The sequence below is a fragment of the Enterobacter sp. AC1 genome (assembly GCF_050434705.1).
Classification (GTDB): domain Bacteria; phylum Pseudomonadota; class Gammaproteobacteria; order Enterobacterales; family Enterobacteriaceae; genus Enterobacter; species Enterobacter cloacae_L.
Window position 1 is genome coordinate 109,726 of the sequence record NZ_JBNDIZ010000008.1, and the last position, 56,856, is coordinate 166,581.

At 56.7% G+C, this 56,856-nt stretch carries 53 protein-coding genes (2 of these 53 cut by a window edge); 24 read left to right on the forward strand and 29 right to left on the reverse strand.

What is annotated here, in order from left to right; genetic code table 11:
* The 6 genes from glgP to asd all read right to left on the reverse strand — a co-directional run.
* Window positions 1-1,716, reverse strand: the 5' portion of a protein-coding gene (glgP, locus tag M2433_RS20040) for a glycogen phosphorylase (protein ID WP_429056418.1). 732 nt of this gene lie to the left of the window's left edge; 1,716 of the gene's 2,448 nt are visible here — the first part of the coding sequence; the start codon lies at window positions 1,714-1,716; its stop codon lies off the left edge, out of view.
* Window positions 1,717-1,734: 18 nt separating this feature from the next.
* Complete coding sequence (glgA, locus tag M2433_RS20045) at window positions 1,735-3,168, reverse strand: glycogen synthase GlgA (RefSeq protein WP_059311218.1); 1,434 nt, start codon at window positions 3,166-3,168, stop codon at window positions 1,735-1,737.
* A complete protein-coding gene (gene glgC, locus M2433_RS20050) occupies window positions 3,168-4,463 on the reverse strand; it encodes a glucose-1-phosphate adenylyltransferase (RefSeq protein WP_023309510.1) in 1,296 nt (431 codons plus the stop codon). Before glgC ends, glgA begins: the two co-directional genes overlap by 1 nt.
* A gap of 17 nt (window positions 4,464-4,480) precedes the next feature.
* A complete protein-coding gene (glgX, locus tag M2433_RS20055; RefSeq protein WP_429056414.1) occupies window positions 4,481-6,454 on the reverse strand; it encodes a glycogen debranching protein GlgX in 1,974 nt (657 codons plus the stop codon).
* The gene (gene glgB, locus M2433_RS20060; RefSeq protein WP_429056413.1) at window positions 6,451-8,637 is read right to left on the reverse strand and encodes a 1,4-alpha-glucan branching enzyme; all 2,187 of its coding nucleotides are present in this window, start codon (window positions 8,635-8,637) and stop codon (window positions 6,451-6,453) included. The genes glgX and glgB overlap by 4 nt, the downstream gene beginning before the upstream one ends.
* A 231-nt stretch (window positions 8,638-8,868) precedes the next feature.
* Entirely contained in the window at window positions 8,869-9,972 is a 1,104-nt protein-coding gene (gene asd / locus M2433_RS20065; RefSeq protein WP_429056411.1) for an aspartate-semialdehyde dehydrogenase, read from the reverse strand.
* 177 nt (window positions 9,973-10,149) lie between these two features.
* On the opposite strand from asd, the gene yhgN reads away from it, so the two are divergent.
* The gene (gene yhgN / locus M2433_RS20070) at window positions 10,150-10,743 is read left to right on the forward strand and encodes an NAAT family transporter YhgN (RefSeq protein ID WP_003861574.1); all 594 of its coding nucleotides are present in this window, start codon (window positions 10,150-10,152) and stop codon (window positions 10,741-10,743) included.
* A gap of 94 nt (window positions 10,744-10,837) precedes the next feature.
* Here yhgN and tusA read toward each other — a convergent pair whose 3' ends face one another.
* Window positions 10,838-11,080, reverse strand: a complete 243-nt coding sequence (gene tusA / locus M2433_RS20075) for a sulfurtransferase TusA (protein WP_025759645.1) — start codon at window positions 11,078-11,080, stop codon at window positions 10,838-10,840.
* Window positions 11,081-11,247: 167 nt separating this feature from the next.
* Between tusA and M2433_RS20080 the strand changes: the two genes are divergently transcribed.
* Window positions 11,248-11,913 carry a 7-cyano-7-deazaguanine/7-aminomethyl-7-deazaguanine transporter gene (locus tag M2433_RS20080; protein ID WP_248103720.1) on the forward strand — a complete coding sequence of 222 codons (666 nt, stop codon included), beginning with the start codon at window positions 11,248-11,250 and terminating at the stop codon, window positions 11,911-11,913.
* Window positions 11,914-11,985: 72 nt separating this feature from the next.
* Entirely contained in the window at window positions 11,986-12,543 is a 558-nt protein-coding gene (locus tag M2433_RS20085; RefSeq protein WP_047345722.1) for a DcrB family lipoprotein, read from the forward strand.
* Window positions 12,544-12,547: 4 nt separating this feature from the next.
* Here the strand turns inward: M2433_RS20085 and M2433_RS20090 are convergent, their stop codons facing one another.
* Complete coding sequence (locus tag M2433_RS20090; protein WP_429056406.1) at window positions 12,548-13,765, reverse strand: MFS transporter; 1,218 nt, start codon at window positions 13,763-13,765, stop codon at window positions 12,548-12,550.
* 144 nt (window positions 13,766-13,909) lie between these two features.
* Here M2433_RS20090 and M2433_RS20095 point away from each other — a divergent pair, with 144 nt between their 5' ends.
* Both M2433_RS20095 and acpT read left to right on the forward strand, forming a co-directional pair.
* The gene (locus M2433_RS20095; protein ID WP_047345720.1) at window positions 13,910-14,959 is read left to right on the forward strand and encodes an AI-2E family transporter; all 1,050 of its coding nucleotides are present in this window, start codon (window positions 13,910-13,912) and stop codon (window positions 14,957-14,959) included.
* Between the two features lie 104 nt (window positions 14,960-15,063).
* On the forward strand, window positions 15,064-15,684 hold the full coding sequence (gene acpT / locus M2433_RS20100; RefSeq protein ID WP_429056403.1) for a 4'-phosphopantetheinyl transferase AcpT: 621 nt from the start codon (window positions 15,064-15,066) through the stop codon (window positions 15,682-15,684).
* Here acpT and arnF read toward each other — a convergent pair.
* From arnF to M2433_RS20140, 8 genes are all read right to left on the reverse strand, one after another.
* Window positions 15,617-16,021 carry a 4-amino-4-deoxy-L-arabinose-phosphoundecaprenol flippase subunit ArnF gene (arnF, locus tag M2433_RS20105; protein WP_429056400.1) on the reverse strand — a complete coding sequence of 135 codons (405 nt, stop codon included), beginning with the start codon at window positions 16,019-16,021 and terminating at the stop codon, window positions 15,617-15,619. The genes acpT and arnF overlap by 68 nt on opposite strands.
* On the reverse strand, window positions 16,018-16,353 hold the full coding sequence (gene arnE, locus M2433_RS20110) for a 4-amino-4-deoxy-L-arabinose-phosphoundecaprenol flippase subunit ArnE (protein WP_429056861.1): 336 nt from the start codon (window positions 16,351-16,353) through the stop codon (window positions 16,018-16,020). The genes arnF and arnE overlap by 4 nt, the downstream gene beginning before the upstream one ends.
* Window positions 16,353-18,008 (reverse strand): lipid IV(A) 4-amino-4-deoxy-L-arabinosyltransferase, encoded by a 1,656-nt coding sequence (gene arnT, locus M2433_RS20115; protein ID WP_429056397.1) that lies wholly within the window; start codon window positions 18,006-18,008, stop codon window positions 16,353-16,355. Before arnT ends, arnE begins: the two co-directional genes overlap by 1 nt.
* On the reverse strand, window positions 18,005-18,907 hold the full coding sequence (arnD, locus tag M2433_RS20120; RefSeq protein WP_429056395.1) for a 4-deoxy-4-formamido-L-arabinose-phosphoundecaprenol deformylase: 903 nt from the start codon (window positions 18,905-18,907) through the stop codon (window positions 18,005-18,007). The genes arnT and arnD overlap by 4 nt, the downstream gene beginning before the upstream one ends.
* A complete protein-coding gene (gene arnA, locus M2433_RS20125) occupies window positions 18,904-20,886 on the reverse strand; it encodes a bifunctional UDP-4-amino-4-deoxy-L-arabinose formyltransferase/UDP-glucuronic acid oxidase ArnA (protein ID WP_429056392.1) in 1,983 nt (660 codons plus the stop codon). The genes arnD and arnA overlap by 4 nt, the downstream gene beginning before the upstream one ends.
* Window positions 20,883-21,866 carry an undecaprenyl-phosphate 4-deoxy-4-formamido-L-arabinose transferase gene (gene arnC, locus M2433_RS20130; RefSeq protein WP_059311425.1) on the reverse strand — a complete coding sequence of 328 codons (984 nt, stop codon included), beginning with the start codon at window positions 21,864-21,866 and terminating at the stop codon, window positions 20,883-20,885. The genes arnA and arnC overlap by 4 nt, the downstream gene beginning before the upstream one ends.
* 1 nt (window position 21,867) lies before the next feature.
* On the reverse strand, window positions 21,868-23,007 hold the full coding sequence (arnB, locus tag M2433_RS20135) for a UDP-4-amino-4-deoxy-L-arabinose aminotransferase (protein WP_047345697.1): 1,140 nt from the start codon (window positions 23,005-23,007) through the stop codon (window positions 21,868-21,870).
* 323 nt (window positions 23,008-23,330) lie between these two features.
* Entirely contained in the window at window positions 23,331-23,837 is a 507-nt protein-coding gene (locus M2433_RS20140) for a phenolic acid decarboxylase (protein ID WP_028014722.1), read from the reverse strand.
* A 99-nt stretch (window positions 23,838-23,936) separates the two neighbouring features.
* On the opposite strand from M2433_RS20140, the gene M2433_RS20145 reads away from it, so the two are divergent.
* A complete protein-coding gene (locus M2433_RS20145; RefSeq protein ID WP_429056390.1) occupies window positions 23,937-24,818 on the forward strand; it encodes a LysR family transcriptional regulator in 882 nt (293 codons plus the stop codon).
* 32 nt (window positions 24,819-24,850) lie between these two features.
* Window positions 24,851-25,645 (forward strand): SDR family NAD(P)-dependent oxidoreductase, encoded by a 795-nt coding sequence (locus M2433_RS20150; RefSeq protein ID WP_047345694.1) that lies wholly within the window; start codon window positions 24,851-24,853, stop codon window positions 25,643-25,645.
* A gap of 55 nt (window positions 25,646-25,700) precedes the next feature.
* Here M2433_RS20150 and M2433_RS20155 read toward each other — a convergent pair whose 3' ends face one another.
* Window positions 25,701-26,177, reverse strand: a complete 477-nt coding sequence (locus tag M2433_RS20155; protein WP_429056387.1) for an NlpC/P60 family protein — start codon at window positions 26,175-26,177, stop codon at window positions 25,701-25,703.
* A 240-nt stretch (window positions 26,178-26,417) separates the two neighbouring features.
* Between M2433_RS20155 and M2433_RS20160 the strand changes: the two genes are divergently transcribed.
* A complete protein-coding gene (locus M2433_RS20160; RefSeq protein ID WP_429056385.1) occupies window positions 26,418-27,080 on the forward strand; it encodes an HAD family hydrolase in 663 nt (220 codons plus the stop codon).
* A 50-nt stretch (window positions 27,081-27,130) separates the two neighbouring features.
* Here M2433_RS20160 and M2433_RS20165 read toward each other — a convergent pair whose 3' ends face one another.
* Both M2433_RS20165 and M2433_RS20170 read right to left on the reverse strand, forming a co-directional pair.
* Window positions 27,131-28,156 (reverse strand): TerC/Alx family metal homeostasis membrane protein, encoded by a 1,026-nt coding sequence (locus M2433_RS20165; RefSeq protein WP_429056383.1) that lies wholly within the window; start codon window positions 28,154-28,156, stop codon window positions 27,131-27,133.
* Between the two features lie 169 nt (window positions 28,157-28,325).
* On the reverse strand, window positions 28,326-28,724 hold the full coding sequence (locus tag M2433_RS20170) for a potassium channel family protein (RefSeq protein WP_429056380.1): 399 nt from the start codon (window positions 28,722-28,724) through the stop codon (window positions 28,326-28,328).
* A gap of 319 nt (window positions 28,725-29,043) precedes the next feature.
* Here M2433_RS20170 and M2433_RS20175 point away from each other — a divergent pair, with 319 nt between their 5' ends.
* Entirely contained in the window at window positions 29,044-30,378 is a 1,335-nt protein-coding gene (locus M2433_RS20175; RefSeq protein WP_047345690.1) for an MFS transporter, read from the forward strand.
* A 37-nt stretch (window positions 30,379-30,415) separates the two neighbouring features.
* Here M2433_RS20175 and M2433_RS20180 read toward each other — a convergent pair whose 3' ends face one another.
* The gene (locus M2433_RS20180; RefSeq protein ID WP_429056377.1) at window positions 30,416-31,153 is read right to left on the reverse strand and encodes an IclR family transcriptional regulator; all 738 of its coding nucleotides are present in this window, start codon (window positions 31,151-31,153) and stop codon (window positions 30,416-30,418) included.
* 169 nt (window positions 31,154-31,322) lie between these two features.
* Between M2433_RS20180 and M2433_RS20185 the strand changes: the two genes are divergently transcribed.
* Window positions 31,323-32,015, forward strand: coding sequence for an RraA family protein (locus tag M2433_RS20185; protein WP_429056375.1), 693 nt, complete (start codon window positions 31,323-31,325; stop codon window positions 32,013-32,015).
* Window positions 32,015-32,953, forward strand: a complete 939-nt coding sequence (locus tag M2433_RS20190; RefSeq protein WP_429056859.1) for an NAD(P)-dependent oxidoreductase — start codon at window positions 32,015-32,017, stop codon at window positions 32,951-32,953. Before M2433_RS20185 ends, M2433_RS20190 begins: the two co-directional genes overlap by 1 nt.
* Before the next feature lie 32 nt (window positions 32,954-32,985).
* Here the strand turns inward: M2433_RS20190 and M2433_RS20195 are convergent, their stop codons facing one another.
* Complete coding sequence (locus M2433_RS20195; RefSeq protein ID WP_429056373.1) at window positions 32,986-34,182, reverse strand: NAD(P)/FAD-dependent oxidoreductase; 1,197 nt, start codon at window positions 34,180-34,182, stop codon at window positions 32,986-32,988.
* Window positions 34,183-34,410: 228 nt separating this feature from the next.
* Between M2433_RS20195 and pitA the strand changes: the two genes are divergently transcribed.
* The 3 genes from pitA to M2433_RS20210 all read left to right on the forward strand — a co-directional run bounded on the left by pitA (window position 34,411) and on the right by M2433_RS20210 (window position 36,860).
* Window positions 34,411-35,910 (forward strand): inorganic phosphate transporter PitA, encoded by a 1,500-nt coding sequence (gene pitA / locus M2433_RS20200; RefSeq protein WP_429056371.1) that lies wholly within the window; start codon window positions 34,411-34,413, stop codon window positions 35,908-35,910.
* Window positions 35,911-36,085: 175 nt separating this feature from the next.
* On the forward strand, window positions 36,086-36,475 hold the full coding sequence (locus M2433_RS20205; protein WP_429056369.1) for a polymorphic toxin type 44 domain-containing protein: 390 nt from the start codon (window positions 36,086-36,088) through the stop codon (window positions 36,473-36,475).
* Complete coding sequence (locus tag M2433_RS20210) at window positions 36,453-36,860, forward strand: hypothetical protein (RefSeq protein WP_429056367.1); 408 nt, start codon at window positions 36,453-36,455, stop codon at window positions 36,858-36,860. Before M2433_RS20205 ends, M2433_RS20210 begins: the two co-directional genes overlap by 23 nt.
* A gap of 43 nt (window positions 36,861-36,903) precedes the next feature.
* Here M2433_RS20210 and uspB read toward each other — a convergent pair whose 3' ends face one another.
* On the reverse strand, window positions 36,904-37,239 hold the full coding sequence (uspB, locus tag M2433_RS20215) for a universal stress protein UspB (protein ID WP_003861224.1): 336 nt from the start codon (window positions 37,237-37,239) through the stop codon (window positions 36,904-36,906).
* A 283-nt stretch (window positions 37,240-37,522) separates the two neighbouring features.
* Between uspB and uspA the strand changes: the two genes are divergently transcribed.
* Window positions 37,523-37,960: a universal stress protein UspA gene (gene uspA / locus M2433_RS20220; RefSeq protein ID WP_003861223.1), complete on the forward strand. Its 438-nt coding sequence runs from the start codon at window positions 37,523-37,525 to the stop codon at window positions 37,958-37,960.
* A 97-nt stretch (window positions 37,961-38,057) separates the two neighbouring features.
* On the opposite strand, the gene rsmJ is transcribed toward uspA, so the two are convergent.
* Entirely contained in the window at window positions 38,058-38,810 is a 753-nt protein-coding gene (rsmJ, locus tag M2433_RS20225) for a 16S rRNA (guanine(1516)-N(2))-methyltransferase RsmJ (RefSeq protein WP_429056362.1), read from the reverse strand.
* Between the two features lie 7 nt (window positions 38,811-38,817).
* A complete protein-coding gene (prlC, locus tag M2433_RS20230) occupies window positions 38,818-40,860 on the reverse strand; it encodes an oligopeptidase A (protein ID WP_048976969.1) in 2,043 nt (680 codons plus the stop codon).
* Window positions 40,861-41,037: 177 nt separating this feature from the next.
* On the opposite strand from prlC, the gene M2433_RS20235 reads away from it, so the two are divergent.
* From M2433_RS20235 to M2433_RS20245, 3 genes are all read left to right on the forward strand, one after another.
* Window positions 41,038-41,880 carry a 23S rRNA (adenine(2030)-N(6))-methyltransferase RlmJ gene (locus M2433_RS20235; RefSeq protein ID WP_429056361.1) on the forward strand — a complete coding sequence of 281 codons (843 nt, stop codon included), beginning with the start codon at window positions 41,038-41,040 and terminating at the stop codon, window positions 41,878-41,880.
* Between the two features lie 71 nt (window positions 41,881-41,951).
* Entirely contained in the window at window positions 41,952-43,304 is a 1,353-nt protein-coding gene (gene gorA, locus M2433_RS20240) for a glutathione-disulfide reductase (RefSeq protein WP_429056359.1), read from the forward strand.
* Between the two features lie 181 nt (window positions 43,305-43,485).
* Window positions 43,486-45,135, forward strand: a complete 1,650-nt coding sequence (locus M2433_RS20245) for an alpha,alpha-trehalase (protein WP_429056357.1) — start codon at window positions 43,486-43,488, stop codon at window positions 45,133-45,135.
* Window positions 45,136-45,227: 92 nt separating this feature from the next.
* Here the strand turns inward: M2433_RS20245 and M2433_RS20250 are convergent, their stop codons facing one another.
* Entirely contained in the window at window positions 45,228-46,817 is a 1,590-nt protein-coding gene (locus M2433_RS20250; protein WP_429056355.1) for an STY4199 family HEPN domain-containing protein, read from the reverse strand.
* Window positions 46,818-46,964: 147 nt separating this feature from the next.
* Between M2433_RS20250 and M2433_RS20255 the strand changes: the two genes are divergently transcribed.
* Both M2433_RS20255 and M2433_RS20260 read left to right on the forward strand, forming a co-directional pair.
* Window positions 46,965-47,504: a GNAT family N-acetyltransferase gene (locus tag M2433_RS20255; protein ID WP_429056353.1), complete on the forward strand. Its 540-nt coding sequence runs from the start codon at window positions 46,965-46,967 to the stop codon at window positions 47,502-47,504.
* Between the two features lie 72 nt (window positions 47,505-47,576).
* A complete protein-coding gene (locus M2433_RS20260; RefSeq protein WP_429056351.1) occupies window positions 47,577-47,915 on the forward strand; it encodes a lysozyme in 339 nt (112 codons plus the stop codon).
* Here the strand turns inward: M2433_RS20260 and M2433_RS20265 are convergent.
* Entirely contained in the window at window positions 47,894-48,496 is a 603-nt protein-coding gene (locus M2433_RS20265; RefSeq protein ID WP_429056349.1) for a response regulator transcription factor, read from the reverse strand. The genes M2433_RS20260 and M2433_RS20265 overlap by 22 nt on opposite strands.
* Window positions 48,497-48,669: 173 nt before the next feature.
* Window positions 48,670-49,428 (reverse strand): SDR family NAD(P)-dependent oxidoreductase, encoded by a 759-nt coding sequence (locus tag M2433_RS20270; RefSeq protein WP_429056856.1) that lies wholly within the window; start codon window positions 49,426-49,428, stop codon window positions 48,670-48,672.
* A gap of 119 nt (window positions 49,429-49,547) precedes the next feature.
* Here M2433_RS20270 and M2433_RS20275 point away from each other — a divergent pair, with 119 nt between their 5' ends.
* The 3 genes from M2433_RS20275 (at window position 49,548) to M2433_RS20285 (ending at window position 53,106) form a co-directional block, all read left to right on the forward strand.
* Window positions 49,548-50,447, forward strand: a complete 900-nt coding sequence (locus tag M2433_RS20275) for a LysR family transcriptional regulator (protein ID WP_059311440.1) — start codon at window positions 49,548-49,550, stop codon at window positions 50,445-50,447.
* Between the two features lie 50 nt (window positions 50,448-50,497).
* The gene (gene yhjD / locus M2433_RS20280) at window positions 50,498-51,523 is read left to right on the forward strand and encodes an inner membrane protein YhjD (protein WP_429056347.1); all 1,026 of its coding nucleotides are present in this window, start codon (window positions 50,498-50,500) and stop codon (window positions 51,521-51,523) included.
* 260 nt (window positions 51,524-51,783) lie between these two features.
* The gene (locus M2433_RS20285; protein ID WP_429056345.1) at window positions 51,784-53,106 is read left to right on the forward strand and encodes an MFS transporter; all 1,323 of its coding nucleotides are present in this window, start codon (window positions 51,784-51,786) and stop codon (window positions 53,104-53,106) included.
* Between the two features lie 60 nt (window positions 53,107-53,166).
* Here the strand turns inward: M2433_RS20285 and M2433_RS20290 are convergent, their stop codons facing one another.
* Both M2433_RS20290 and pdeH read right to left on the reverse strand, forming a co-directional pair.
* Window positions 53,167-55,209, reverse strand: a complete 2,043-nt coding sequence (locus M2433_RS20290; protein WP_429056343.1) for an AsmA family protein — start codon at window positions 55,207-55,209, stop codon at window positions 53,167-53,169.
* Window positions 55,210-55,274: 65 nt separating this feature from the next.
* Complete coding sequence (pdeH, locus tag M2433_RS20295; RefSeq protein WP_063430571.1) at window positions 55,275-56,048, reverse strand: cyclic-guanylate-specific phosphodiesterase; 774 nt, start codon at window positions 56,046-56,048, stop codon at window positions 55,275-55,277.
* 229 nt (window positions 56,049-56,277) lie between these two features.
* Between pdeH and M2433_RS20300 the strand changes: the two genes are divergently transcribed.
* Window positions 56,278-56,856 carry the 5' portion of a sugar kinase gene (locus M2433_RS20300; RefSeq protein WP_429056341.1) on the forward strand. The gene runs 351 nt beyond the window's last position, so 579 of the gene's 930 nt are visible here — the first part of the coding sequence; it begins with the start codon at window positions 56,278-56,280; its stop codon lies off the right edge, out of view.

Sequence of the window (56,856 nt, forward strand, 5' to 3'; positions counted from 1 at the left end):
GATGCGGTTGTAGTGGGTGATCACGTGCAGCACGTTCATCAGCTGACGCTTGTATTCGTGAATGCGTTTGATCTGCACGTCAAACAGCGCTTTCGGGTTTGCCACCACGTTGAGGTGCATCGCCAGCCAGACCGCCAGACGCTTTTTGTTCAGCAGCTTGGCTTCGCGCACGGCTTTATTCACCGTCGGGAAATCAATGTGCTGTTCAAGCTCGCTCAGCTGGCTCAAATCGGTACGCCAGGTGCGGCCGATATTCTCGTCCAGCACCTCAGACAGCGGCTGGTTGGCCAGCGCCAGCCAGCGGCGCGGCGTAACGCCGTTGGTCACGTTGCAGAACCGCGTCGGGAAGATCTTCGCGAAGTCCGCAAACAGCGACTGCACCATCAGGTTTGAGTGGAGCTCAGACACCCCGTTTACCTTGTGGCTGATCACCACCGCCAGCCAGGCCATGCGCACGCGGCGGCCGTTCGATTCATCAATGATGGACGCCCGGCTCAGCAGGCCGGTATCGTTCGGGTACTGCTCCTGCAGGGTCTTGAGGAAGTAGTCGTTGATCTCAAAGATAATCTGCAGATGTCGCGGCAGGATTTTGCCGAGCATATCCACCGGCCACGTTTCCAGCGCTTCGCTCATCAGCGTGTGGTTAGTGTAGGAGAACACCTGACAGGTCACCTCAAACGCGTCATCCCAGCTGAACTTATGCTCGTCGATGAGCAGGCGCATCAGCTCTGGAATGGAGAGCACCGGGTGGGTGTCGTTAAGGTGAATCGCGGTTTTCTCCGCCAGGTTGGCGTAGGTTTTGTGCAGCTGATGGTGGCGGCTGAGGATATCCTGAATCGTTGAGGAGACGAGGAAATACTCCTGACGCAGGCGCAGCTCGCGGCCGGAATAGGTCGAGTCGTCCGGGTACAGCACGCGGGACACGTTCTCGGAGTGGTTTTTGTCTTCCACCGCCGCAAAATAGTCACCCTGGTTGAATTTACCGAGGTTGATTTCGCTACTGGCCTGGGCGCTCCACAGGCGCAGCGTGTTGGTGGCATCGGTGTCGTAGCCGGGGATAATCTGGTCGTAGGCCACGGCCAGGATCTCTTCGGTTTCTACCCAGCGGGATTTTTTCCCTTCCTGCTGAATACGCCCGCCAAAGCGCACCTTGTAACGCGTGTTGTGACGTTTAAACTCCCACGGGTTACCGTACTCCAGCCAGTAGTCCGGGGACTCTTTCTGACGCCCGTCGACGATGTTCTGTTTGAACATGCCGTAGTCGTAGCGAATACCGTAGCCGCGGCCCGGCAGCGCCAGCGTCGCCAGCGAGTCGAGGAAGCAGGCGGCAAGACGCCCCAGACCGCCATTACCGAGGCCCGGGTCGTTCTCTTCGTCGATCAGTTCTTCTAAATCTAACCCCATCTCTTCCAGTGCGGTTTTGACGTCGTCATAAATACCGAGCGACAACAGCGCATTGGACAGCGTGCGGCCAATCAAAAATTCCATCGACAGGTAGTAAACCTGACGCGTTTCCTGCGAGAGCTGGGCGCGGTTTGAGCGCAGCCAGCGTTCCACTAAACGGTCGCGCACCGCAAACAGGGTGGCGTTCAGCCACTCGTGCTTGTTGGCAATAACCGGATCTTTCCCGATGGTGAACATCAGCTTGTAGGCGATGGAGTGCTTTAACGCCTCAACGCTGAGCGTGGGTGAAGAGTAGCTAAATGGAGCGTTCATATCAGTAACTTCGCCTCGTTACATCAAGCGTTGATAGAGATCGCGGTACGACTGCGCCGCGACGTGCCAGCTAAAGTCCATGGACATCGCCTGACGTTGTACGTAACGCCACAGCGATGGACGGGACCACAAGACGAAAGCACGCCGAATCGCCCGAAGCAGCGACCAGGCATTACTGTCCTCGAAGACAAACCCGCTGGCGATACCGTCCGCCAGGTTTTCCAGAGAGCTATCGGATACGGTATCCGCCAGCCCGCCCGTGCGGCGAACCAGCGGCAGGGTGCCGTATTTCAGGCCGTAAAGCTGCGTCAGGCCGCAGGGTTCGAAACGGCTTGGCACCAGGATGACGTCCGCACCGCCCATAATGCGGTGCGAGAAGGCCTCGTGGTAACCAATCTGCACGCCCACCTGGCCAGGATGTTCCGCGGCGGCGGCAAGGAAACCTTCCTGCAGCACCGGGTCGCCCGCGCCGAGCAGGGCCAGCTGTCCGCCCTGTTCCAGTAAACCGGGCAGCGCCTCCAGCACCAGATCCAGCCCTTTCTGGCTGGTCAGGCGGCTCACTACCGCAAACAGCGGCACTTTGTCGTTAACCTTCAGGCCCATCGCAATCTGCAGCTGGCGTTTGTTTTCCGCTTTGTCTTCCACGGAATCACGGCCATAGCGCGCCGCCAGCAGAAGATCGGTTTCCGGGCTCCAGATCTGTTCATCCACGCCGTTCAAAATACCCGACAGGCGCCCTTCACGATGGCGCTGTTGCAGCAGGCCTTCCATACCGTAGCCAAACTCCGGCTGGGTAATTTCGCGGGCGTAGGTTGGGCTCACCGCCGTGATGTGATCGGCGTAGTACAGCCCCGCCTTCAGGAACGAAATTTGCCCGTTAAACTCCAGCCCGTGCATGTTATAAAACGACCATGGCAGATCGATGTCATTCATGTGATGGGCATAGTACATGCCCTGATACGCCAGGTTATGCACGGTAAAGACGGATTTGGCCGGGTGGCCGCGCGCGGCGAGATACGCCGGGGCAAGCCCGGCGTGCCAGTCGTGCGCGTGCACCACATCCGGACGCCAGAACGGATCCAGCCCCGTCGCCATTTCTGCTCCGACCCAACCAAGCAGCGCAAAGCGCAGCACGTTGTCGGTATATGCGAACAGGTTCGTATCGTGATACGGGCTGCCCGGTCGGTCGTATAAGTGCGGCGCGTCGATCAGGTAAATCCCTACGCCATTGTAATGTCCAAACAGCAGGGTAATGCGTCCGGCGAAAGTCTCACGACGCGACACGACTTTTGCATCGGGAATACCGCGCCGGATATCCGGAAAGGCGGGCAGCAGGACTCGGGTATCCACGCCTCCGGCGATTTGCGCCGCCGGTAATGCGCCAAGCACATCTGCCAGACCGCCCGTTTTTAACAACGGGAACATCTCAGAACATACGTGTAAAACCTGCATCATCGCTCCTGTTTGATCTGCAGCTTCCGCAACATTTCCCGTGTGACTAACACGATCCCCTCTTCTGAACGGTAGAAACGACGCGCGTCTTCTTCCGCGTTCTCGCCAATCACCATCCCTTCAGGAATGACGCAGGCACGGTCGATAACGCAGCGACGCAGACGGCACGAGCGCCCTACCCAGACATCCGGCAATAAGACTGCCGAATCGATATTACAAAATGAATTTATCCGCACGCGGGGGAACAGTACCGACTGCACCACCACCGAGCCTGAAATGATGCACCCGCCGGACACCAGCGAGTTCAGCGTCATACCGTGGCTGCCGGAGCGGTCCTGAACGAATTTGGCCGGCGGCAGCGATTCCATATGGGTACGAATCGGCCAGTTCTGGTCGTACATGTCCAGCTCAGGCGTAACCGACGCCAGGTCGAGGTTCGCTTTCCAGTATGCTTCCAGCGTTCCCACATCGCGCCAGTAAGGTTCCGCATTCGGGTCGGACTGCACGCAGGACAGCGGGAAAGGATGTGCATACGCCATGCCAGCTTTGGTGATTTTCGGAATAATGTCTTTACCGAAGTCGTGGCTGGAGTTTTCGTCTTTGTCGTCGTCTTCCAGCAGCTCATAAAGATAGTCTGCATCAAAGACATAGATCCCCATGCTGGCGAGCGATTTGGTGTCGTCTCCCGGCATGGTTGGCGGGTTAGCCGGTTTTTCAACGAAGTCGATAATTTTATCGTCCGCATCCACGTGCATGACGCCAAACGCCGTCGCTTCCGCAACGGGCACCGGCAGACACGCCACGGTGCAGCGTGCCCCTTTTTCGACATGGTCGATGAGCATGTGGGAGTAATCTTGCTTGTAGATGTGGTCCCCGGCGAGGATCACAATGTATTCCGCGCTATAGCGACGAATGATATCGAGGTTCTGCGTGACCGCATCCGCCGTCCCGCGATACCAGTTTTCGCCGTGAACGCGCTGCTGCGCAGGAAGGAGATCGACAAACTCGTTCATCTCTTCGCTGAAGAATGACCAGCCGCGCTGAATATGCTGAACCAGCGTGTGCGACTGATACTGCGTAATGACGCCAATGCGGCGAATACCTGAGTTCAGGCAGTTGGAGAGCGCAAAGTCAATAATGCGGAACTTACCACCAAAGTGAACAGCCGGCTTGGCGCGCTTGATGGTCAAATCTTTCAGACGGGTACCACGCCCGCCCGCAAGTATCAGGGCAACCGTTTTTAATGGTAGCTGGCGTGCCAACATTAAGGGATCGTTTTTCTCTAATCTAACCATGACTAACTCCTTTTTTATCATCTTTGGAATACGCACACTCCGTGCGCAGGCCCGTGCCAGACAGCCATTACTACCGGATTATCCGCTCCGGCAAAGGGGGGAACGGCGCGCCATTCCCCGTCAGGTAAAACAATCTCTGCGACGTCATCCGTCGCGTTCAGCGTGACCAGCCACTTATCCGAGAGCAGGATTTGCAGGCGCGGTACGCCGTGTTGCCACTCTTGCGCGCTTAGCGGTTGCGCGTCTTGATTCAGCCAGCGGACGTTCCCGTCACCCTCTTCCCACCAGCGGTCGGCGGTCAGCGCAGGGATGTGCTGGCGAAGATGGATCAGCGCCGCGGTGAAGTGGATCAACCCGCTGTTCGCTTCTCCCCAGTCGAGCCAGGTTAAGGTGTTGTCCTGGCAATACGCATTGTTGTTACCGTGCTGGCTGTGGCCGTGCTCATCACCCGCCAGCAGCATCGGCGTGCCCTGCGACAGTAAAAGCGTTGTCAGCAGCGCATGAACGCTGGCGCGTCGCCGCTCGATAACGTCCAGACTTCCGCCTAACCCTTCTATACCATGATTAAAGCTATGGTTATTGTTAGTGCCATCGCGATTCTCCTCGCCGTTTGCCTCATTGTGTTTCTGATTGAAACAAACGCAGTCCCGGAGCGTAAAACCGTCGTGCGCCGTTAACAGATTAACGGTGGCCGACGGGCGTTTGCCGTCACGCTTAAAGAGATCGCTGGATGCGGCAAAGCGTCCGGCAAATTCCCCCAGCGACAGATTCCGCTCCAGCCAGAAGCGGCGCACGGCATCGCGATAATGATCGTTCCACTCGGCAAAGAGCGGCGGGAAATTCCCGACCTGATAGCCGCCTTCACCGATGTCCCACGGCTCCGCGATGAGCTTCACCTGCGAGAGCACCGGACAGTTTTTTATCGCCTCAAACAGCGGCGCCTGCTGGCTAAACGCCGGCGTGCGCCCCATCACGGGCGCCAGGTCGAAACGAAAACCGTCGACGTGGAACGTTTCCACCCAGTATTTCAGGCATTCATAAGCAAAATGTGTGACCGCCGGATGGCTGAGATTGAGCGTGTTGCCGCATCCGGTCCAGTTCTCGTAATCGCCATCCTGCCTGATCCAATAATAGCTACGGTTATCAATTCCGCGCATGGAGAGCGTCGGACCGTCGAGATCGCTTTCGGCGCTGTGGTTCAGCACCACGTCCAGAATGACCTCAATACCCGCCGCGTGGAGCGCCTTCACCGCATCGCGAAACTCGTCCCGCGCTTTCTCCGGATGGACGGCATAGCGGGGTTCGAGCGCGAACATGGCCAGCGGGTTGTAGCCCCAGTAGTTGCTCAGCCCCAGCCGCTGCAAACGAGGCTCGCTGGCGAAATGCGCCACGGGCAGCAGCTCCAGAGCGGTGATGCCGAGGTGTTTCAGGTAGGCGACCATCGTCGGATGCCCGAGTGCCTTGTAGGTGCCGCGCATCTCCTTGGGGATCGACGGATGCAGGTACGTCAGCCCTTTGACGTGAGCCTCATAAATGACGGTATTGCCCCACGGCGTGCGCGGCGGAGAATCGTCTTCCCAGTCGTAGAGATCGTTCACCACCACGCTTTTTGGCACGACGGACGCGCTGTCGCGGTGGTCGGGCTCGCCGTAGCCCACGTGGAACAGCGGGTCGTCTTTAAACTCGCCGTCCACGCGTTGCGCGCACGGGTCAATCAGCAGCTTCGCCGGGTTAAACCAGTGCCCCTGCGCGGGATCCCAGGGACCGTGAACGCGAAAACCGTAGTGCATCCCCGGCCGTCCTCCGGCCAGGTAGCCGTGCCAGGTCTCCCCCGTGCGCGCCGGTAAGTCGTAACGGTGCTCGTTACCTTCCCCGTCAAACACGCACAGCTCCACCCGCTCCGCGTGAGCGGAAAAGAGGGTGACGTTCACCCCCTTTCCGTCAAAGCTCGCCCCGAGCGGTTCGGGTTTACCTGCCGTAAGCTGCGTCATTCTCCCTCCCGCACCAGCCAGATAGTGCTAAGCGGCGGCAGCGTCAGGCTCAGGGAGTTGGGCCGCCCGTGGCTTTCGACGGCATCGCTCTGTACCAGCCCACCGTTGCCGGCGTTGCTGCCGTGGTAATGCATGGAGTCGGTATTGAGGATTTCGCGCCATTTACCCGGCTGGTTAATGCCAAAGCGATAGTGCTGGCGCGGCACCGGCGTGAAGTTGCTGGCGACGATAATCTCGTTACCCGCTTTGTCACGGCGCACAAAGACAAACACCGAGCGCTCGTGGTCATCCACCACCAGCCACTCAAAGCCGTACGGATCGAAGTCCAGCTCGTGCAGCGCTTTGTGATGCCGATAGGTCAGGTTCAGGTCCCGGACCAGACGCTGCACCCCGTGGTGCCAGTTGTCGCCGCCCTCCAGCAGATGCCAGTCGAGGCTGGTATCGTGGTTCCACTCGCGTCCCTGGGCGAACTCGTTGCCCATAAACAGCAGTTTTTTGCCCGGGAAAGCAAACATCCAGCCGTAGTAGGCGCGCAGGTTGGCAAACTTCTGCCACGCGTCGCCCGGCATCCGGTCGAGAATGGATTTCTTGCCGTGCACCACTTCATCGTGCGACAGCGGCAGCATGAAGTTTTCGGTGTAGTTGTAGAGTAGCCCGAACGTCAGCTTGTCATGATGGTACTGGCGATAAACCGGATCGAGCTTCATGTAGTCGAGCGTGTCGTGCATCCAGCCGAGGTTCCACTTGTACCAGAATCCCAGTCCTCCCATTGACGGCGGACGGGAGACGCCCGGGAAATCAGTGGACTCTTCCGCCATGGTGACGGCACCGTCGACCTGCTCGCCGATAATACGGTTGGTGCTGCGCAGGAATTCAATCGCTTCCAGGTTTTCACGGCCGCCAAACTCGTTCGGGATCCACTCGCCCTCTTTGCGGCTGTAGTCGCGGTAGATCATCGACGCCACCGCATCGACGCGCAGGGCATCAATGCCGAAGCGCTCAATCCAGTACAGCGCGTTCCCGACCAGGTAGTTCGACACTTCACGGCGACCGTAGTTGTAGATCAGCGTATTCCAGTCCTGGTGATAGCCCTCGCGCGGGTCGCTGTGCTCGTACAGCTTCGTGCCGTCAAACTCTGCCAGCGCAAAATCATCCGACGGGAAATGACCCGGCACCCAGTCGAGGATCACGTTCAGACCGGCGGCGTGTGCGGCATCAATGAAGTAGCGGAAGTCATCGCGCGTGCCGAAGCGGCGCGTCGGCGCATACAGCCCGGTGGGTTGATAGCCCCAACTGCCGTCGAACGGGTGCTCATTGACCGGCAGCAGCTCAAGGTGGGTAAAGCCCATCCATTTAGCGTACGGAACAAGCTGGTCGGCCAGTTCCCGGTAGCTGAGCCAGAAGTTGTTATCGGTGTGGCGACGCCATGAGCCGAGATGGACCTCATAAACGGAGATCGGGGCATCAAAGCGGTTGGCCTGCTTGCGCTCCTCCGTCTGGACGACTTTCTCCGGCAGGCCGCAGATCAGCGACGCGGTCTCCGGGCGCATCTGCGCTTCAAAGGCATAAGGGTCGGATTTAATGCGCAGCTTGCCGTGGGCGTCGATCATCTCGAACTTATAGAGCTGCCCGTTGTGCGCCCCGGGGATAAACAGTTCCCAGATGCCGGTTTCGCGGCGCAGGCGCATCGGGTGACGGCGCCCGTCCCAGTAGTTGAACTGTCCGACAACGGAGACGCGCTGGGCATTTGGCGCCCACACGGCAAACCGCGTGCCGGTGATACCGTCCATCGTGTCCGCATGGGCTCCCAGCGTTTCATAAGGTCGCAGATGGGTCCCTTCAGACAGCAGCCAGGCGTCCATCTCTTTTAAGAGCGGGCCAAAACTATAGGGGTCGTCAATCAGGTTTTGCTGGCCGTGCCAGATGACGGCGAGCTGGTAACGAAAGGGGTTTTTACGACGGGGCATGACCCCGGAGAAGAAGCCACGTGAATCGAGGCATTCCAGATTACCCACCTTGCGGCCGGTTTTGGGTTCAATGACCCACACTTCGGTGGCATCCGGTAACAATGCCCGAACTTCCAGACCAGCCTCAGTATGATGCATCCCAAGCACGGAAAAGGGGTCGGCAAAATGACCCGCAATAAGCGCATTAATCACGTCTCTATCCACACGATCGGACATGGTATTCATCCTGTTTTTTTATGTCGTCCTTTTTTAGCGCCTGGGACGACTTTAATGTGACCTGAACGGGCATCCTGTCAGCCCGTCCTAACCTCAGGTAAGAAATGACTCTTCCTTAAAGCATAGCCAACGCTCTACACGACTCCTGATAAAAATAAGACATATGCGTTTTACTCCATGTAGTACGCAAAAAAAGGGGGTGAAAATCACCCCCTTGTAGTTAACAAATTATTACGCTAGCTGGCGCAGCATGCGGCGCAGCGGTTCTGCCGCGCCCCATAAGAGCTGGTCACCCACGGTGAACGCGGAGAGATACTCCGGCCCCATGTTCAGCTTACGCAGACGGCCAACCGGCGTGGTCAGCGTGCCGGTAACGGCCGCAGGGGTCAGTTCACGCATGGTGATATCGCGATCGTTTGGCACCACTTTCGCCCACGGGTTGTGCGCGGCCAGCAGCTCTTCCACGGTCGGAATAGACACATCTTTTTTCAGTTTAATGGTGAAGGCCTGGCTGTGGCAGCGCAGCGCGCCGATGCGCACGCACAGACCGTCAACCGGAATGGTATTCGCGGTCGCGAGAATTTTGTTGGTCTCTGCCTGACCCTTCCACTCTTCGCGGGTCTGGCCGTTATCCAGCTGTTTGTCGATCCACGGGATCAGCCCACCGGCCAGCGGTACGCCAAAGTTATCCACCGGCAGCTCGCCGCTGCGGGTCAGCTGAGTGACTTTACGCTCGATATCCAGAATCGCGGACGCCGGGTTTGCCAGCTCGGTCGCGACGCTGTTATGCAGCTGGCCCATTTGGGTCAGCAGCTCGCGCATATGACGCGCGCCGCCGCCGGACGCCGCCTGGTACGTCGCCACGGAGACCCACTCCACCAGGTCCTGCGCGAACAGGCCGCCGAGGGACATCAGCATCAGGCTGACGGTACAGTTGCCGCCGACAAAGGTTTTCACGCCGTTGTTCAGGCCATCGGTAATGACGCCCTGGTTAACCGGGTCGAGAATGATGATGGCATCGTCTTTCATACGCAGCGAAGAGGCCGCGTCAATCCAGTAGCCCTGCCAGCCGCTTTCACGCAGCTTTGGATAGATTTCGTTGGTATAATCGCCGCCCTGGCAGGTGACAATAATGTCGAGTGCCTTCAGCGCTTCCAGATCGTAAGCATCCTGCAACGTGCCTGTGGTACCACCAAAGGACGGAGCAGCCTGGCCGAGCTGGGAAGTGGAGAAGAAGACCGGGCGGATAGCGTCGAAATCGCGCTCTTCAACCATGCGTTGCATGAGTACAGAGCCGACCATACCGCGCCAGCCGATAAAACCAACGTTTTTCATAGCATTTTTTTCCTGCAGAGGGTGTGTGCTGTTTGTGCAAGCCAGTATTGAACTGGGATATGCTTCACATTACAAAATGCTGCCAAAGTCGCAAGCGAAATTAATCGATGATTGCCCGGCAATCAGAAATACAGCTAATCATCATAATAACCATAGAGAGTTTCAGGGATAATTTACATGAGTGAAATCATTTCCGCCGCGGTTTTATTGATTCTGATAATGGATCCGCTGGGCAACCTGCCAATCTTCATGTCGGTGCTGAAGCACACCGAGCCGAAGCGCCGCCGGGCGATCATGATCCGCGAGCTGCTTATTGCCCTGCTGGTGATGTTTATCTTCCTGTTTGCGGGTGAAAAAATCCTCGCGTTCCTGAACCTGCGCGCCGAAACCGTGTCGATTTCCGGCGGGATTATTCTGTTCCTGATTGCGATTAAGATGATTTTCCCGAGCGCGGAAGGCAGCAGCAGCGGCCTGCCCGCGGGTGAAGAGCCGTTTATTGTGCCGCTGGCGATTCCCCTCGTTGCCGGGCCGACCATTCTGGCCACGCTGATGCTGCTGTCGCATCAGTATCCGAATCAGATGAGCCATCTGGTGATTGCCCTGCTGATTGCCTGGGGCGGGACATTTATTATCCTGCTGCAGTCGTCGCTGTTCCTGCGCCTGCTCGGGGAGAAAGGGGTAAACGCGCTGGAGCGTCTGATGGGGCTGATTCTGGTGATGATGGCGACGCAGATGTTCCTGGATGGGATCCGGGCGTGGATGAAGGGCTAGGTAAAAGCAAAATGGCCACTGCGTGGCCATTTTTCGTGTTTGTTCCCTCTCCCCGTGGGAGAGGGCCGGGGTGAGGGCATCAGGCCGCAGAGGACTAACCCTTACGAATCAAATACCGGTACGGCAGCGCGTCGGTCTGCTGGGCGACCAGCTCATGCTCCATAAAGGTACAAAAACCGGGGATATCGCGCGTGGTGGCCGGGTCGTCGGCGACGATCAGCAGCGTTTCACCGGTCTGCATGTTGCGCACGGTTTTACGTACCATCATTACCGGTTCCGGGCAGCGAAGGCCCTGGGCATCGAGGGTGTGGTCTGGGCTGGAAAACAGGTCGGTCATGATCTTCTCGGTCAGGTAAAAACGGCTGTAGTTTACGCCCCGTTGCAGTCAATGCAAACCAGGTTAACGATTGCGTAAAAACTAACCATTGCAATGTCCTGTCAAAGCAGTATCATGCTGCGGTTTTTATTGGGTTCCCTCACCCCAACGTATAAAAAGGTCACAATATGACGCAGTTTTCTGAATCGCAGCGCGTAAAAGCGTTGTTCTGGCTTTCCCTTTTTCACCTGCTGGTGATTACCTCCAGTAACTATCTGGTGCAGCTCCCCATCTCCATTTTTGGTTTTCACACCACCTGGGGCGCGTTCAGTTTTCCATTTATTTTCCTCGCCACGGATTTAACCGTACGTATTTTTGGCGCACCGCTGGCCCGCCGCATTATTTTTGCCGTCATGCTTCCGGCGCTGTTTATCTCGTACGTGGTGTCCTCCCTGTTTTATATGGGAAGCTGGCAGGGCTTAGAGGCGTTAACCCACTTCAACCTGTTTGTTGCCCGTATCGCCGCGGCGAGCTTTATGGCCTACGCGCTGGGGCAGATCCTCGACGTACACGTGTTTAACCGCCTGCGTCAAAACCATCGCTGGTGGATGGCGCCCACCGCCTCGACGCTGTTCGGTAACGTGAGCGATACGCTCGCCTTCTTCTTCATCGCCTTCTGGCGCAGCCCGGACGCGTTCATGGCCGAACACTGGATGGAAATCGCGCTGGTGGACTACTGCTTCAAGGTGCTCATCAGCATCGTCTTCTTCCTGCCTATGTACGGCGTGCTGCTGAATATGCTGCTGAAAAGGCTGGCAGATAAATCTGAAATCACGGCATTGCAGGCTGGTTAAGGGTTCGCTTTATCAGTTGTGATAAGATGATCGAATGAGCCGCTATGGCCGTTTATCGAAAGGAAGAAGTCAATGCGCAATCTGGTTAAATATGTCGGGATTGGCCTGCTGGTTGTGGGTCTTGCAGCCTGTGATAACAGCGACACGAAAACGCCTGCTCAGGGCGCATCCGCAGAGAGCAATGCGACCGGTCAGCCGGTGAATCTGATGGATGGCAAACTCAGCTTCTCTCTGCCAGCCGATATGACTGACCAGAGCGGCAAGCTGGGCACCCAGGCGAACAATATGCACGTTTACTCCGACGCAACCGGGCAGAAAGCGGTCATTGTGATTGTGGGCGACGACACCAGCGAAGACCTGGCCGTACTGTCCAAACGTCTGGAAGATCAGCAGCGCGGCCGCGATCCGCAGCTGCAGGTGGTTACCAATAAGTCCATCGAACTGAAAGGCCACACGCTGCAGCAGCTGGACAGCATCATCTCCGCTAAAGGCCAGACCGCCTACTCTTCTGTCGTGCTGGGCAAGGTTGATAACAAACTGCTGACCCTGCAGATCACCCTGCCTGCGGAAAACCAGCAGAAAGCGCAGACGGCTGCTGAAAACATCATTAACACCATCGTGATCCAGTAAGTCTTCACGATGATGACGTGGCCTCCGGTGCCTGCACCGGGGGCCATTTTTTTAGCCGCCACGTCAGCAACAGGGCGATAACCACCATGCCCGCCGCGGCAAGATAGATAACCGGAACCCCTGCCCAGCTCATCACTAGCCCCGCCAGCGGGCCGGTAATCCCTAAAGACATATCCATAAAGACCGTATAGGTTGCCAGCGCCGCCCCCTGGTTCTGCTGCGGCACGGCTTTGACCGCCACCACGCCCAGCGCCGGGAAGACCAGTGAAAAACCCGCCCCCGCGAGGAACACGCCCACTTTCGCGACCCAGGGCACCACGGCGATTCCGGTCAACAGCAGCCCGACAATCTCGAACGCAAAGCAGATCATCGCCACATTCAGCCCGCCCAGACGGTTGATACCGTTAGGGAAAAGTAAACGTGCGCCCACAAACGCGCAGCTGAACAGGGTTAGCGCAAAGGCTGCGCCGTCCCAGCCTTTAGCGTCATAGAACAGGGTAATAAAGGTTGCAATGACACCGAAGCCGGTGGTCGCCAGCGCCAGCGCCATGCCGTACGGCCAGACGCGCCCCAGCACCGCCCGAAACGGCAGCGGCTTGCCCTTGCTGGCCTTCACCTTCGGGCGCGGCAGCGCAAAGAGGATTGCCACAAGCGCGACAGCCATGATGGTGATGGCCAGTCCATACAGGCCGCCAAACGCATAGCAGGCCACGCCGAGCGGCGCACCGAGCGCCATCGCGCCGTAGGTAACAATACCGTTCCAGGAGATCACCCGGCCAATGTGCGGCGCGCCGACTACCCCCACGCCCCACAGCGTTGACCCGGTTCCCGCCAGGCTTTGCCCGATGCCCAGGATGACGCGGCCCAGGCAGAGCAGCACCAGGCTGACCAGCGGCCAGTGGCTGGTTGTGGCAGCCAGCAGGTAGCTCAGACCGCTGAGGAAACAGCCGCACAGCCCGACAACCACGATGCTTTTTGGACCGAACGCGTCCGCGTAGCGCCCGGCATGCGGGCGGCTCAGCAGCGTGGCGAAATACTGCAGGCTAATCACCAGACCCGCCCAGAAGGCGCTAAAGCCCATGACGTCATGGACATAGCCCGGCAAGACCGCCAGCGGCAGGCCAATGGTCAGATAGCTGGCAAAGTTGAAAATAACGACGGAAACGATGCGCAGATTAAGGCGCAGTCCGCTCAGTGCCGGTTCAGCGGCAGGTTCGGGCATGGGGTTCTACCTGATTTTTTGCAACAGTGTTTCACTATTACCACGACGCAATAAGAAAATCAGCACCGACTTTCAGATTAACGGATCCAGACGAAGCGAAGCCCGGGCACTACACTTACCGGGTCATCACACTAAGGAACGCGCATGACTCCTAATCCGTCCGACAAAGCAGGACTACACATCTTATTAAAACTCGCCTGTCTGGTGGTTATCCTTGCGGGTATCCATTCTGCCGCCGACATTATCGTTCAGCTCCTGCTGGCGCTCTTTTTTGCCATTGTGCTTAATCCCCTTGTCACCTGGTTTTTACGCCGGGGCGTCAGCCGACCGGTGGCGATCACCATCGTAGTTATCGTCATGCTGATTGCCCTGACGGCGCTTTTCGGCGTGCTGGCGGCCTCGCTGAGCGAATTCTCCACGATGCTGCCGCAGTACAACAAAGAGCTGACGCGTAAGATCGTGGCGCTGCAGGAGATGGTGCCTTTCCTTAATCTGCATATCTCACCCGAACGAATGCTGCGCCGGATGGATTCAGAGAAAGTCATGACCTACGCCACCACCTTGATGACGGGGCTTTCTGGCGCGATGGCCAGCATTCTGCTGCTGGTCATGACGGTGGTGTTTATGCTGTTCGAAGTGCGCCACGTTCCCTATAAGCTGCGCTTTGCGCTGAATAATCCTCAGATTCACATTGCCGGCTTGCACCGGGCACTGAAGGGCGTGTCCAAATATCTGGCGCTGAAAACGCTCCTGAGCGTATGGACCGGGGTCATTGTCTGGCTGGGGCTGATGCTGATGGACGTGCAGTTCGCGCTGATGTGGGGCGTACTGGCCTTTCTGCTGAACTACGTGCCGAATATTGGCGCGGTGCTCTCTGCCGTACCGCCGATGATTCAGGCGTTTCTGTTTAACGGTTTCTACGAATGCATGCTAGTCGGCGCGCTGTTCCTCGTCGTGCACATGGTGCTGGGCAATATTCTTGAGCCGCGCATGATGGGGCACCGGCTCGGCATGTCGACGCTGGTGGTGTTTTTATCCTTACTGGTTTGGGGATGGCTGCTGGGCCCGGTCGGCATGCTGCTCTCGGTCCCTCTGACCAGCGTGTGTAAGATCTGGATGGAAACCACCAAAGGCGGCAGCAAGCTGGCCATTCTGCTTGGGCCTGGAAGACCTAAGAGCCGGTTGCCAGGGTAAACCTCCTCGTCCTGTTAGCCATTACCGAGGTCAATGGATTATAGTAATGGTTTCGCTGCGCAACTTTGCGGCTCTCTCTGCTATGACTGAAGGCCAGACGTTATATGTACCAGGTTTTTCTGGGAAAAATTTCCTCGCTCAGCACCAATCGCTGGGCTGAAGCGCTCTCCCGACACGCGCCCGAAGGTGACCAGCGCGCGCGCTGGCTGGCGGGCCGCGGGCTGCTCTCGCGTCTGGTAGCCCCAAAGCCACTTCCGGAAATTATTCACAACGAACAGGGAAAACCCCTTTTTGCGGGCGACGTTCCGCTATGGTTCAGCCTTAGCCACTCGCAGGATGACATTGCGTTAATCATCAGTGATGAAGGCAACGTTGGCTGTTCGCTTGAACGTATTCGCCCCCAGGATAACTGGCGTACGCTCGCCAATGCGGTCTTCAGCAACGCCGAGCATGAAGAACTGGAAAAGGAAACGCCAGAGAGCCAGCTTACGGCATTCTGGCGCATCTGGGCGCGGAAGGAAGCGATCGTGAAACAGTGCGGCGGTCACGCGTGGCAAATGGTCAGCATTGATAGTGCAGCCAGCGCATTCCACTCGGTGAGCCACTGCCTGGTTGACTCGTTGAGTCTCGCGGTCTGCACCGCGACGCCCTTCGAGCTCAGGGCCGGGTTGATCCATTCTGCTGACGACGCGCTGGCAGAAAAATCACCAGCACACCCAGAATAATAAACCCGACGCCCACCAGCCCGTGCCAGGAGAAGCGCTCCCACCAGCCTGGCAGCAGGATCGCGGCGCCCCACACCAGAATATAGCTGAGGCTCAGCAGGGCGTACGCTTTGCTGAGCGCCATTCGATGCAGCGCCAGATACCAGCAGCCCATTGAGGCCACGTACCCTATCAACCCCAGCAGCAGCGCGCCGGTGCCGGACGAGAAGTGCCACAGTGCAGAGATAAACACCGGGATATCGTTTACGGACGGCAGTGCCTGCATGGCGCTTCGCAGCAGCAGCTGCGCGGCGCTGACTAACAGCACGCTGCATAATGCCCAGAATGCCCCTTTCACAGGCTTCCTCCCAGCACAATAATCCCAATGATGATAAACCCAACCCCCAGCCAGTGGTGCGGCGCGACGTTCTCACGCCAGAATGCTTTCGCCGCCAGCGTCACCCAGACAAAATTGAGGCTCAACATAGGGTAGGCAATGCCCACGGGCAGGCGTTGCAGCACCACCAGCCAGACCAGCATCCCGCTGCCCAGCGCCAGCAGTGCGAGTCCAAGCCACAGCGCGATATGCGTGCCACGCCGCCCGGCTTTCGCCGGACGGGTGGCTTGCTTCTGGCACAGTTGTCCCGCGCAGCTCAGCAGGCTTGCCAGTATCAGCCAGATCCAGGTCATCACTTCGGCAGATACTGCAGGTAGGCCAGACGACCCTGGATATACACGCTATCCGGTTCTGGCAGATTCGCCCGCGAAAGGTCATCGCGTTTTGACAGCAGGATAACCAGCGATACGCGTCCCTGCTGACGATGCTCCGCCAGCCACTGTGCGAAGTCATCCTTACCGACAAAACGATCTTTAACGTCGGGATAATCCAGCCCGTAACGCAGTTCGCCACTCTGACCAAACAGCGTGATGTCACTGCGCTTCAGCTCCCACGCCAGGCCAGCGGCCAGACCAACGTTATTGGCCAGCACAAATCGGCTCTCCTGAAGCGGCGCGCGCACGGTATCGACCAGCGACTGCGGCTGTTTGGAATCCACCACCAGGTTAGGAATGGCAAAGCCTATCAGCAGCGCCAGGCCCGCAGGACACAAGGCAGCCAGCCACCAGCGCTGCTGGCTCTGCCTGAACGTAAACCAGCCCACCGCGGCCCAGATGAGGAACGCCACCACCGCACAGAAGACTTTATACAGCTCCACCGACGTCCAGACCGGGTGCTTAGTCAGCCCCCACGGCGAAACCACCAGCGCCGCTATCACGCCGATGACGCCGAACGCCAGGTTAATCCCGCCGTTAATGCGCAACGCTCTGGCGCCTTTTTCTGCCGCGAGGCACGCATAGCGTGCCATCAGGATAGCTAGCGGGGCAAAGCACGGCAGGATATAGGTCGGCAGCTTGCCTTTGGCGATGCTGAAGAACAGCAGCGGCATCACCACCCAACCCAGCAGGTAGAACCCGCCACCGGCGTTTTGCCTGTCATTCCAGCCAAAACGAAACGCGCCGGGCAGCAGCGCCAGCCACGGCAGGCTGCCCGCAATCAGGAACGGCAGGTAATACCAGAACGGTGCTTTGTGCTGCGCGTCGCTCTGGGCAAAACGCTGAATATGCTCAACCCAGAAGAAGTAACGCCAGAAATCAGGCTCACGCTGCGCAATGGCCAGCGCCCACGGCAGGACAATCAGCACGCAGCTCAGGATCGCAAGCCAGCCAAATATCAACACCTCTTTCCAGCGCTTCTGGGCAATCACCCACGGCAGCACGCCAATCACCGGTACCGCCAGCGCCAGGAAGCCTTTGGTCATCACCCCCATCCCGCACGCCAGCCCAAGCAGCACATAGCCACCCGCTTTTCCGGCAACGGTTTGGGCCTGTGAGGCCAGCCAGAAGCTGCACATCGCCGCCACCAGCCACAGGGTGATGATGGGATCCAGCACCGCATAGGTCCCAATGCCATACACCAGGAACAGGGTCAGGAAGATAAGGCCGGAGAAAATGGCCGTCCGCTTATCCCGCCAGAGACGCCAGGCCATCCAGATAACCAGCAGCGCCGTTAACCCGGTCGAGAATATGGACCCGGCGCGCACGGCAAGGTTCGTATGCCCAAACAGGAGTTGCCCGATACTGTTGATCCAGTAGCCGGCAATCGGTTTTTCAAAGTAACGCAGCCCCAGAAAATGCGGGACCACCCAGTCTCCGGACGTCAGCATTTCGCGACTGATTTCCGCATAGCGGGTTTCATCAGGCTGCCACAGCAGGCGGATATCGACAGGAATAAGGTAGTAAAGGATAAACAGTGCGAGAAGCGCTAAGCCATAACGGGCTGTTTTCATGGGGCCGAACTCACGGTTTGTTGATAGCCAAGCCAGCCTTCCCGGCCAGCCAGTTCATTACGTACCACTTTACCTACAGGCAGGGTGCTGAGGTCGTCTGGCAGCAGCTCGCTCAACGGACAGAATTCAATGCCCTCCTGAGCGGCCATCGTCAGCAGCGCATCGAAATCATGCTGATACGCAATTCCTTCCACCTCGGCATGGATGGTATAGACCGGCGTACCGGCGTCACGATGGATGCAGTCCAGAATATAGCGATTGAACCCCTCAGCGTTCACCTCGCGCCCGACGACTTCATCCCAGGTAGGAAGCGTAACCGGAATTTGTACCGTACCGTAGCGATTGTCACCTAACAGCGGCAAAAACGGCTCTGTTCCGCGGCAATCGCTGTTGTAGCGAAACGCGAACGCTTCTTTGGCTTTCACGACGCGTTGATCCGCACGCCATCCTGCCACGGCAGAGCAGCGCACCGGCTGACCGGTAATGGCCTCCAGCTCAAGCATTCCGCGCTCGACCTCACGGGACAGGCGCGGGATGTCCCAGACGCCAGCCCAGGCCTGCCAGGCATGGTGATCCCAGGCATGCAGGCCAATCTCATGGTACTGAGCCGCCTCACGGATAACGGCCTCATTACCTGCGCCGATGCGCCTGCCGGGCCATGCGGTGCCGGCCAGCAAAATATCCCAGCCGTAAAGGGATGCTGCGCGCGAGCGCAGCATTTTGAACAGAAACGCCGGTTTAACCAGACGCCATAAATGGCGTCCCATGTTGTCAGGCCCCACGCTGAAGAAAATGCTGGAACGCACGCCGTGCTTGCTCAGCAGTTCCAGCAGTTTGGGTACGCCGTCACGCGTTCCCCTGAAGGTATCGACATCAATGCGTAAACCGACTTTTCTCATGAGGCCTGATCCGAGAGCTCCACGGTGCGAAGGAAGAAATCGAGCGTTTCATCAATGGTCTGCTCCATCTTCACCGTCGGCGTCCAGTTCAGGCAGCGCTTCGCATTGCGAATGCTTGGCTTACGGTGCTCAACGTCCTGATACCCTTTGCCGTAGTAGCTGCTGCTTTCCACTTCGCGGAAACCAGCAAACGGCGGGAACTTATCGCGCAGCGGATGGCGCTCAAAGCTGGCCAGCAGCATCTCTGCTAGCTCGCGAATGCTCGCTTCGTTTTCCGGGTTACCGATGTTGATGATTTCACCGTTGCAGCGGTTATCTTTGTTTTCGATGATGCGGAACAGGGCTTCGATACCATCGCTGATATCGGTAAAGCAGCGTTTCTGCTTACCGCCTTCGATAAGCTTAATAGGAGAGCCTTCTACCAAGTTCAGGATCAGCTGGGTGATGGCGCGGGAGCTACCGATACGCGCCGCGTTCAGGTTATCCAGACGTGGCCCCATCCAGTTGAACGGACGGAACAGGGTAAAGCGCAGCCCTTCTTTCTCGCCGTAGGCCCAAATTACGCGGTCCAGCAGCTGTTTGGAAACAGAGTAAATCCAGCGCTGTTTGTTGATCGGCCCGACCACCAGGTTGGAGGTGTCTTCATCGAAGTTTTTATCGGTACACATGCCATATACTTCAGAGGTGGACGGGAAGATGATGCGCTTGTCGTATTTCACGCAGTCGCGGATGATCTTCAGGTTCTCTTCGAAGTCCAGCTCGAACACGCGCAGCGGATTACGGGTGTATTCGATTGGCGTCGCAATGGCGACCAGCGGCAGCACCACGTCACATTTTTTAATGTGGTACTCGATCCACTCAGAGTGGATGCTGATGTCCCCTTCCACGAAGTGGAAACGCGGGTTGTCGAGGAAACGGCTGATGGCATCCGCGCCAATATCCAGGCCATAGATTTCGTAGTTATCGTCTTTGAGCAGGCGTTCGGTCAGGTGGTTACCGATAAAGCCGTTCACGCCGAGGATCAGCACGCGGGTGCGGCGTTTGATGGCAACCACCGGCGCGCTGGTGATCAGCGCCCCGGCCACCAGGCCCAGAGACTGTGCCAGCTGGGTGCCCTGAACGTACAGGCCGTTATCGGATTGCCCGGTGACGATCTCCAGCGCCTGCTCGCCGCAGCTCACAATCAGCGGGGAGACAGAGACAACGGTGCCCGGTTTAGCGGCCGGGATGTCATCACGCACGCGAGATTTCCAGACGATAAACTTGCTAACGCCCGCAAAGCTGTACGCGCCCGGCCACGGGTCGGTCACGGCACGCACCAGGTTGTGCAGCTGGCGAGCCGGCTTGTTCCAGTCCAGACGGCCATCTTCCGGCGCGCGGCGGCCAAAGCAGCTTGCCTTGCTCTCATCCTGCGCGGTTTCGCTGAAAGTACCGCTGAGGATGGAGGGAAGCGCATCACGCAGCAGCGTCTGCGCCGTCGCATTCAGCTTTTGATGCAGCTGCAGCGCGGTTTCGTCCGCATCAATAGCGACCTTTTGCTGTGCCACGATAGCGCCCGCATCCGCGCGACGCACCATACGGTGCAGCGTCACGCCCGTTTCCGTTTCACCGTTCACCAGCACCCAGTTCAGCGGGGCGCGGCCACGGTAGGCGGGCAGCAAAGAGCCATGGAGATTAAAGGCCCCTTTTGCGGCCAGACCTAAGATCTCGTCGGAAAGCAGGTTGCGATAGTAGAACGAGAAGATCATATCCGGCGCGAGCGCGCGGATGCGCTCCACCCACAGCGGATGGTTGACGTCGTCCGGCGCATATACCGGAATCCCACGCTCGGCGGCGATACGCGCCACGGAGCCGAAAAAGTTATTCTCTCCGGCCGCGTCCGGATGGGTAAAGATTGCAGCAATGTCATAGCCCGCTTCCAGCAGGGCCAGCGTGCCCGTGCACCCCATATCGTGATACGCAAATACGACAGCTTTCATGGGTGAATTTCCTCTTGAGATGCTTTGTGTTCCTGACGGACAACACGTTGAATAAAGTAGCGCGGACGCGCGCGAACATCGTTATAAATTCGGCCAATGTATTCACCGAGGAGCCCCATCCCGACAAACTGGGCGCCGATGAACATAAACAGCACGGCAAACAGCATAAAGACCCCTTCCGCCGCCCACTGCGGGCCAAAGACCAGTCGCAGCACGACCAGCAGGACGGACAGCGCAAACCCGGCCACGGCGATGATGCTGCCGAAAACGCTCAGCAGACGCAGCGGCGTGGTGGTCAGGCAGGTGATAAGGTCGTACATCAGGTTGATGAGACGCATAAAGCTGTACTTCGACTCGCCGTGCTCGCGCTCGGCGTGCAGAACCGGAATTTCCGTTGCCTTACGGGCAAAGGTGTTGGCGAGGATCGGAATAAAGGTGCTGCGTTCATGGCAGTGAAGCATGGCGTCGATAATATGGCGGCGGTAGGCGCGCAGCATGCAGCCGTAATCGCCCATCGCTTTACCGGTTGTACGCTGGATGAGTCGGTTGATGGTCCGCGAAGCCAGCTTACGGAACAGACTGTCCTGACGGTTTTGACGCACCGTGCCGACCACGTCGTAGCCTTCATCGGCTTTGGCTACCAGGCGCGGGATCTCTTCCGGCGGGTTTTGCAGGTCAGCGTCCAGGGTGATGACCAGATCGCCCGTGACGTGGCTAAAGCCCGCCATAATCGCCGAGTGTTGGCCGTAGTTACGGTTGAGCAGCACCGCAACAATATGGCTGCCTTCAGCCTGTGCGGCTTCGGTTAGCATCAGCGCGGAATTATCGCTACTGCCGTCATCTACCAGCAGAATTTCGTAAGCCTTGCCCATCGTGTCGCAGGCGGCCGTTGTGCGGCGGATCAGTTCGGGCAGGCTCTCCTGCTCGTTATAAACCGGGATGACCACGGAAACTTTTTGTACGGGCGGTGCACTGAACATATCAATGTCCTGCAAGCTGATGGAGTGCGGTAATGACGCGGGTTGTGTCGTCATGAGTCATATCCGGGAAAAGAGGGAGAGAACAAATACGCGCGCTATTCCATTCAGAATTCGGGAGCGATACATCTGGAAAACGCTCGCGGTAGTATTTTTGCGTGTGGGCCGCGCGGAAATGGAGGCCGGTGCCGATGCCTTTCTCTTTCAGGGCCGCCATCAGGCTGTCGCGGGAAATCCCGCAGCGCGCTTCATCCACGCGAATAATAAACAGGTGCCAGGCGTGAACGTGCGGCCATGACGGAATAGTCAGCGGCTGGAACGGCGTATCGGCAAGCTCACGCAGGTAGCGTTCAGCAATGTCCTGGCGGCGCTTGTTGGCCTCTTTCAGTTTGCCCAGCTGCACCAGCGCCAGCGCGGCATTGATATCCGCCAGGTTGTATTTATAGCCCGGTGCGATCACTTCCGCCTGCGGCGCACGGCCGTGCGTCTGGCGGTCATAGGCATCCACGCCCAGACCATGGAATTTCAGACTGCGGATGCGCGCAGCAAGCTCGGCATTATCCGTAACCACTAAGCCGCCTTCTGCGCAGGTCATATTTTTAATGGCGTGGAAGGAGAAAATCGCCGTCCCTTTCCAGCCCACATGACGGTTCTTGTAATACGTTCCGGCGGCATGGGCCGCATCTTCAATTACCGGAATACCGTGACGTTCCCCAATGGCATGGATAGCGTCAATTTCACACGGCGCGCCAGCGTAATGAACGGGAATAATGGCTTTGGTACGTGGCGTAATAGCGGCTTCAACGGCTTGTGGCGTCACCATCAACGTATCTTTATCCACATCAATCATGACCGGCGTTGCGCCCAGCAAAACGATCATATTTAGCGTGGAAACCCAGGTTTGCGAGGGGGTAATGACTTCATCGCCCGGGCCAATATCCAGCGCCATCAGCGTAACGTGCATTCCCGCGGTGGCTGAACAGACGGCAATCGCGTGTTGATTCCCGGTAAGTTGACAGAATGCCTCTTCAAGTTCCTGATTCTTAGGCCCCGTGGTGATCCAGCCCGACATCAAAACGTCCTGAATGGCCGCAATTTCCTCAGCGCCCATCGACGGTCGCGAAAAAGGCAGAAAATCACTCATTATTAATTTCCTTGCAATAAAAATGGCACGTTTTTGATATTAACCAAATGCCAGCCCGTTTATTTCAACGAACCATAAACTCGTCTCAAAGTAGCTTTCTTTTCTTAGGAAAAAATTAAGACTGTATTTACAACGTTATAAAACAACTAGCAGTTACTTTAAAAACAACAAGTTAAATTAATATGAATTTTTTTTAATGTGATCGTCAGCAACATTTTGAAATGGATTGATTTAAACCAACCATAAACAAACAAAAAAAAACCCGGCTATTCCAAAATAGTATGGAATAGCCGGGAACTTTTCTTTTTAGTTAATTGTCGCGCTTATTTTAAGTTATCTGGAAAGTTTTTTGGTAACTCGCTGGCCGCGCAGGCGATTACGCTTTCATTATTTGCACCGCAGTCGCGTACAAAGGTGATCGTCGCAAATTCATCAATGACCTCCGTTGGATACGCGGGGCCTGCATCGCGATAGCTGTTCATCAGCGGAATGTGATCGTTCTGGAAGCAGACGGTTTTTTCCGGGTTGTTCATGACCCAACGCGGGAAGAAGATGGTGCCGTGGAACAGTTTGTCGCCCAGGTTCACGATCAGGCTGACGTCGGTACCGGTTGGCTCGGTCCAGGAAATTTTATAGATGCTTTCCCCTACCCGCACGATGTAAGCCTGCTGATCTTTCACCCAACGGTTGGCCACAAGACCGCTGTGAATACGGTAATCAAGCGTGGTCTCATTTTTTACATAAATCTCGTAGTTCCAGCCATTGTCATATGTATAAACAAGGTGTTTGCCAACGAAGCCGCTTAAGTCATGTTTGTCGAAGGTGTTCATAAGATGTCTCCTTTGTTTTGATGAGACGATCGTACCCCTTCAAAAAATGAATGAATAGCGCTATGTTTTAATCAAATTCATCCAAATTTTAGATAAATTATGCTTAAGACGACCCTTGAACAATGGTCTTTACTGGCAAAAGTGGTTGAGGCGGGCAGCTTCGCCAAAGCCGCGGAAGAGACCCACCGCAGCCAGTCCTCGGTCAGCTATAACCTGTCGCTGCTGCAGGAGCGGCTCGGCGTGGCGCTGCTGGTACCGGAGGGGCGACGAGCAGTGTTAACGCCTGCCGGGGAGCTCCTTCTCAGCCAGGTTAAACCGCTGCTGAAGGCGTTTTCGTACGTCGAGACGCGCGCCGGGACCCTTCGCAACGGGATGCGCACGCGGCTGGATCTGGTGGTAGACACGGTTTTCCCGCGTCGACGCCTGTTTGCCATTCTGCGTCAGTTCCAGCAGCGGTATCCGCAAACCCAGGTGCGTCTCACCGAAGTGCTGGAAACGTCCCGCGCCGATGCCATTAATGACGAAGCCGACGTGATGGTCTTAACCCGCCGCCAGGACGTGACCGGCCTCGGCGAATGGCTGATGAATATCGACTTTGTTGCCGTGGCGCATCACCAGCATCCCCTCTTTCAGCTCGACGCGCCGCTTAACGACGACATGCTGCGCCCGTGGCCGCTTATCCAGATTGCGGACAACCAGACTGCCGCGCGCGCGGCCGGCGAGTCGTGGACGTTTTCCACCATCGATGCCGCCATTGAAGCCGTCGTCTCTCAGGTCGGGTATGGCTGGCTGCCGGAGGAACGCATCCAGACCCTGCTGGATCAAGGCGTGCTGAAGCGGCTGCCGCTGAGCCACGGTGCGCGCAGGGCAACGCCGCTTCACCTCATCGTTAAGCGCTCCCTCGCCCCGCTGGATGAGCAGGTTGAGGCGCTGTTGCGGCTTTTTAGCCAGGAGCCCTCATCCTCACCTGCTACGCTTTAAGGTCCGAGCGTTAAAATGATAAGGAGCAGATGATGAAAATCGACTTTGCGGGAAAAGTGGCGCTGGTGACCGCCTCAACCGGCGGGATCGGCTTCGCCATTGCCAGAGGTCTGGCAGAGAGCGGTGCGGAAGTGATCGTCAATGGCCGCAGCACGGAATCGGTGAATAAGGGCATTCAACAGCTCCAGCAGGTGGTGCCCGGCGTGCAGGTGCGTGCCGCGATTGCCGATCTTGGTACGGCCGAAGGGGTCGAGTCGCTTCTGAAGGTTGCGAATAACGTCGATATTCTGGTCAACAACGCCGGGATTTACGGTCCGCAGGATTTCTATGCCACCGACGATGAAACCTGGGAACGTTACTGGCAGACCAACGTGATGTCCGGCGTACGCCTCTCCCGCGCCCTGCTGCCGGGCATGGTGCAGAAAGGCTGGGGACGCGTGGTGTTTATCTCCTCCGAGTCGGCCTGCAATATCCCGGCGGATATGATCCACTACGGCGTGACCAAAACGGCGCAGCTCTCGCTGGCGCGCGGGCTGGCGAAGTTCGTGGCGGGAAGCGGGGTGACGGTCAACAGCGTATTGCCGGGGCCAACGATGTCTGACGGTTTCGCGGAAATGATGAAGGATGAAATTGAAAAAACCGGCAAATCACTGGAGCAGCTGGCGAAAGAATTTGTGATGGCCAACCGCCCCAGCTCGGTTATCCAGCGCGCGGCTACGGTTGAAGAGGTGGCCAATATGGTGATTTATGTCTGTTCAACTCAGGCCTCCGCCACCTCGGGCGCGGCGTTGCGCGTCGATGGCGGCGTCGTGGATGACATCATCTGATCCGTCAGGCTGCAGCGCCTGCTATACGGCGGGCGGTGATGAAGTGTTCCTGCCATTAGCTGTCAGTCAGGGTTGAAACCGTTACGCCCTGGCTGCTTGAGGCATGAATAAACTGGCTATCACCAATATAAACGCCGACGTGCTTGCGGTTCGGACCGGTCTGGAAGAAGACCAGGTCTCCGGGCCTCAGGCGGTATTGTGCCACCTGCACACCGCGATGGATCTGCTCGCTCGTCGTGCGCGGTAAATCAAGATGCGCCGCATCGCTGAACAGATGCTGCATGAGCGCGGAACAGTCCACCCCACGTTGCGTGGTCCCGCCCCACCGGTACTGGGTTCCTTTCCATTTCTGGTATTGGTCAAGAATTCGGGAGCGTAGCGGACCCGTTTCCTGGTGCACCAGAGCAGACTTCGCCGGGGATGCCGCCAGCTCGCTGTTCATCGATAACATCGACGCAGGCAGTTGAAAACTTAATGCAGAGAACGAAGCAAAACTTAACGAGAGGATTGAAATAAGCGATCTAAGAGTCATATCAACACAGAAGCAGTGAGTGAGTTTTTCCTTACCGTTGGGGGCCAAAGGTTCCCCGAAAAATCTTTCAATGTGGCGATAATATAGACAGTTCATTTTTCACCCAATCTTTATCGGGTCTGTTTTTGGACTGCTTCGCCAGGGCGCAAGATTGAGAAAAAAACGCGCAGGGTATAAGGACTGTGGCGCTAAAGCAGGTAAACTAATGAGCAGAATGTGTATTTCAGCTAAGACGTATTTATGACCAACATGATTGCCGACGAGACGGTGGCGAAATCCAACGTGCTCTCTGTCTTTGACTTTGACGGGACATTAACGCACCACGACAGCTTTATCCCTTTCCTGCGTTTTGCCTTTGGTAAACGTTACTTCGCGGGTCGTCTGGTGCGTATGGCGCTGCCCACGCTCCACTGCGTGCGTCGCAAGCTGACGCGCGATGAGCTGAAGGAAGTGCTGATTAAAACGTTCCTGACGGGCGTGGATGAACACTGGCTACGCCAGCAGGCGGAGGCGTTTTGCGAAAAATACTGGGGCAAGCTGATGCGTCCGGAGGGCGTAATGGCCGTCGCCGCAGAGGTGAATTCCGGTGCGGAAGTGACCATCTGCTCCGCGTCGCCTGCGCTGGTGCTTCAGCCGTGGGCCGACAAGCTGGGCATTAAGCTGATTGGCACGCAGCTGGAAGTGAAAGACGGCAAGCTGACGGGGCGCATTACCGGCCATAACTGCCGCTGCGCCCAGAAAGTGGCCAGGCTGGAAAAAGTGTATGGCGATCTGAACGCTTATCACCTGCGCGCCTGGGGAGACACCCGTGGCGACCACGAACTGCTGGCAGCCGCGCAGGATCCGCACTGGCGGCATTTCCATCACCCGCGCAAGCGCCGGAATTCGCCGATTAAGGGTTAGGTGCCCTCACCCCGGCCCTCTCCCACAGGGAGAGGGAGAAAAGCCAGGTATCAGGCCTCGCGTTTCCCAGGGAACATCACGCTCGCAATAATCCCCAGCGCCAGCACGCCGAGCACGACAAACAGGCTTGCCGTGGCGCCAATGTTGTAACCGTGATGCCAGAAGTGATCGGTGGCATTTAATCCCAGCTTGAACGCCACGAAGAACAGCAGCAGCACGACGGCTTTTTCGAGGTGCACCAGATAATGCTTCAGCGCTTCCAGAACGAAGTAGAGCGTACGCAGGCCGAGAATGGCGAACATCATGGCGCTGTAGATAATCAGTGGCTCGCGGCTCACGGCAATAATGGCCGGCACGGAGTCAAACGCGAACATCACATCAGAGAGTTCGACGACGGCCACGCAAAGCAGGAGTGGCGTCGCATAGCGCTTCGCCTTCTTAACGCGTCCCACCGTCACGTCCCGGTTTTCCGGTTTTTCGAGCTCCGCATCCACCTCTTTCTGCGTCAGAATAAAGGCATTGCTGCTGATTTTCGGCCAGACAGGATAGAAGCGCTTCACCAGGCGATAAGCGAGATGACCCGAGTAATCTTCCACTTCGTCACTCTCTTCATTGCGTTTGAGCATCATCACCGCCGTCCAGCCGACGACCAGCGCGAAGATCACTTCAACATAAGGCCCCAGACTCAACAGGCTTGTCCCGATCGCCACAAAGATACCGCGGAACACTATCGCACCCAGCACGCCCCAATAGAGCACGCGGTGGCGATACTTATCCGGCACGCCAAACCAGGCAAAAATCGCCATCATCACAAACAGGTTATCGACGGAAAGCACCTCTTCCAGCGCGTAGCCGGTGAGGAACAGGCTCGCCATCTCTGCGCCGTGGTGAACATACAGGAACCCGGCGAACGCCATTGCCATCATGACCCAAAAGAGGGACCACATCGCGGCGCTTTTCAGCGAGATCGGTTTATCATGACGATGCATAAAGAGGTCGATAAACATCGCCCCAACGGCCATCACGACAAAGACAACAACGGTTTCAGTCGGGAAACCGAGATGAGCAGCAGACATACAAAACCCTTTTGGCAGACAAAACACAACACCATGCAAACTGGCGTAAACCAGGAACAGAAAAGGGTGGACTGTTAATCAGCCTTTTCACCCTCAAAGCCGCAGCCCTGTCGGCTGCGTAAAGAGGAGTGTACTTTACCTTACCAGGCGGGGATCGCGCATCTGCCGTTTAGGCGCTCATGCCACGCAAACGCTGCAGTACCGCCACCAGAACCGCCACAGACCAGCCGACCATCAACGCGCCCACCAGCCCTTCCACCCCGCCGATAAGCCGCCAGTGCTGGGGTAACGTGACATCGCCGTATCCCACCGTGGCGTAGCTCACCAGCGAAAAGTAGAAACTGGTGTTCCAGTCCTTAAACGCGTCAATGCCAAAATAAAACGCAGCAAACAGCCCGGCCTCAAGGAGATGGGCGAAGATCATGGAGATAACGATGCCGACGTTACGTAACACGATGCGGACCGCAGAATCGACTTCTAACGTAATGAATTTCAATACCCCAAACATCCACAGCGAATGAATCACCACGGTGAGGGTTAGCAAAATAATAATACTGAGTAGCTGCATGACGCGTGCTCTGACCAAAAGGGATATGGCCCCGCGAACGCGGCGGGGCATCTGGTCGAAGCTTAGTTGAGTGGAGAGGAAAAGTTAGTGCAATAATTGCGTTGCGTGATTATTCCCTTAACAGAGTGTCCTGTTTTCGGGGCTGGGCAACAGCTCTGAGCAATATATACGGAGCGCACTATCTGTGAGTCACCTCTTATTTACATCATTTAAACCTTCCATTAACTGGATAAAAATAACGCGCCGTCGCTATAGTGGTTTTGTTTAATAAAACATAGTTGTACCTGATAAAACCAAGAACAAACCCTGCGAGGACACAATGACAGAACATTTACGTAACGGCGCTACCGCCACCGAGGACATAGAAAGAGAGACGATGCGGAAGGTGATCTGGCGTATTCTCCCGTTTCTGATTGTCAGTTACCTGGTCTCCATTATCGATCGCGGGAATATCGGCATGGCTTCGTTGCAGATGAATGAGGACCTCGGCCTCAGCAAAGCCGCGTTTGGCTTCGCCAGTAGCCTCTATTTCGTGGCCTACTTTCTGTTTGAGGTACCGAGCAATCTGGCGATGCAGAAAGTGGGTGCCCGGCTGTGGATCCCCCGCATTATGATCAGCTGGGGCATTGTGTCCATGTGTATGTCACTGGTACAGAACACCACCTCTCTCTATATCGTACGTTTTTTGCTGGGTGCCGCAGAGGCGGGATTCTTTCCGGGCGTCGTGCTGTATTTGACCTGGTGGATCCCGTCGCGCTATCGCGCACGCATTATTGCCTCATTCATGGTCGCGATCCCGCTGGCTAACTTTATTGGCTCTCCGCTGTCTGGCGTAATTCTGTCACTGGATGGCTGGCTGGGCCTGCGCGGCTGGCACCTACTGTTTATCATTGAAGGCTTGCCGGCTGTGCTGCTGGGTATTGCCGCATGGTTTATTCTCCGCGACCGCCCTCATCAGGCAAACTGGCTCAGCGGCGAGCAGAAACACTGGCTGGAAACGACGCTCGAGAGTGAACGTCAGCAGCATAAAAGTATCGGTCACCAGACGACATGGCAGCTGCTGAAGCATCGTCAAATCTGGCTGATGGCGCTGATCTACGCGGGCGCATCTTCAGCGGGTACAACGATCAGCGTCTGGTCTCCTCAGCTGCTCAAAACGTTCCATCTCAATAATCTGGAGACAGGTCTGTTTAACGCCATCCCCTATGGCCTGGCCTCTGTCCTCATGATTGTCTGGGGACGGAGTTCTGACCGGACCAACGAACGCCGCTGGCATACCGCGCTGACGCTTTTCATGATTGCTGCGGGCGTAATTGCCGCGTTCGTGAGTGTATCGCTGTTCGCCACGATTGTGATCCTCAGTATCATTCTGATCGGTGCTTATTCAATGAAGGGACCGTTCTGGGCGTTGGCATCGGGCTGGATGAGCAGCACCTCAGCCGCCGCTGGCCTCGCCGCGATTGGGGCCATCGCCAACCTTATTGGCGGCGCGGTGATGGTCAATGCTTACGGCATTATTAATGAGCATACGGGCAGCAGTACCCTGGCCATGCTTCCTCTGGCCGGGCTATGCGTAGCGGGTGGTATCGCGGTGCTGGTGATGGGGCGTCAGGCGCGCAACGCAGGACTACATAAAAAGCAGGTTACGAACTAGTCAAAACCAGAGCGGGACGCCTGTCCCGCTTTGCTCGTCAGGCGTTCTCTTCCGCCGTATCGCTCGTTTCACCATAAAACTGCGAGCAAAAGGCTTTACTCGCCCCCATTTTCTGCGACAGACGGCTGGCAGTCGCCTTCATCAACGGACCTATCTCCTTATCACGGCGCTCTTCCGTCAGCCGTGAGATGGGGCCAGTCAGGGCTAACGCCGCAACTAGCTTGTCGTGAACGCCGAAGACAGGCATCGCAAACGCAGCGGTGTGGGGATCGCGTGCGCCTGACGTGTAGAGAGGAAGTTCAGCTTCTCCCTCCGGCAGGCTCTCATTGAGCCCCCAATGGCGCAATACCTTACTGATGGCCGAATTATCGAGCGGGAACTGGCTGCCGGGAAGATTACTGTGTCGCAGGCCATGCGATGCTTCAGCGCGAAACAGGCAAAGGCGCTGCCCTCCCTCCAGCACATACCAGCTTGCGCTCTCCTGAGAAGCCAGGGATAAGGCCTGAAGTTCTGGCTGAACCACCCTGGAAAGATGGAAAGATTGTTCATACAGCTTGCCGAGGTAAAGCAGACGTGGGCCAAGCGCATAATTGCCGTCCTCATGCCTGACGACATAGTTCATCCGTTCAAGAGAATTCATCAAGCGGTATACCGTGGTTTTGTGGTAACCCGATAGCTGCGCCAGCGCGGTCAGCGTCAGGCTCTCATCCCCAGGACGGAAGCAATCCAGTAAAGCCAGCGCTTTTTCAACCGCTACAACGCCTTCATTCCCCATCTTTATCTCCTTGTTAGCCCGGCAGTGAGTGTACCTCAAATTTTGTGAGTCACTTCGTGTTTACATCACAAACGCCACCTCGGGTCTGGCTAAAAGGAAAGCAACACCGCTATAGTTGTTTTGTATAGTACACCTGCATTGTACACAGTAAAACAACATGGAGACATACATGTCCATTTCTGAAAAAACCCCGATTAACCGTCAGTTCGAACGCGTTTCTGCCGAGAATGTTCGCCTGGCTGCCGAGTATCAGGCCGCCATTCTGGCCGACGTGGCCGGTCGCCGCGGTACGCTTCATGGTCGCATCAAGCCGCTGGCCCCACACATGTCCGTTGCGGGTCCGGCCATCACCGTTGAAGTCCGTCCCGGTGATAATCTGGCGATTCATGCTGCGATGGCGGTTGCGAAACCCGGTGATGTCCTGGTCGTCGATGGCAAAGGTGACCTGAGCTGCGCGCTGCTTGGAGAAATTATGGCCACTCAGGCTCAGGCGAGCGGCATTGCGGGCATCATTATTGACGGCGCTGTACGTGACGCCGATACCCTCAGCAAAGGTCACTACCCCGTCTTCTCTGCCGGTCTGAACCCCTGCGGCCCGACAAAGTTAATTTCTGGCCGGGTCAATCATCCCATTTCAGTCGCCGGGGCGACGGTTCAGGCCGGGGATCTGGTTGTAGCGGATATCGACGGCGTGGTAGTGATCCCGCGCGATGAGGTTCAGGAGGTTATCGCTCTGGCAAAAGGAAAGCTGGAGATGGAGACCCGGCGTCTTGCCGCCATCCGTGAAGGCGATTTACGTCCACACTGGCTTGATGACGCGCTTCGTAAGGCAGGTATGTTAGCTGACGGGGAGACGCTGTGATGGGAGGCAAAGACGTAGTTCTGGTTACCGGAAGCGATCTGGCAGAGCAGGCCATGGTGATGTTGCAAGGCTTTGAGGTGGTGTTTGCGGGCCGCCAGCCCACAGAAGATGAACTGATCGCTCTGTGTAAACGACACAATCCTGTAGCAATTCTGGTACGTTACGGCAAGATCACGGCGAAGGTCATGGATGCCGCCCCGGCTCTGAAGGTCATCTCCAAGCACGGAAGTGGGATCGATGTGATAGACCAGGCGGCAGCAGCCAAACGCCACATCGCCGTCCGTTCTGCGCCAGGCGCAAACGCGGCGGCCGTGGCTGAACATACCTGGGCGCTGATCCTCGCCTGCGCAAAGTCCGTGGTGCCTCTGGACAAGCGGCTGCGAGACGGGCACTGGGATAAGGCGACGCATAAATCCATTGAACTGGAGGGCTTAACGTTAGGGCTGATTGGATTGGGTGCCATCGGCTCGCGCGTGGCGAATATTGGTCACGCCTTCGGCATGAAGGTGCTGGCTTACGATCCCTATGCTCAGTCCATGCCTGCCCAATGCGAACGAGCAGAAACGCTGATCGGACTTCTTTCCCGTTCAGATGTCATCTCTTTGCACTGTCCGCTGACCGATGAGAACCGAGGGATGATCAATAGCCAGATGCTCGCGCACTGCAGGCGAAACGCAATCCTGGTGAATACGGCACGCGGTGGACTGATCCACAATGAATCGTTACTGGCGGCGCTGAGGGATGGCACGCTGCACAGCGCGGCACTGGACAGTTTTACCCACGAGCCGCTGACGGCGCCGCACCTCTGGCAGTCCGTAGAAAATGTGGTTATTTCACCGCATATTGGCGGCGTCACCGCAGCGTCATATATCAAGATGGGGACCGTGGCCGCGAGCAATATTCTGGCCGTGACAGACGTCACTACCGCCAGCCCATAAAGCCAACCGTGATGAGTGGCAGCGCGCTTATGTCACTTGTCTTCTGCCAGCGCCTGTGCGCAGGCCCAGGCGCTTGCCCATGCCCACTGGAAGTTGTACCCGCCGAGCCAGCCGGTAACGTCCATCACTTCGCCAATAAAATAGAGCCCCGGCACGTTGCGGGCTTCCATGGTGCGGGAAGAGAGTTCATGCGTATCCACCCCACCCAGCGTCACTTCCGCCGTGCGGTAGCCTTCGGTGCCGTTTGGCTGCACGCGCCAGTTTGTCAGCGTCTCGACCAGCGTCTCCTGCTCGCGGCTGTTAAGCTGCTTGAGCGACACATCCGGGATCTGCCCAAGCGCCTGCAAACATTCCACCAGGCGTTTCGGCAGCTGCATTGCCAGCGTATTTTTCAGGCTTTGATTAGGGTGCGCCGCGCGCTGCTCGTTGAGAAACGCGTCCAGATCGCAGTCCGGCACCAGGTTTACCGTCACAAATTCGCCCGGCTGCCAGTAGCTGGAGATTTGCAGCACCGCCGGACCGGAGAGGCCGCGATGGGTAAAGAGCAGATTTTCGCGGAACACCGTACCGTCTTCAGCGGTAATGACTGACGGAACAGACACCCCGGAGAGCGTCTGGAGCTGTTCGAGCAGCGGTTTATGCAGCGTGAACGGCACCAGACCGGCGCGGGTCGACAGAACCTTCAGGCCAAACTGTTCGGCAATTTTATAGCCGAACGGGGACGCGCCCAGCCCCGGCATCGACAGGCCGCCGCTGGCGATCACCAGGCTGTCGGCGCTGACGGTTTCACCGTTCAGCTGTAGCGTGTAACCCTGCTCGTCGCGGGCGACCTCCAGCACCTCCGTGCGCAGGCGCATCGTCACGCCCCCCTTCTCGCACTCGGCCACCAGCATATCGACAATCTGCTGCGCGGAGTCGTCGCAGAACAGCTGGCCCAGCGTCTTCTCATGCCACGCGATACCGTGCTTACCGACAAGATCGATAAAATCCCACTGGGTGTAACGCGCCAGCGCCGATTTGCAAAAATGACGGTTCTGGCTCAGATAGGCCGCGGGCTCAACATACAGGTTTGTAAAGTTGCAGCGCCCGCCGCCGGACATCAGGATCTTACGGCCTGGCTTTTTACCGTTATCCAGCAGCAGCACGCGACGACCCGCCTGTCCGGCCATCGCCGCACAAAACATACCCGCCGCACCGGCGCCAATTACCACGGCATCAAACCTTTCCACGTCAAAATCCTCTTGGTTAACTGCCGCGGATTGTAAAGTTTCCTCTGTGGTCACACCAGCGTAAAAAGATATTACAAAGCCATTCCATTGAAATTTAAAGAATAACCTTTCAGGTACTTTTCCCAAATCAGGTGGTATGTCAAAAAAAGTCTATATTTCACTTTGCCCGCCGTGCATTTGTCCTGGATAATGCGCCGCGTTCATGTCCTCAAAATGGCGTAACGTCCTATGCTACATTTGTTTGCCGGCCTGGATTTACATACCGGGCTTTTATTATTGCTTGCTCTGGTTTTTGTACTGTTTTACGAAGCGATCAACGGCTTCCACGACACTGCAAACGCAGTAGCAACGGTTATTTACACCCGTGCAATGCGATCGCAACTTGCGGTTGTTATGGCGGCGGTATTTAACTTTTTTGGTGTCCTCCTGGGCGGACTGAGCGTTGCGTATGCCATCGTGCATATGCTGCCAACGGATCTGCTGCTTAACGTTAGTTCTGGCCATGGCCTCGCTATGGTGTTCTCAATGCTGCTTGCTGCAATTATCTGGAACCTCGGTACCTGGTATTTCGGCCTGCCTGCATCCAGTTCTCACACTCTCATCGGCGCGATTATCGGTATCGGGTTAACAAACGCCCTGATGACCGGTACATCGGTTGTTGATGCGTTAAATATCCCGAAAGTACTGGGGATCTTTGCCTCACTTATCGTCTCCCCTATTGTGGGTCTGGTGGTGGCTGGCGGGCTGATCTTCATCCTGCGTCGTTACTGGAGCAACACCAAAAAGCGCTCCCGTATTCACCTGACGCCAGCAGAGCGTGAAAAGAAAGACGGCAAGAAAAAGCCGCCATTCTGGACGCGTATTGCTCTGATCATTTCCGCTATCGGCGTGGCTTTCTCCCACGGCGCGAACGATGGTCAGAAAGGCATTGGTCTGGTGATGCTGGTACTGATTGGCGTCGCACCGGCAGGATTCGTGGTCAACATGAATGCCTCTGGCTACGAAATCACCCGTACCCGTGATGCGGTAAACAACGTCGAAACCTACTTCCAGCAGCATCCCGAACTGCTGAAGAAGGCGACCGGCGTTGACCAGTTAATCCCTTCTCCGGAAGCGGGTGCCACGACTGGGCCTGGCGAGTTCCACTGCCATCCGGCAAACGCGATTAACGCGCTGGAACGTGCGAAAGGCATGCTGGGCAATATCGAAAGCTATGACAAACTGTCCGTTGAACAGCGTGGTCAGCTGCGTCGCATTATGCTGTGCATCTCTGATGTGACGGATAAAGTGGCGAAACTGCCTGACGTGAATGCTGACGACCAGCGTCTTCTGAAGAAACTGAAAGGCGATATGCTCAACACCATTGAGTACGCGCCAATCTGGATCATCATGGCCGTCGCGCTGGCGCTGGGTATCGGTACGATGATTGGCTGGCGTCGCGTGGCAACCACCATCGGCGAGAAGATCGGTAAGAAAGGCATGACCTATGCGCAGGGTATGTCCGCGCAGATGACGGCGGCGGTGTCTATCGGTCTGGCAAGCTATACCGGTATGCCGGTCTCAACGACCCACGTACTCTCCTCGTCCGTGGCAGGCACCATGATTGTTGACGGTGGCGGCCTGCAGCGCAAAACCGTGACCAACATTCTGATGGCCTGGGTGTTCACCCTTCCGGCATCCATTCTGCTGTCTGGCGGTTTGTACTGGATCTCGCTGAAGCTGATTTAATCGGTTGAGTGCGACAAAAAAGCGGGTCAGGAAACTGACCCGCTTTTTTTATGGCTGCTATTTGTCGTAAGGTGTTTGATAACATGAGGATTTTCTGAACATTTTTTGCTCAATTTCAAAACACAGAAAAAACTATCATGACGGCCAGAAGAAAAATCCAGACAAAGGAGAATGTATGGCTTCTGTCCCTATCTCAGGACCGGGTTCAATCGTTATAGCGAACAATATGCGTGAGGCACGCCTTAACGGAATGTCACGCAATATGGCCACGCCCTCAACGTATTATTGGTTCTACCAAAAAGTCCGAAATGGCGGTCCCTGGGATTATAAAAAATTCGACCCTTACTTTGCTGCATTTGGTAACTTCAACTTCGGAGCCGCAGGTACTGCGGCAGGTATCCCTGTAAACATCCTTCTTATGGGCGCTGGCTGGGCTCAAGGCCGGGCAGGTACCTCAAAACCGGAATGGGGAAAATGGTACGAAAAGCCGCCTTACGGAGACGACCCAACGGATCAGCGCAACATCAGAGAAGGAATAGAGTATGCCATTCAAAACGGCTATTAAATGGATTCATCGCCTTGTTACCGTTTCGCTTCTGGTTCTGGTCATTGGCTTTCTCTGGTTAAACCATCAGCCCAATCAGCGGAATAGCGATGAGCTACAGCGCGTTTATAAATTATCCGATAGCGTCTGGCTCTATATGACCGTGAACAATCAGGGTGGCACAACCGTACCACCAATCTACCGTTACTATCTCTCGGGGGCGCTTGCAGGGAAAGACACTGATATTATCCATCAGCTTGCTATGAAGTATCCGGTAATCGAAGGTACCGGCACGATAACCTCAGCCAGTATTGATACAAGCGGGGAAGTGAACATTACCTATAGCGGAAAGGTTATTTCTATCAAGAACAATATCTCCAGTCTCCGGTTCTCAGTTAAGCCCTGAGCCAGATGAAAGAAGGCGGGGTTTTCCCCGCCTGCTGTGATACTCAGTGCCAAATCATCAATGCAATCATACTGACCACGACCAGCCCGCACAGAGCGCTGGTCAAAATGAACTGACGACGCAGGCGCTCGCAACGACGGATAAACTCTTCATCGTGATGATCGCGGTAGCGCTGGTAGTAGATGTATCCCACCAGGCGCATCTGTTTGCTGGGCTGTCCATGCGAGGTGAAGAAACCTCCACCGTCCACATACTGATAAAGCAACGGATCGCAACCACGAAGTACCACTAACAGCGCACGTAACGATGAGAAATAGCGCGCCATATTCACTATGCAAACTACGCATAACGCCCAAAACAATGCGACGGTGCTAATCATACATCCTCCCCGGCGTCCGCCCACGAAGCAAGGCTCCTGAGCTACCGCACCCCAATGCCCTGACAGACAGTTCAGTGAAAGAATGACTAAAAGTCGATCCGGTTCGCGTTTTAATATCCGAACGGCTCATTAAATAGTGTAGGAGATCCGTTAATTTTTTTGCCACAAGGTTAATCGTTATCAACACCAAAGCTTGAAAAATATGTTTAACTGGGCCGTAATGAATGTATCAGACGACGGCATTCGCATTTAGTCATCGATAACTTAAGGAAGGAGTAACACTATGGCTTACAAACACATTCTCATCGCGGTAGACCTCTCTCCGGAGAGCAAAGTGCTGGTTGATAAAGCGGTATCCATGGCACGCCCCTACAACGCGAAAGTTTCGCTGATCCACGTTGATGTGAATTACTCCGACCTCTATACCGGTCTGATCGACGTGAATCTTGGCGATATGCAGAAACGCATCTCCGAAGAGACGCACCACGCCCTGAGCGAGCTGTCCACTAACGCGGGTTACCCTATCACCGAAACCCTGAGCGGCAGCGGTGACCTGGGTCAGGTACTGGTGGATGCGATTAAGAAATACGATATGGACCTGGTGGTTTGCGGTCACCATCAGGACTTCTGGAGCAAGCTGATGTCTTCAGCGCGCCAGCTGATTAACACCGTTCACGTGGATATGCTGATTGTTCCGCTGCGTGACGAAGAAGACGAGTAAGTGCGTTAAATTCCCCTCACCCTAACCCTCTCCCACAGGGAGAGGGGATAGATCGAGGACGTAGGCCGGGTAAGGCGAAGCCGCCACCCGGCTTTTTTTATTCCGGCGTACCTGAGTAGATATCAAACCGGTGCCCTTTGGTGGTCACCGCATTGGTCGTGGCAACGTCCGCCAGCGGCGGCGCATAGTCAGGGCGCTTTACCACCACCCGCTTTGTCGCGAGCTGACGAGCCGGCTCAAGCAGGCCGTCTGCATCTAAATCCGGCCCCACCAGCGACTGAAACACCCGCATCTCTTTTTTCACCAGCGCGCTTTTCTGCTTGTGCGGGAACATCGGGTCGAGATAAACAACCTGCGGGCGCGGGGTGATATCGGTCAGCGCCGTCAGGCTGGAGGCATGGATCAGCTGCAGCCGCTCCTGCAGCCACGGGCCGATTTCCGGGTCCGCGTAGCCACGGGTCAGGCCGTCATCGAGCAGTGCAGCCACCACCGGGTTGCGCTCCAGCATCCGCACGCGGCAGCCGACAGACGCCAGCACAAACGCATCGCGCCCCAGCCCCGCAGTGGCATCGACCACGTCCGGAAGATAGCTCCCTTTGATGCCGACCGCTTTGGCAACAGCCTCACCGCGGCCGCCGCCGAACTTGCGCCGGTGCGCCATGGCGCCGCCGACAAAATCGACAAAAATCCCACCGAGCTTCGGTTCGTCGCGCTTGCGTAATTCGAGATGCGCTGTCGTCATCACCAGCGCCATCGGGTTTTCTTCATCGTGCTCCAGCCCCCAGCGGGCCGCCAGAACTGATAAGGCGTCGTCTCCGGCGCCCGTTTCATCTACTAAGCAGATCTTCACGTAACAATCAGCCTTTGATTCCGTAATGCTCAAGCATCGCGTCCAGCTGAGGCTCGCGGCCGCGGAAGCGTTTGAACAGCACCATTGGCTCTTCAGAACCGCCCCGGGTCAGGATGTTGTCGAGGAACGACTGGCCGGTTTCGCGGTTGAAAATGCCCTCTTCTTCAAAGCGAGAGAAGGCGTCTGCTGCCAGCACGTCGGCCCACAGGTAGCTGTAGTAACCCGCCGCATAGCCGCCTGCGAAAATGTGGCTGAAGGCATGCGGGAAGCGGCCCCAGGTTGGTCCAGGGATCACGGCGACCTGCTTTTTAATCTCGGCCAGGGTTTCAAGGATTTTCGCCCCCTGCTCCGGGCTAAATTCGGCGTGCAGGCGGAAGTCAAACAGGCCGAACTCCAGCTGGCGCAGGATGAACATCGCCGCCTGGTAATTCTTGGCCGCCAGCATTTTATCCAGCAGCGCTTTCGGCAGCGGTTCACCGGTTTCGTAGTGACCGGAGATAAACGCCAGCGCGTCCGGCTCCCAGCACCAGTTTTCCATAAACTGGCTCGGCAGCTCGACCGCATCCCACGGCACACCGCTGATGCCGGCCACGCCTGCGGTTTCGATGCGGGTCAGCATATGGTGCAGACCGTGACCGAACTCGTGGAACAGGGTGATCACTTCGTCGTGGGTAAACAGCGCAGGTTTACCGCTCACCGGGCGGTTGAAGTTACAGGTCAGGTAAGCGACCGGCTTCTGCAGGGAGCCGTCGGCTTTACGCATCTGGCCCACGCAGTCGTCCATCCACGCCCCGCCGCGCTTGTTCTCACGGGCGTACAGGTCAAGGTAGAAGCTGCCGCGCAGTTCGTTTTTCTCGTCATACAGTTCGAAGAAGCGCACGTCCGGGTGCCAGACGTCGATATCGGTACGCTCTTTCGCGGTGATGCCATAAATGCGTTTCACCACTTCGAACAGGCCGTTAACGGCTTTGTTTTCCGGGAAGTACGGGCGCAGCTGCTCGTCGCTGATGCTGTAGAGGTGCTGCTTCTGTTTTTCGCTGTAGTAGGCGATATCCCACGGCTGCAGCTCGTCTACGCCGAACTCCGCTTTCGCGAAGGCACGCAGCTGGGCCAGCTCTTTTTCACCCTGCGGACGGGCGCGTTTCGCGAGATCCGTCAGGAAGTCGAGCACCTGCTGCGGGTTTTCCGCCATTTTGGTGGCGAGAGATTTGTCGGCGTAGTTTTCAAAGCCCAACAGCTGGGCCAGCTCGTGACGCAGCGCAAGGATTTCCGCCATCACCGGGCTGTTGTCCCACTTACCGGCATTCGGCCCCTGATCGGAAGCGCGGGTGCTGTACGCGCGGTACATCTCTTCGCGCAGGGCCTGATTGTCGCAGTAGGTCATGACCGGCAGATAGCTCGGGATATCCAGCGTTAACAGGAAGCCTTCCTGCTCTTTCGCTTCGGCCTGTGCTTTTGCCGCCGCCAGCGCGCTTTCCGGCATACCTGCCAGCTCCGCTTCGTCGGTAATCAGCTTCGTCCAGCCCATGGTGGCGTCGAGCACGTTGTTGCTGTACTGGTTGCCCAGCTCGGAGAGACGCGCGGCAATTTCACCGTAGCGGGTCTGCTTCTCTTTTGGCAGGCCAATCCCGGAAAGTTCGAAATCACGCAGGGCGTTATCGACGGATTTTTTCTGCGCGGTATTCAGTTCGGCATAGTGGTCACCGTCGCGCAGGTCGCGATACGCCTTATAAAGCCCTTCGTGCTGGCCGACCCAGGTGCTGTACTCAGAGAGCAGCGGCAGGGTCTGTTCGTAGGCTTCACGCAGTTCCGGGCTGTTTTTTACCGAATTCAGGTGGCTCACCGGGGAGAAAATACGCCCCAGAACGTCATCCACTTCGGCCAGCGGCTGACACAGATTTTCCCAGGTGTACGGCGCGCCCTGCGCGACCACGCTTTCTACCGCCGCACGGCAGTTGTCCAGCGATTGCGTAACGGCTGGAACCACATGCTCAGGGAGGATTTTAGAAAACGGTGGCAACGAAAAAGGCGTCAGTAATGGATTGGTCATAAACGCTGTCCTGTTGAATTTGATGAAAGAAGCGCGCTTCCGGCGCTGTGCATATTGTTCAGTAATGGGGTTAAGTGTAGAGGATTTCAATGGCCGCGCTTACCGTGCCTGCGGGTAATCTGTGCCGTTCTGCTGTAAACTGTGGCAAATCGTCATTTCAGCGGAAAATCATTACCCATGCTCAGTTATCGCCACAGCTTCCACGCAGGCAACCACGCCGATGTCCTTAAACACACCGTTCAGAGCCTGATCATTGAATCGCTCAAAGAGAAAGAGAAGCCATTTCTCTATCTGGACACCCACGCGGGCGCGGGCCGTTATCAGCTGAGCGGCGAGCATGCCGAGCGTACCGGTGAATATCTTGAAGGGATCGCCCGCATCTGGCAGCAGGACGACCTGCCTGCGGAGCTGGAGTCCTATATCGGCGTGGTGAACCACTTCAACCGCAACGGTCAGCTGCGCTATTACCCAGGATCACCGCTGATTGCACGCCAGCTGCTGCGCGAGCAGGACAGCCTCCAGCTGACCGAGCTGCACCCGAGCGATTTCCCGCTGCTGCGTTCCGAATTCCAGAAAGACGGCCGCGCCCGCGTGGAAAAAGCCGACGGCTACCAGCAGCTAAAAGCCAAGCTACCGCCGGTTTCACGCCGTGGGCTGGTGCTGATCGACCCGCCGTACGAAATCAAAACCGACTATCAGGCGGTGGTGACCGGCATCCACGAAGGCTACAAGCGCTTCGCCACCGGGACATACGCCCTGTGGTATCCGGTGGTCCTGCGCGCGCAAATCAAACGTATGATCAAAGACCTGGAAGCGACCGGCATCCGCAAAATCCTGCAGATCGAGCTGGCGGTGCGCCCGGACAGTGACCAGCGCGGCATGACCGCCTCGGGCATGATCGTCATCAACCCGCCGTGGAAGCTTGAAGCGCAAATGAACAACGTGCTGCCGTGGCTGCATAAAAAGCTGGTGCCAGCCGGTACTGGCCACGCCACCGTCAGTTGGATCGTGCCGGAGTAATCGCAGCCATCGGTGGAAACTATTGATTTCAGGTATACAATCGCGGCAATTCACGATTAAGGATAACAGCTATGACTAAGCATTATGACTACATCGCAATCGGCGGCGGCAGCGGCGGCATCGCCTCCATCAACCGCGCGGCCATGTACGGCCAGAAGTGCGCGCTGATTGAAGCGAAAGCGCTGGGCGGCACCTGCGTGAACGTGGGTTGTGTACCGAAGAAAGTGATGTGGCATGCGGCGCAAATCCGTGAAGCTATCCATATGTATGGCCCGGACTACGGCTTTGATACCACCCTCAACCACTTCGACTGGGATAAGCTGATCGCCAGCCGTACCGCCTACATCGACCGTATTCATACCTCATACGACAACGTGCTGGGTAAAAATAACGTCGACGTTATCCACGGTTTCGCCCGCTTTGTGGACGCCAAAACGATCGAAGTGAACGGCGAGACGATCACCGCCGATCACATCCTGATCGCCACCGGCGGTCGTCCGAGCCACCCGAACATCCCGGGCGTGGAATACGGTATCGACTCCGACGGTTTCTTCGAACTGCCAGCCCTGCCAAAACGCGTTGCCGTTGTTGGCGCGGGTTACATTGCGGTAGAGCTGGCCGGCGTGATTAACGGCCTGGGCGCGGAAGCGCACCTGTTCGTGCGTAAACACGCGCCGCTGCGCAGCTTTGACCCGCTGATCGTCGATACGCTGGTTGAAGTGATGAACGCCGAAGGCCCAACCCTGCACACCAACGCCGTGCCAAAAGCGGTCGTGAAAAACGCGGACGGCAGCCTGACCCTGGAGCTGGAAGATGGCCGCAGCCAGACCGTCGATTGCCTGATCTGGGCGATTGGGCGTGAACCTGCGAACGATAACTTCAACCTCGGCGTGACCGGGGTGAAAACCGACGAAAAAGGTTATATCGTCGTCGATAAATTCCAGAACACCAGCGTACCGGGCATTTACGCGGTCGGCGATAACACCGGCGCGGTTGAGCTGACCCCGGTAGCCGTTGCGGCAGGCCGTCGCCTTTCCGAGCGCCTGTTCAACAACAAGCCGGACGAGCATCTGGACTACAGTAACATCCCGACCGTGGTCTTCAGCCACCCGCCAATCGGCACCGTGGGCTTAACCGAGCCGCAGGCGCGCGAGCAGTATGGCGACGACCAGGTGAAAGTGTATAAATCGGCCTTCACCGCGATGTATACCGCCGTCACCTCTCACCGTCAGCCGTGCCGCATGAAGCTGGTCTGCGTCGGTCCGGACGAGAAGATTGTCGGCATCCACGGCATTGGCTTCGGCATGGATGAGATCCTGCAGGGCTTTGCCGTGGCGCTGAAGATGGGCGCGACCAAAAAAGACTTCGACAACACCGTGGCAATCCACCCGACGGCGGCGGAAGAGTTTGTGACCATGCGTTAATCCTGATGCCCCTTTCTCGAGGGGCATTTTTTTAACATTCATAAATCGTTGCAAAACGAATGCTCCGAAAATAGTGATCTACCGCACATATCCCTCCCCATCTACCGAAGCGAATGACTACGCTTATAAGACGCCCGGATAAACCTGTCTTTTGAACACACAACCGGAGGTCCTTATCACCATGTTCAACCAGAAACTACAGGCTACCGAGAACATCGAGTTCGAGATTGCAGAAGAGCTGCGCTACGAGACCGATCCCTGCGAGTTAAAACTGGATGAGATGATCGAGGCGGAGCCGGAACCGGAAATGATTGAAGGGCTGCCCGCGTCGGATGCGCTGACGCCCGCAGACCGCTACCTTGAACTGTTTGAACACGTGCAGTCGTCGCGGCTGTTTGCGGACAGCAAAACCTTCCCCGACTGCGCGCCGAAAATGGATCCGCTGGACATCCTGATCCGCTATCGCAAGGTCAGACGCCACAGGGATTTCGACCTGCGACAGTTTGTGGAGAACCACTTCTGGATGCCGGAAACGTACGGCACAGAATATGTCTCCGACCCGGGCCTCTCCCTGAAAGAGCACATTGATAACCTGTGGCCGGTGCTGACGCGCGAGCCGCAGGATCATATTCCCTGGTCTTCCCTGCTGGCGCTGCCGCAGGCCTATATCGTCCCCGGCGGACGATTCAGCGAGACCTACTACTGGGATTCCTATTTCTCCATGCTGGGGCTGGCGGAGAGCGGTCGTAACGATCTGCTGAAGTGTATGGCGGATAACTTCGCGTGGCTTATCGAGCGCTACGGCCATATCCCCAACGGCAACCGCACCTATTACCTCAGCCGCTCGCAGCCGCCGGTCTTTGCGCTGATGGTGGAGCTGTTTGAGGAGGACGGCGTGCGCGGTGCGAAACGCTATCTGGATCACCTCAAAATGGAGTACGCCTTCTGGATGGATGGCGCGGAGTCGCTGCTGCTTAATCAGGCTTACCGCAGCGCCGTGCGCATGCCGGACGGTTCATTGCTCAATCGCTACTGGGACGACCGTGACACCCCGCGCGATGAATCGTGGATTGAGGACGTGGAAACCGCCCGCCACTCCGGTCGTCCGCCCAATGAGGTGTATCGCGATCTGCGTGCGGGTGCGGCGTCAGGGTGGGATTACTCGTCCCGCTGGCTGCGCGATCCGTCGCGGCTCGCCAGCATCCGCACGACGCAGTTTATCCCCATCGATTTGAACGCCTTCCTGTTCAAGCTGGAAAGCGCCATCGCCAACATTTCGGCGTCAAAAGGGGATAAAGAGACGGCCGACCTGTTCCGCCAGAAAGCCAGCGATCGCCGCGCAGCGGTGAACCGCTATCTGTGGGATGAGGAGAGCGGCTGCTACCGCGATTATGACTGGCGACGCGAAGAGCTGGCCCTGTTCTCGGCAGCCAGTATTGTGCCGCTGTACGTTGGCATGGCGACCCACGAGCAGGCCGAGCGCTTGTCGGATGCGGTGAAAGCGCGGCTACTGACGCCGGGCGGGATTCTGGCCACCGAATACGAAACCGGCGAACAGTGGGATAAACCCAACGGCTGGGCGCCGCTGCAGTGGATGGCGATTCAGGGGTTCAAACAGTATGGCAATGACTCGCTGGGGGATGAGATCGCCTGGAGCTGGCTGCATACGGTGAACCATTTTTATAAGACGCACCATAAGCTGATTGAGAAGTACCACATCGCCAGCAGCACGCCGCGCGAAGGGGGCGGGGGTGAGTATCCGCTTCAGGATGGCTTCGGCTGGACCAACGGCGTGGTGCGCCGGCTGATTGGGCTGTATGGGGAGCCTTGAGTGGGGTGGGGTGCGGTCTGATCCCCTCACCCCGGCCCTCTCCCAAAGGGAGAGGGAGAAAGATGCTGGCCCTCTCCCGGAAGGAGAAGCGATCAGCGGATCACCTCATAAATGGCAGACTGAATGGATTGCCATTTTTTCGTCGTGGCATCCGGCTGCGACTGCGCGCGGCGGGTTGCCATGTCGAGATCGTGCTGCTGGCGTTTGACCACGGCAGGCACGGTGCAGAAGGCTTTAAGATACTCTTTACGAACCGAGGTCAGAGATTCGCCGTTCGACATGGCGTGGCTGAGCGTGTTGATGAAGCGGCGACACGGCTTCTCTTCCACCATGTTCTGCCGGTAGCGCAACATCAGTTCCAGCACATCGTCATAGCCGGCCGACATCGCCTCTTCGGTCCAGGAAAGCTTCCAGTCCATCCCGCCCTGTAAAAAGAGCTGCGTCACGCGGGTGTCGTTGCGGTTAATGGCCGATCGGAAGTTATTCTCGTCCCACGTCACCCCCATCCGCGTTAACGTTTCGCGAGAGGAAGGCGTCTCGCGCATTTCCTGTGGAGGCGCCGCTTCTGCTGCACTGACGGCCGCAGGCTGCGGCTTGCTGCTGGTCACCAGCCAGAATCCCCCCGCCACGATGGCAATCACCATGACGCCAACCGCCCCCCATAACGCACCGGAAATGAGCTGCTCGCGTTGTTCGGGCGTACGCGGCGCGCGCTGAGTCGGCTTTTCAATGGTGTCACGGACCTCAAACAGATCCCCGCCGGTGACCCGATCCATTTTCTGCGCCTTTTCCCAGAAAGTGTGTAACTCGCTGGCATCCACCGCCATAAAACCGGCCGGATTGACGCGCGTTCTCCCCTCTTCAAACGCGCGTTGAACCGGCCGCGCGATCTGCGTGTAGTAGTTATCCAGCAGCTGAACTTGCGCCGAACTTAACGTTTTCTGAACGGTAATGTTGTTGCGAATTTGCCGAATGTCATCGAGGAAGGTTTGCAGGGTTTTACGCGGTTCAACCAGCAGCGTCAGCATGGACGGATCGCTGAACAGCGAAGCGTAATAGCGGCTGAACTCTTTTTTATCCACCAGCATCTGCGCCAGTTCACTGAACATCATGCCGCTCAGGACGTCGTTGATCTCGCCGAGTTTAAGCCAGCGCCTTACGCGGTCAGCGTTAAACAGCGTCTTTAGATGATTATTCAGCCGCACCTGATCGGGCCAGGCCTGCTGGATGAGCCCTTTTATCATCAGCTCTATCGCGCGGACCTGCTTTTGCGCCTGCTGCTGCTGAAGCTCGCTTCCCGGTGCCAGGTCAGTGCTGTAGGTCAACAGCGGCTGCTGCAGGCGGAGATGTTCCAGCGCGGTCACAAACCGCATCGCCGCAATAAGCTGGTTTTCACTTACATCCTGTCCGCTTTCATACTGCGGCACGCGCTGCTGCAGCAGGCGCAGCTGGAGCGTAAATTCCGACATCTCGGCATCATTCAGGTTGAGCTTCTTCGCAACGGCACCCCAGCCTCCCAGGGCTAATCGCGCGCTGTCCAGCTGCTCCAGGAACCAGCGTGGATCTTTACCCTCAGAAGCATGTACATTCAGAAGAAGCAAAATTTCAACCGATGCCTGGCGAATGACCGCCAGACAGTGTTCGAACTGTTCGCGAATATGATGTGATGTGCTGAGGGTCATTATTTACCTTAAGTGACAACGAAAACATCGAAATGGGCATGTGACGGCCGTTTTTCTTTTTATTTATACGAGGTTAACCATACCTGACTTTCTGTTGAAATAAAGTGACAACCCTAAAATCATTTAAAAAGTGTCAGGAGAATCTGAATGCCTGTTTTAATCACACCTCGTCTTCACTGCTCGCCCCTGCAGGAAGAGGACTGGCCCTTTTTTCTGGCGTTGCAGCAGCACCCTGACGTTATGCGCTTTGTGGCGGATGACCGCCCCGTTGCCGCCATCCGCGAGGCGTTTGATGCTCGTCTGACGCCCTGGACGCCAGGCAGCGCGCACTGGCTGTGTCTCGTCGTCCGTGATGCCCTCTCCCGTGCTCCGCTGGGCGTCACCGGGTATATTCATCGGGAGGAGGATTGCGCTGAGGTCGGTTTTCTTTTCGCACCCGAGGCGCAGGGAAAAGGCTACGGCTTCGAGTCCCTGCAGGCGCTTTGCCGCTATGCCTTTGAAGAGGGGGGTATACGCCGACTCACCGCTACCGTCACGGCGGGGAATGTCGCCTCAAGACGTCTGCTGGAAAAAGCCCACTTTTGCCTGGAAGGGGAATTACGTGAGAGCTATTTCCTCGCGGGGCGCTGGCATAATGACTGGTTATTTGGTTTATTACGGCAGGAATATCTGAATAACAATTCCTGATCAACAGCCATTTGGCGGATATTTATCGTAAATCGTTTCCTCTACAGTGTCGCGACTTAAGAGGAAACGAATATGAAAGGTCATGCGCTGAAAATATCTTCTGCCGCCATTGCGTTAATTAAAAAACATCAGGGTCTTTCGCTGGAGAAATACCGTGACGAAAACGGATTGTGGGTTATTGGCTATGGACATGCGATCCGTGAGAGAGAAAAATTCCGCGGCCTTATTACTCCCCTGCAGGCGGAATATTTACTCCAGGAAGATATCCAGCAGTGTGAGACGCTGCTGCGGGAAATGTGTACAGGCCCATTAACCCAACAGCAGCATGACGCGCTGGTAATGATGATTTTCATTTCTGGAGAGATCCCTTTACTCCAGAAAGTGAATTTTCAGGCCATCGCCCGGGTATAGAACATGGCAGCCTGCGTTCTGTTTTTCACGTCCAGCCGCCGGAAAAGCGCTTCGAGGTGCGCTTTTACCGTGGCTGCACTGATGTTGAGATTGCGTCCAATCTCTTTGTTTGACTCCCCCGCCGCCAGCCGTTTTAACACCTCCCGCTGGCGCTCGCTTAATGCTAATAACGCCTGCGGCGACGAGTGTTGTCGGACCCACTCTCCCGGAAAACAGACCATCCCTCGGGACACCGAGTCCAGCACGGCGGAAAAGCGCTCGGGGCTGGCGTTTCGGGGAATAATGGCCATGACGTTTCGCTGCCGCAATTGCTCCACCCATCTGGCCTCTTTTTTCGCCAACACCATCACCACGCGGATCGCCGGAAAGCGATGCATGAGCGCTTCCAGCCACGCTGTCTCCTCGTTCTGAATGACATTCCCGTCAATCAGGACGATAGCAGACGGCGACGCGGATACCTGCGCCCATAAATCTTCTGCCTGACAGGTCCCCGTCATATTTAATTCCGGAATGAGCTTCTGCAGACTGTGTATCGCTCCATGAATAAATATTGACTGCCTGTCAAACATGATTACTCGCATCGTTTTTCTCCCTCTGAGAATAGCGAAGGGGGATTCTACAGAGGCATCTTTTAAGAAAAAACTCAACGAACGGAGACGTTACAAATCCCCCCGGGTTCTATATATCTGTCCGTATTTAGACACATTCACCTTAAGGATTTCCTTAAGAGGGTCCTTCCCCTTAAGCGCGTGCATCACAGGAACATACCACCTGATACCTCAATGCGCTGCGCGTTCATCCAGCCCAGTTTATCGCTGAGCAGCGCCGCAACGGCATCGCCAATATCGTCCGGCAGCCCCACTCGTCCCAGCGCCGTCTGCGCGGCCAGCATCTGATTCAGCTCCGCGTTGTCGCGAACGCGCCCGCCGCCAAAGTCCGTTTCTATCGCACCGGGCGCGATGATATTGACGGCGATCCCGCGCGCGCCCAGCTCTTTCGCCTGGTAACGCGTCAGCACCTCCATCGCCCCCTTCATGGCCGCATAGGTCCCTGAGCCCGGCTGGGTAAAACGGGCCAGCCCGCTGGAGACGTTGAGGATCCGCCCACCGTCGGCCAGCAAGGGCAACAGGCGCTGCGTCAGGAAGAAGGGCCCCTTGAAATGGATGTTTAATGCCTCATCAAACTGGGCTTCCGTCGTGTCGGCATAGGGCGCGTATAGTCCCGTCCCGGCATTGTTTAATAAATAATCAAAGTTTTCACGCTGCCAGACCGTCTTCAGGGTTTCCTGAAGCTGCCGGGCAAAATGGTCGAAACCGGCAACATCTCCGACGTTGAGCTGTAATGCCGCCGCGTTAACGCCTTTTGCCTGAATTTGTTGCACGACTTCCAGCGCTTCCTGCTGGCTACGGTTGTAGGTGAGGACAATTCCCGTGCCGTCTGCCGCCAGCTTCAAAGCAGCGTTTTTACCCAGACCACGGCTACCACCCGTCACTAATGCGATACGTTCAGTCATCATAAACCTCGTTTTGGCTGTTATGGAGATTGAGAAAGAGCTTATTAGGTGATAGAAAATCAATAAAGATGGGATAAAACGCTTCACTGTTTCAGCAGAAACAACAATGAGCTTCGTCTATGGATAAAATTCACGCAATGCAGCTGTTTGTCCGCGTCGCGGAACTGGAGAGTTTTTCGCGCGCGGCGGAAACATTAACCCTGCCGAAGGGCAGCGTTTCGCGGCAAATTCAGGCCCTGGAAAACCGGCTTGGCACCCAGCTATTGCACCGCACCACGCGGCGCGTCAGCCTGACGCAGGACGGCATGGTCTATTACGAACGGGCAAAAGATCTGCTGGCAAACCTTGATGAACTCGACGGTATGTTTCAGCACGATCCCTCCAGCATCAGCGGACGGCTCCGCGTGGATATGCCCGTTGGCGTTGCTCGAAATTTAGTCATCCCCAAGCTGCCTGCTTTTTTGCAGCACTATCCGGGCATTGAGCTGGAGCTCAGCAGCAGCGATCGCCTCGTGGATGTTATCCGCGAAGGGTTTGACTGCGTGGTGCGCGTCGGCACGCTGAAGGATTCGGGGCTTATCGCCCGCCCGCTGGGCAAGCTGTCGGTAATTAACTGCGCCAGCCCGGACTATCTGGCGCGTTTTGGCTACCCGGAAACGCTGGACGATTTAGGCTCCCACGCCGTTATTCACTACGCCGCCACGCTGGGAAGCCGCCCGCAGGGCTTTGAATTTTATAACGGCAGTACGACACAGTGGATAAAAACGGGCGGGGTATTAACCGTTAACAGCACGGAGACCTACCAAGCTGCCTGCCTTGCCGGGCTGGGCATCATTCAGGTTCCGCGCGTGGGCGTGCGTGATTCTCTGCGCGCGAAGAAACTGGTTGAGATCCTCCCGCAATACCGGGCTGAGCCGATGCCTGTTTCCCTGATTTATCCCCACCGCCGCAACCTCTCCCGCCGGGTACATCTGTTTATGGAGTGGCTTACTGAACTCACAAAAGCTTACGTGGACTAGTCGCAAGCTATAATTCAATAACATCCAGCCAAACGAAAAGGAAAAGACGCGTGACGCCGGAAAACAACCCGCAACGACCCACCCAACATTTAGCGTATGATCCCATCAAAAAGATGGAAACCGAGCCAGAAGAGGCCAAATCGCCTGGCACCGCCAGCAAAGCGCTGGGAACCGTCACTGGCATAGCCGCGAGAATTCAGCAGTTTCCCATGGTGGCGCATCTGATCCGCGCGACCGAGCGCTTTAATGACCGCATGGGGAACCAGTTTGGTGCTGCCATAACCTATTTTTCCTTCCTGTCGATGATTCCGATCCTGATGGTGTCATTTGCGGCGGCCGGTTTTGTGCTCGCGTCCCACCCGACGCTGCTGCAGGATATCTTCACAAAGATCCTGAATAACGTCAGTGACCCGACTCTTGCCAGCACGCTCAAAAGCACCATCAATACCGCCGTTCAGCAGCGTACCACGGTCGGGATCGTCGGTTTGCTGATCGCCCTTTACTCCGGCGTTAACTGGATGGGCAACCTGCGCGAGGCCATTCGCGCCCAGTCGCGCGATGTCTGGGAGCGTAAGCCGCAGGACCAGGAGAAAATATGGGTTAAGTATCTCCGCGACTTTATTTCGCTGATTGGCCTGCTGGTCGCCCTCATCGTGACGCTCTCCATAACCTCGGTGGCGGGTTCGGCGCAGCAAATGATTATCTCTGCGCTCTATCTTGATTACATCGAGTGGCTGAAGCCTGCCTGGCGCGGCATTGGGCTGGCCATTTCCATCTTCGCCAACTACCTGCTGTTCTTCTGGATCTTCTGGCGCTTGCCCCGCCATCGCCCGCGTAAGAAGGCGCTGATCCGCGGCACGTTGATTGCGGCGATCGGCTTTGAAGTCATCAAAATCGTGATGACCTACACCCTGCCTTCACTGGTGAAATCACCTTCCGGCGCGGCGTTTGGTTCGGTGCTGGGGCTGATGGCGTTCTTCTATTTCTTCGCGCGTCTGACCTTGTTCTGCGCGGCGTGGATTGCCACTGCCGAGTACAAAGATGACCCACGGATGCCGGGTAAAACGCACCGGTAGCCCCTCTCTCGGGCTGAAATTTCAGCCCGATTCATCATTTCAGCATATAAATCCAGCCCGTAACTTTTATTTAACCGAAAACCAGTTTTATTGACTGATATTAGAAAACTGTGAAGCATTTCATAGACGAGTTTTGGCTGGCCTGAAAATTATTCGCTTTTTGTTGCTTTTATCGCCAGCACGCGGCTTTGTTACAGATTGAAATGTCGCTTTTGCTGTGCGTAATATGGCCTTTCGTTCGACAAAAATAAGAAAATATTATGCAAGCAACAGCCACCACACTCGACTCGGGAACGGAAAACGTTCCGGTAAACTCGCGCAATAAAGTTGTCGTCGCATCGCTGATTGGCACCGCCATTGAGTTCTTCGACTTTTATATTTATGCCACCGCTGCGGTCATCGTCTTCCCGCATATCTTCTTCCCGCAGGGTGACCCGACGGCAGCCACGCTGCAGTCTCTGGCGACCTTTGCTATCGCGTTTGTAGCGCGTCCGATTGGTTCAGCGGTCTTTGGTCACTTTGGCGATCGCGTTGGCCGTAAAGTGACGCTGGTTGCTTCGCTGCTGACCATGGGAATTTCCACCGTGGCCATCGGCCTGCTGCCTACCTATGAAACCATCGGTATTCTGGCACCGGTCCTGCTGGCGCTGGCGCGTTTTGGTCAGGGCCTGGGCCTGGGCGGTGAATGGGGTGGCGCGGCGCTGCTGGCCACCGAGAACGCCCCGGCGCGCAAGCGCGCGCTGTATGGCTCATTCCCGCAGCTTGGCGCACCGATTGGCTTCTTCTTTGCGAACGGCACATTCCTGCTGCTCTCCTGGCTGCTGACGGATGAACAGTTTATGAACTGGGGCTGGCGTATCCCGTTTGTCTTCTCAGCCGTGCTGGTGCTGATTGGCCTGTACGTCCGCGTTTCACTGCACGAGACTCCTGTTTTCGCGAAAGTTGCCGCGGCGAAAAAACAGGTAAAAGTGCCGCTGGGCACGCTGCTGACCAAACACGTCCGCGTAACCGTACTGGGCACGTTTATCATGCTGGCAACCTACACGCTGTTCTACATCATGACGGTTTACTCCATGACCTTCAGTACCGCCGCCGCGCCGGTTGGGCTGGGGCTGCCGCGTAACGAAGTGCTGTGGATGCTGATGATGGCGGTGATTGGCTTTGGCGTGATGGTACCGATTGCGGGTCTGCTGGCGGACAAATTTGGTCGTCGTGCGAGCATGATTGTCATCACCACGCTCATCATTCTGTTTGCTCTGTTCGTCTTCCCACCGCTGCTGGGTTCAGGTAGCCCGGCGCTGGTCATGGCCTATCTGCTGATTGGCCTGAGCCTGATGGGGCTGACCTTCGGTCCGATGGGTGCGCTGCTGCCAGAGCTGTTCCCGACGGAAGTCCGTTATACGGGTGCCTCTTTCTCTTACAACGTCTCGTCTATCCTGGGCGCGTCCGTTGCGCCATATATCGCCACCTGGCTGCAGGCGAACTACGGTCTGTTCTATGTAGGCGTCTATCTGGCGGCGATGGCGGCGCTGACGCTGATTGCGCTGCTGCTGACGCACGAGACTAAGCACCAGGCTCTGTAATTCACTGCGGCCTGATGCCCTCACCCCGGCCCTCTCCCACAGGGAGAGGGAGAAAGGGAGCTATTTCTTCATCTGCGACAAAATATTCCGGCACTGATTCGCTTCGCCTTCTGAAGGCGAAATCAACGCCAGCAGCGCTGCGGCTGGCGTGACCAGCGTCGCAAGAGCTGCTGCCACCGCGCCGCGAGCAATCAGCGGGCCAGGCTTCACGCCCGCCTGCGGATTTTTGAACGTTCCGCGCACGTAAAGCGGCGAGCGCAGGGTGATGATTCGGACACCCTTACTTTCCGGGTCAATCGTCAAATCAAGCTGCTCCGAGGCCATGCTGGCGGTACCGGTCACGTTAATGACCGCGTTTTCGGTGTCAAAGGCGAAAATCTGCGGGCGCGCCACGCCGTTAACCAGATCCAGATTGGCAGCCGCGCAGTTCACCCGCACCTCATCGTCACCGAAAATTTGCCCGATAACGTAGTTACCCACATTCAGGCCCAGGATCTCCATAAGGTTGCGGCTCACCAGCCCGTCGTTCATCAGCAGCTTAAGGTTGCCGTTACTGCTTCCCAGCAGGGCCGCCACGGAATTGCCCACGCCGCGAATGTCGGCATCGCCGTTCATTTCACCGAGGGTTTTCTGCATCAGCTCCACATTAGGCATCAGTTCTTTCAGCTTGAGCCTGCGGGCCTGAATTTCGGCTCGACCCTGCATTGGCTTCTTATCGCCTTCGAGGTGAATGTTCGAGGAAATCGTCCCGCCCGCCATGCCAAACTTCAGCGGCTGCAGGCGCAGGTCGGCATTTTTGAGGAGGATATGGGTTGAAAGATTGCTGATCGGCAGCGTACTGCCGTGCTCAATTTTTCCGCCTTTGAAGCGCACGTCCGCGTCCATCACGTCCCACTTATCCGTCTCAAAGCGGTCATAGGGCAGCACTTTCCCGGCCGGCTGGAGATCTTTCTTCACCTCTTTTGACTTCGTGCCTTTACCGGAATCGACGCCGATCAGCGGGCCCAGGTCGGCCAGCCGCAGCTGACGGGACTCGACATCCCCTTCCAGTTTCGGGCGCGGTTTTCCAGTGGTGTAGGTCAGCGAGCCGTGGATATCGCTGTCGCCGATGCGGCCGTTAAAATCCCGGTAGTCAAAAACAGAGGATTTTTCGGCGTCGATTTTGGCGACCAGATGCCCGTCCGTTTCGAACGGCGGGGTATCCGGCAGCAGTACACCGGTCAGATCGTACAGCTCGCCCAGCGAATCACCGGCAAATTTGAGCTGCAGGTCGACGCCGCCCATATTCATCGGGTCGTTGACCGTCCCCACGAACGCCACGCGGGTGTTCCCGGAACGGAAGTCCGCCTGTACCGGGAACGGCGTGCCTTCACTCCGCAGCGCCAGCATGCCGCCCATTTTCCCTTTTCCGCTCAGCGGCTGGCCGTTGTAGCGCCCTTTTGCCGTCAGGCCAAAGACATAGTCACCCACGCTGGCCGTGTCGCCTTTCGCTTTGGTGCCCGTGACCTCGCTAAACGGCAGCGGCTTGCCCAGCGGATCGACCAGGATCTCTACATCCGCCTTGCTGACTTTATCGTCGATAGCGATCCGTCCGCGATCGAACAGAATGTTGTCGAGACGGAATGACCAGGAGGAAGGCTGGGCATGCGGATCTTTTTCGCCGTCGCTGGCGAGGTTAAACGTCCAGTTATTGTTTTTTTCTGAGAGGCGGATCAGGCGCGCATCGGGCTTCTGAAGTTTGATCCACGGCAGATAGACCGTTTTGGTGAAGAGCGCGAGCGGTGCCAGCGTGGCTTCAACACGAGGGAGGTGAACCATGGTCACTTCCGGGATATCCGGCGGGTTGCCGAGAATGATGTCGTCGGCATGAACGTGTGGCCAGGGGATCCAGCTACGCCAGCCTCGCTCCTCCTTCTGGCGCTCCCATACCACCCCCAAATCACCGCGTATGGCGAAGGGACGATTCAGTTCGGTTGAGACTTTCTGGTTGATGGTCGGCTTAAGGCGGTTCCAGTCAAACGTTGCAATAATGATGACCACGATCGCGATCAACAACAAGAAAATCCCTGCACTCCAGGAGATTACCCTGGTTGTTTTAGTCATTTTTATCCCCTTTCCTGATGACCTGTCCTGTAAAACTATAGTCCAGACAAAGGGAAGCGGGCTTATCAGAGCGTTGTTATCACGCTTTCAAGGCGATCCATCGGTACCGGGCGAGAGAGAAAATAGCCTTGTGCCGCCGCGGCGGGGGAGTTTTGCACATCACGCCACTCTTCCAGCGTTTCCACGCCTTCAACAATCACACCCTGGCAATAGCGGTTCATCAGCTGTAATAGCAGCGTAAAGAGATTCCGCCCTTCCGGGGTTTGACGCAGCATAATGAACAGATCGCGGGCCACTTTAATGTAGTCGTAACGCACTTCACTCAGGGCGGAGAAGTTCGCCATGCCGGTGCCAAAGTCGTCCAGCCACAGCGGGCCAAATTCGCACATCGACGCAAACGAGGAGTCCTGCGGCAGGCGGACGTGCTCTACCAGCTCAAAGCGCATCCACGGCAGGGTCGCGATCAGCTCCTGTAATTTCGCATTCTGACGCAGCGCCAGCAGGGTTGGACCATCGACGTTGACCGAGGCGAGAATATCGTGCTGTTCAAAAAAGGACTGCTTCGTCGCCAGCATACGGAGCTGCTCTTCCAGCACATCCAGACGCTGGCGAACGGCCACTTCGGCAAAATAGCGATCCGGCGCGATACGCTGAGAAGGGTTTGATGGGTGCGTCACAACGGTCAAAATTTCGATGGCCATCAGTCGACCGTCTGTTCGGTAGATCGGCTGATAAGTGTACGCACGCTCACATTGCAGCCAGTAGCGATGCTCCTGCAAGTTCTCAATACTTGCCTCAGGCGTAGTGCTCAGCCGCTGGATAACCTGCTCTGACTTCATTTCAGATGTCCTGTTGTTGGGATAGCCTTTCTGGACTCGTCACAGGATTATCGGCGCGGCAATTGAGAACTTTATGTTCAATTCACCGTGAAAAGGAAATTAAGATGACAGAAATGGGCAGGAACACGTGCTGGCTCAAATAAAATAATGGAACGTTGTTTTAATATAGTTGACCAGTTAATTCACCCAGCGCACACTACCCAAAATTACTCTGTTCAGGTTCACGACTATGTCTAAAAAAATTGCCGTGATTGGCGAATGCATGATTGAGCTGTCACAAAAAGGCGCGGAAGTCAGCCGCGGATTTGGTGGCGATACGTTAAACACGTCCGTTTATATTGCCCGTCAGGTTGCGCCTGAGGCGCTCACCGTGAACTACGTTACCGCCCTGGGCACGGACAGCTTCAGCCAGCAAATGCTCGAGGCCTGGCAGAGTGAACACGTTGAAACATCGCTGATTCAGCGGATGGAAAACCGCCTCCCGGGGCTTTACTACATCGAAACCGACAGCACCGGCGAACGCACGTTTTATTACTGGCGTAACGAAGCCGCTGCCAAATTCTGGCTGGAGAGCGATGCTGCCGCTGCCATCTGCGAAACGCTGGCGACATTTGACTATCTCTATCTGAGCGGGATCAGCCTGGCGATCCTGAGCCCCACCAGCCGTGAAAAACTACTCTCGCTGTTGCGCGAATGCCGCGCGAACGGCGGGAAGGTCATTTTCGATAATAACTACCGTCCACGCCTGTGGGCCAGCCGCGAAGAGACGCAGCAGGTCTATCAGCAGATGCTGCAATGCACCGACATC

Coding starts and splice junctions, on each gene's coding strand:
- yhgN (WP_003861574.1), top strand. CDS start 10,150: ATGAGTGAAATCATTTCCGCCGCGGTTTTATTGATTCTGATAATGGAT.
- glgC (WP_023309510.1), bottom strand. CDS start 4,463: ATGGTTAGATTAGAGAAAAACGATCCCTTAATGTTGGCACGCCAGCTA.
- pdeH (WP_063430571.1), bottom strand. CDS start 56,048: ATGAAGTCAGAGCAGGTTATCCAGCGGCTGAGCACTACGCCTGAGGCA.
- prlC (WP_048976969.1), bottom strand. CDS start 40,860: ATGACCAATCCATTACTGACGCCTTTTTCGTTGCCACCGTTTTCTAAA.
- arnB (WP_047345697.1), bottom strand. CDS start 23,007: ATGAGTGATTTTCTGCCTTTTTCGCGACCGTCGATGGGCGCTGAGGAA.
- gorA (WP_429056359.1), top strand. CDS start 41,952: ATGACTAAGCATTATGACTACATCGCAATCGGCGGCGGCAGCGGCGGC.
- M2433_RS20260 (WP_429056351.1), top strand. CDS start 47,577: ATGAAAGGTCATGCGCTGAAAATATCTTCTGCCGCCATTGCGTTAATT.
- M2433_RS20155 (WP_429056387.1), bottom strand. CDS start 26,177: ATGACTCTTAGATCGCTTATTTCAATCCTCTCGTTAAGTTTTGCTTCG.
- M2433_RS20190 (WP_429056859.1), top strand. CDS start 32,015: ATGGGAGGCAAAGACGTAGTTCTGGTTACCGGAAGCGATCTGGCAGAG.
- uspA (WP_003861223.1), top strand. CDS start 37,523: ATGGCTTACAAACACATTCTCATCGCGGTAGACCTCTCTCCGGAGAGC.
- M2433_RS20285 (WP_429056345.1), top strand. CDS start 51,784: ATGCAAGCAACAGCCACCACACTCGACTCGGGAACGGAAAACGTTCCG.
- M2433_RS20210 (WP_429056367.1), top strand. CDS start 36,453: ATGCCATTCAAAACGGCTATTAAATGGATTCATCGCCTTGTTACCGTT.
- M2433_RS20175 (WP_047345690.1), top strand. CDS start 29,044: ATGACAGAACATTTACGTAACGGCGCTACCGCCACCGAGGACATAGAA.
- M2433_RS20085 (WP_047345722.1), top strand. CDS start 11,986: ATGCGCAATCTGGTTAAATATGTCGGGATTGGCCTGCTGGTTGTGGGT.
- arnT (WP_429056397.1), bottom strand. CDS start 18,008: ATGAAAACAGCCCGTTATGGCTTAGCGCTTCTCGCACTGTTTATCCTT.
- uspB (WP_003861224.1), bottom strand. CDS start 37,239: ATGATTAGCACCGTCGCATTGTTTTGGGCGTTATGCGTAGTTTGCATA.
- M2433_RS20165 (WP_429056383.1), bottom strand. CDS start 28,156: ATGTCTGCTGCTCATCTCGGTTTCCCGACTGAAACCGTTGTTGTCTTT.
- M2433_RS20255 (WP_429056353.1), top strand. CDS start 46,965: ATGCCTGTTTTAATCACACCTCGTCTTCACTGCTCGCCCCTGCAGGAA.
- arnA (WP_429056392.1), bottom strand. CDS start 20,886: ATGAAAGCTGTCGTATTTGCGTATCACGATATGGGGTGCACGGGCACG.
- glgB (WP_429056413.1), bottom strand. CDS start 8,637: ATGTCCGATCGTGTGGATAGAGACGTGATTAATGCGCTTATTGCGGGT.
- M2433_RS20160 (WP_429056385.1), top strand. CDS start 26,418: ATGACCAACATGATTGCCGACGAGACGGTGGCGAAATCCAACGTGCTC.
- M2433_RS20170 (WP_429056380.1), bottom strand. CDS start 28,724: ATGCAGCTACTCAGTATTATTATTTTGCTAACCCTCACCGTGGTGATT.
- M2433_RS20095 (WP_047345720.1), top strand. CDS start 13,910: ATGACTCCTAATCCGTCCGACAAAGCAGGACTACACATCTTATTAAAA.
- M2433_RS20185 (WP_429056375.1), top strand. CDS start 31,323: ATGTCCATTTCTGAAAAAACCCCGATTAACCGTCAGTTCGAACGCGTT.
- pitA (WP_429056371.1), top strand. CDS start 34,411: ATGCTACATTTGTTTGCCGGCCTGGATTTACATACCGGGCTTTTATTA.
- M2433_RS20250 (WP_429056355.1), bottom strand. CDS start 46,817: ATGACCCTCAGCACATCACATCATATTCGCGAACAGTTCGAACACTGT.
- M2433_RS20205 (WP_429056369.1), top strand. CDS start 36,086: ATGGCTTCTGTCCCTATCTCAGGACCGGGTTCAATCGTTATAGCGAAC.
- M2433_RS20145 (WP_429056390.1), top strand. CDS start 23,937: ATGCTTAAGACGACCCTTGAACAATGGTCTTTACTGGCAAAAGTGGTT.
- M2433_RS20080 (WP_248103720.1), top strand. CDS start 11,248: ATGACGCAGTTTTCTGAATCGCAGCGCGTAAAAGCGTTGTTCTGGCTT.
- M2433_RS20150 (WP_047345694.1), top strand. CDS start 24,851: ATGAAAATCGACTTTGCGGGAAAAGTGGCGCTGGTGACCGCCTCAACC.
- glgX (WP_429056414.1), bottom strand. CDS start 6,454: ATGACGCAGCTTACGGCAGGTAAACCCGAACCGCTCGGGGCGAGCTTT.
- M2433_RS20265 (WP_429056349.1), bottom strand. CDS start 48,496: ATGCGAGTAATCATGTTTGACAGGCAGTCAATATTTATTCATGGAGCG.
- asd (WP_429056411.1), bottom strand. CDS start 9,972: ATGAAAAACGTTGGTTTTATCGGCTGGCGCGGTATGGTCGGCTCTGTA.
- glgA (WP_059311218.1), bottom strand. CDS start 3,168: ATGCAGGTTTTACACGTATGTTCTGAGATGTTCCCGTTGTTAAAAACG.
- tusA (WP_025759645.1), bottom strand. CDS start 11,080: ATGACCGACCTGTTTTCCAGCCCAGACCACACCCTCGATGCCCAGGGC.
- M2433_RS20270 (WP_429056856.1), bottom strand. CDS start 49,428: ATGACTGAACGTATCGCATTAGTGACGGGTGGTAGCCGTGGTCTGGGT.
- M2433_RS20090 (WP_429056406.1), bottom strand. CDS start 13,765: ATGCCCGAACCTGCCGCTGAACCGGCACTGAGCGGACTGCGCCTTAAT.
- arnE (WP_429056861.1), bottom strand. CDS start 16,353: ATGACCTGGATCTGGCTGATACTGGCAAGCCTGCTGAGCTGCGCGGGA.
- M2433_RS20275 (WP_059311440.1), top strand. CDS start 49,548: ATGGATAAAATTCACGCAATGCAGCTGTTTGTCCGCGTCGCGGAACTG.
- arnD (WP_429056395.1), bottom strand. CDS start 18,907: ATGAGAAAAGTCGGTTTACGCATTGATGTCGATACCTTCAGGGGAACG.
- M2433_RS20140 (WP_028014722.1), bottom strand. CDS start 23,837: ATGAACACCTTCGACAAACATGACTTAAGCGGCTTCGTTGGCAAACAC.
- arnC (WP_059311425.1), bottom strand. CDS start 21,866: ATGTTCAGTGCACCGCCCGTACAAAAAGTTTCCGTGGTCATCCCGGTT.
- M2433_RS20290 (WP_429056343.1), bottom strand. CDS start 55,209: ATGACTAAAACAACCAGGGTAATCTCCTGGAGTGCAGGGATTTTCTTG.
- M2433_RS20180 (WP_429056377.1), bottom strand. CDS start 31,153: ATGGGGAATGAAGGCGTTGTAGCGGTTGAAAAAGCGCTGGCTTTACTG.
- acpT (WP_429056403.1), top strand. CDS start 15,064: ATGTACCAGGTTTTTCTGGGAAAAATTTCCTCGCTCAGCACCAATCGC.
- M2433_RS20245 (WP_429056357.1), top strand. CDS start 43,486: ATGTTCAACCAGAAACTACAGGCTACCGAGAACATCGAGTTCGAGATT.
- M2433_RS20235 (WP_429056361.1), top strand. CDS start 41,038: ATGCTCAGTTATCGCCACAGCTTCCACGCAGGCAACCACGCCGATGTC.